Annotated in this window: 42 protein-coding genes and 2 pseudogenes (2 of these 44 running past the window's edge); 15 read left to right on the top strand and 29 right to left on the bottom strand. The window is 42.3% G+C overall.

The window, feature by feature from the left end; all coding sequences use genetic code 11:
• Nucleotides 1-1,432, bottom strand: the start of a protein-coding gene (locus NIES1031_RS03060; RefSeq protein ID WP_073548044.1) for an FG-GAP repeat protein. The gene continues 1,706 nt to the left of window position 1, outside the view; the window shows 1,432 of its 3,138 coding nt (coding positions 1-1,432); its start codon is at nt 1,430-1,432; its stop codon lies off the left edge, out of view.
• 1,171 nt (nt 1,433-2,603) lie between these two features.
• Between NIES1031_RS03060 and NIES1031_RS03055 the strand changes: the two genes are divergently transcribed.
• Nucleotides 2,604-2,792, top strand: coding sequence for a hypothetical protein (locus tag NIES1031_RS03055; protein ID WP_073548043.1), 189 nt, complete (start codon nt 2,604-2,606; stop codon nt 2,790-2,792).
• Nucleotides 2,793-2,854: 62 nt separating this feature from the next.
• Nucleotides 2,855-3,883 (top strand): zinc-dependent alcohol dehydrogenase, encoded by a 1,029-nt coding sequence (locus tag NIES1031_RS03050; RefSeq protein WP_073548042.1) that lies wholly within the window; start codon nt 2,855-2,857, stop codon nt 3,881-3,883.
• A gap of 1 nt (nt 3,884) precedes the next feature.
• On the opposite strand, the gene NIES1031_RS03045 is transcribed toward NIES1031_RS03050, so the two are convergent.
• The 11 genes and pseudogenes from NIES1031_RS03045 to NIES1031_RS24695 form a co-directional block, all read right to left on the bottom strand.
• The gene (locus NIES1031_RS03045; protein WP_236738699.1) at nt 3,885-5,096 is read right to left on the bottom strand and encodes a glycosyltransferase family 2 protein; all 1,212 of its coding nucleotides are present in this window, start codon (nt 5,094-5,096) and stop codon (nt 3,885-3,887) included.
• Nucleotides 5,097-5,596: 500 nt separating this feature from the next.
• Nucleotides 5,597-5,674: pseudogene (locus NIES1031_RS26290) on the bottom strand (hypothetical protein); the annotation flags it as partial.
• A 491-nt stretch (nt 5,675-6,165) separates the two neighbouring features.
• A complete protein-coding gene (locus NIES1031_RS24145; RefSeq protein ID WP_073548039.1) occupies nt 6,166-6,369 on the bottom strand; it encodes a hypothetical protein in 204 nt (67 codons plus the stop codon).
• A 340-nt stretch (nt 6,370-6,709) separates the two neighbouring features.
• The gene (locus NIES1031_RS03025) at nt 6,710-8,545 is read right to left on the bottom strand and encodes a TubC N-terminal docking domain-related protein (protein WP_073548038.1); all 1,836 of its coding nucleotides are present in this window, start codon (nt 8,543-8,545) and stop codon (nt 6,710-6,712) included.
• 34 nt (nt 8,546-8,579) lie between these two features.
• Nucleotides 8,580-8,876, bottom strand: coding sequence for an acyl carrier protein (locus tag NIES1031_RS03020; protein WP_073548037.1), 297 nt, complete (start codon nt 8,874-8,876; stop codon nt 8,580-8,582).
• Nucleotides 8,877-8,989: 113 nt separating this feature from the next.
• Nucleotides 8,990-10,510: a thioester reductase domain-containing protein gene (locus NIES1031_RS03015; RefSeq protein ID WP_073548036.1), complete on the bottom strand. Its 1,521-nt coding sequence runs from the start codon at nt 10,508-10,510 to the stop codon at nt 8,990-8,992.
• 8 nt (nt 10,511-10,518) lie between these two features.
• Entirely contained in the window at nt 10,519-12,156 is a 1,638-nt protein-coding gene (locus NIES1031_RS03010) for a PfaD family polyunsaturated fatty acid/polyketide biosynthesis protein (protein WP_073548035.1), read from the bottom strand.
• Between the two features lie 56 nt (nt 12,157-12,212).
• The gene (locus NIES1031_RS03005; RefSeq protein ID WP_073548034.1) at nt 12,213-15,458 is read right to left on the bottom strand and encodes a PfaB family protein; all 3,246 of its coding nucleotides are present in this window, start codon (nt 15,456-15,458) and stop codon (nt 12,213-12,215) included.
• 45 nt (nt 15,459-15,503) lie between these two features.
• Nucleotides 15,504-17,189 (bottom strand): SDR family NAD(P)-dependent oxidoreductase, encoded by a 1,686-nt coding sequence (locus NIES1031_RS03000; RefSeq protein WP_073548033.1) that lies wholly within the window; start codon nt 17,187-17,189, stop codon nt 15,504-15,506.
• 59 nt (nt 17,190-17,248) lie between these two features.
• A complete protein-coding gene (locus NIES1031_RS02995; protein WP_236738698.1) occupies nt 17,249-22,198 on the bottom strand; it encodes a type I polyketide synthase in 4,950 nt (1,649 codons plus the stop codon).
• Nucleotides 22,199-22,360: 162 nt separating this feature from the next.
• Entirely contained in the window at nt 22,361-22,798 is a 438-nt protein-coding gene (locus NIES1031_RS24695) for a hypothetical protein (protein ID WP_218596648.1), read from the bottom strand.
• A gap of 30 nt (nt 22,799-22,828) precedes the next feature.
• Between NIES1031_RS24695 and NIES1031_RS25915 the strand changes: the two genes are divergently transcribed.
• Nucleotides 22,829-22,957, top strand: coding sequence for a hypothetical protein (locus NIES1031_RS25915; protein ID WP_269085989.1), 129 nt, complete (start codon nt 22,829-22,831; stop codon nt 22,955-22,957).
• 341 nt (nt 22,958-23,298) lie between these two features.
• Here the strand turns inward: NIES1031_RS25915 and NIES1031_RS02985 are convergent, their stop codons facing one another.
• Nucleotides 23,299-24,630 (bottom strand): ParB/RepB/Spo0J family partition protein, encoded by a 1,332-nt coding sequence (locus NIES1031_RS02985; RefSeq protein ID WP_073548031.1) that lies wholly within the window; start codon nt 24,628-24,630, stop codon nt 23,299-23,301.
• Between the two features lie 1,140 nt (nt 24,631-25,770).
• On the opposite strand from NIES1031_RS02985, the gene NIES1031_RS02980 reads away from it, so the two are divergent.
• The 4 genes from NIES1031_RS02980 (at nt 25,771) to NIES1031_RS02965 (ending at nt 31,395) form a co-directional block, all read left to right on the top strand.
• Nucleotides 25,771-26,958, top strand: a complete 1,188-nt coding sequence (locus NIES1031_RS02980) for an ABC exporter membrane fusion protein (RefSeq protein WP_073548030.1) — start codon at nt 25,771-25,773, stop codon at nt 26,956-26,958.
• A gap of 92 nt (nt 26,959-27,050) precedes the next feature.
• Complete coding sequence (devC, locus tag NIES1031_RS02975; RefSeq protein WP_073548029.1) at nt 27,051-28,223, top strand: ABC transporter permease DevC; 1,173 nt, start codon at nt 27,051-27,053, stop codon at nt 28,221-28,223.
• 50 nt (nt 28,224-28,273) lie between these two features.
• The gene (locus NIES1031_RS02970; protein WP_073548028.1) at nt 28,274-28,963 is read left to right on the top strand and encodes a DevA family ABC transporter ATP-binding protein; all 690 of its coding nucleotides are present in this window, start codon (nt 28,274-28,276) and stop codon (nt 28,961-28,963) included.
• A 233-nt stretch (nt 28,964-29,196) separates the two neighbouring features.
• A complete protein-coding gene (locus tag NIES1031_RS02965; protein WP_073548027.1) occupies nt 29,197-31,395 on the top strand; it encodes a clostripain-related cysteine peptidase in 2,199 nt (732 codons plus the stop codon).
• Between the two features lie 61 nt (nt 31,396-31,456).
• Here the strand turns inward: NIES1031_RS02965 and bchH are convergent, their stop codons facing one another.
• A complete protein-coding gene (gene bchH, locus NIES1031_RS02960) occupies nt 31,457-35,173 on the bottom strand; it encodes a magnesium chelatase subunit H (protein ID WP_073548026.1) in 3,717 nt (1,238 codons plus the stop codon).
• 313 nt (nt 35,174-35,486) lie between these two features.
• Between bchH and NIES1031_RS02955 the strand changes: the two genes are divergently transcribed.
• Entirely contained in the window at nt 35,487-36,056 is a 570-nt protein-coding gene (locus NIES1031_RS02955) for a DUF1997 domain-containing protein (protein ID WP_073548025.1), read from the top strand.
• On the opposite strand, the gene NIES1031_RS02950 is transcribed toward NIES1031_RS02955, so the two are convergent.
• The 4 genes from NIES1031_RS02950 to NIES1031_RS02935 form a co-directional block, all read right to left on the bottom strand.
• Nucleotides 36,037-36,690 carry a ribonuclease HII gene (locus tag NIES1031_RS02950; protein ID WP_073548024.1) on the bottom strand — a complete coding sequence of 218 codons (654 nt, stop codon included), beginning with the start codon at nt 36,688-36,690 and terminating at the stop codon, nt 36,037-36,039. The genes NIES1031_RS02955 and NIES1031_RS02950 overlap by 20 nt on opposite strands.
• Nucleotides 36,691-36,729: 39 nt before the next feature.
• Nucleotides 36,730-38,760, bottom strand: a complete 2,031-nt coding sequence (gene rne / locus NIES1031_RS02945; RefSeq protein ID WP_073548023.1) for a ribonuclease E — start codon at nt 38,758-38,760, stop codon at nt 36,730-36,732.
• Between the two features lie 638 nt (nt 38,761-39,398).
• Nucleotides 39,399-41,990: a TIGR03960 family B12-binding radical SAM protein gene (locus tag NIES1031_RS02940; protein ID WP_073548022.1), complete on the bottom strand. Its 2,592-nt coding sequence runs from the start codon at nt 41,988-41,990 to the stop codon at nt 39,399-39,401.
• Between the two features lie 104 nt (nt 41,991-42,094).
• Nucleotides 42,095-42,487, bottom strand: coding sequence for an STAS domain-containing protein (locus tag NIES1031_RS02935; protein WP_178378030.1), 393 nt, complete (start codon nt 42,485-42,487; stop codon nt 42,095-42,097).
• 543 nt (nt 42,488-43,030) lie between these two features.
• On the opposite strand from NIES1031_RS02935, the gene NIES1031_RS02930 reads away from it, so the two are divergent.
• Complete coding sequence (locus NIES1031_RS02930) at nt 43,031-43,225, top strand: hypothetical protein (RefSeq protein ID WP_073548020.1); 195 nt, start codon at nt 43,031-43,033, stop codon at nt 43,223-43,225.
• A gap of 70 nt (nt 43,226-43,295) precedes the next feature.
• Here NIES1031_RS02930 and NIES1031_RS02925 read toward each other — a convergent pair whose 3' ends face one another.
• Nucleotides 43,296-43,682 (bottom strand): hypothetical protein, encoded by a 387-nt coding sequence (locus NIES1031_RS02925; protein WP_073548019.1) that lies wholly within the window; start codon nt 43,680-43,682, stop codon nt 43,296-43,298.
• Between the two features lie 223 nt (nt 43,683-43,905).
• Between NIES1031_RS02925 and clpS the strand changes: the two genes are divergently transcribed.
• Both clpS and NIES1031_RS02915 read left to right on the top strand, forming a co-directional pair.
• A complete protein-coding gene (clpS, locus tag NIES1031_RS02920) occupies nt 43,906-44,187 on the top strand; it encodes an ATP-dependent Clp protease adapter ClpS (protein WP_015187925.1) in 282 nt (93 codons plus the stop codon).
• Nucleotides 44,188-44,198: 11 nt separating this feature from the next.
• Nucleotides 44,199-45,041 carry a CPBP family intramembrane glutamic endopeptidase gene (locus NIES1031_RS02915; RefSeq protein ID WP_073548018.1) on the top strand — a complete coding sequence of 281 codons (843 nt, stop codon included), beginning with the start codon at nt 44,199-44,201 and terminating at the stop codon, nt 45,039-45,041.
• Here NIES1031_RS02915 and gntT read toward each other — a convergent pair.
• The 4 genes from gntT to NIES1031_RS02895 all read right to left on the bottom strand — a co-directional run bounded on the left by gntT (nt 44,956) and on the right by NIES1031_RS02895 (nt 50,202).
• Nucleotides 44,956-46,308, bottom strand: coding sequence for a guanitoxin biosynthesis MATE family efflux transporter GntT (gene gntT, locus NIES1031_RS02910; RefSeq protein WP_073548017.1), 1,353 nt, complete (start codon nt 46,306-46,308; stop codon nt 44,956-44,958). The two genes, NIES1031_RS02915 and gntT, sit on opposite strands and share 86 nt — an antisense overlap.
• Before the next feature lie 102 nt (nt 46,309-46,410).
• Nucleotides 46,411-47,088 (bottom strand): pentapeptide repeat-containing protein, encoded by a 678-nt coding sequence (locus NIES1031_RS02905; protein WP_178378029.1) that lies wholly within the window; start codon nt 47,086-47,088, stop codon nt 46,411-46,413.
• A complete protein-coding gene (locus NIES1031_RS02900) occupies nt 47,085-48,446 on the bottom strand; it encodes a DICT sensory domain-containing protein (protein WP_073548016.1) in 1,362 nt (453 codons plus the stop codon). The genes NIES1031_RS02905 and NIES1031_RS02900 overlap by 4 nt, the downstream gene beginning before the upstream one ends.
• Nucleotides 48,447-48,633: 187 nt before the next feature.
• Complete coding sequence (locus NIES1031_RS02895; protein ID WP_073548015.1) at nt 48,634-50,202, bottom strand: photosystem II high light acclimation radical SAM protein; 1,569 nt, start codon at nt 50,200-50,202, stop codon at nt 48,634-48,636.
• Nucleotides 50,203-50,723: 521 nt separating this feature from the next.
• Here NIES1031_RS02895 and NIES1031_RS02890 point away from each other — a divergent pair.
• Both NIES1031_RS02890 and NIES1031_RS02885 read left to right on the top strand, forming a co-directional pair.
• Nucleotides 50,724-51,059 (top strand): DUF1830 domain-containing protein, encoded by a 336-nt coding sequence (locus tag NIES1031_RS02890; RefSeq protein WP_073548014.1) that lies wholly within the window; start codon nt 50,724-50,726, stop codon nt 51,057-51,059.
• A 145-nt stretch (nt 51,060-51,204) separates the two neighbouring features.
• Nucleotides 51,205-51,639 (top strand): DUF4079 domain-containing protein, encoded by a 435-nt coding sequence (locus tag NIES1031_RS02885; RefSeq protein ID WP_073548013.1) that lies wholly within the window; start codon nt 51,205-51,207, stop codon nt 51,637-51,639.
• A gap of 51 nt (nt 51,640-51,690) precedes the next feature.
• Here the strand turns inward: NIES1031_RS02885 and NIES1031_RS02880 are convergent.
• The 5 genes and pseudogenes from NIES1031_RS02880 to NIES1031_RS26535 all read right to left on the bottom strand — a co-directional run.
• Nucleotides 51,691-51,846, bottom strand: a pseudogene (locus tag NIES1031_RS02880) (Uma2 family endonuclease); the annotation flags it as partial.
• Nucleotides 51,825-51,989 carry a catalase gene (locus NIES1031_RS26550; RefSeq protein ID WP_425320686.1) on the bottom strand — a complete coding sequence of 55 codons (165 nt, stop codon included), beginning with the start codon at nt 51,987-51,989 and terminating at the stop codon, nt 51,825-51,827. The gene NIES1031_RS26550 and the pseudogene NIES1031_RS02880, both read right to left, overlap by 22 nt.
• A 4-nt stretch (nt 51,990-51,993) precedes the next feature.
• Complete coding sequence (locus tag NIES1031_RS26545; RefSeq protein WP_330219934.1) at nt 51,994-52,137, bottom strand: catalase; 144 nt, start codon at nt 52,135-52,137, stop codon at nt 51,994-51,996.
• Nucleotides 52,088-52,225: a catalase gene (locus tag NIES1031_RS26540; protein WP_330219937.1), complete on the bottom strand. Its 138-nt coding sequence runs from the start codon at nt 52,223-52,225 to the stop codon at nt 52,088-52,090. Before NIES1031_RS26540 ends, NIES1031_RS26545 begins: the two co-directional genes overlap by 50 nt.
• Nucleotides 52,161-52,475 (bottom strand): catalase, encoded by a 315-nt coding sequence (locus NIES1031_RS26535; RefSeq protein ID WP_330219933.1) that lies wholly within the window; start codon nt 52,473-52,475, stop codon nt 52,161-52,163. Before NIES1031_RS26535 ends, NIES1031_RS26540 begins: the two co-directional genes overlap by 65 nt.
• A 399-nt stretch (nt 52,476-52,874) precedes the next feature.
• Between NIES1031_RS26535 and NIES1031_RS02870 the strand changes: the two genes are divergently transcribed.
• Together NIES1031_RS02870 and NIES1031_RS02865 are read left to right on the top strand one after the other, a co-directional pair.
• Nucleotides 52,875-53,108, top strand: coding sequence for a Nif11-like leader peptide family natural product precursor (locus NIES1031_RS02870; RefSeq protein ID WP_073548012.1), 234 nt, complete (start codon nt 52,875-52,877; stop codon nt 53,106-53,108).
• 962 nt (nt 53,109-54,070) lie between these two features.
• Nucleotides 54,071-56,074 carry a cytochrome-c peroxidase gene (locus NIES1031_RS02865; RefSeq protein ID WP_236738697.1) on the top strand — a complete coding sequence of 668 codons (2,004 nt, stop codon included), beginning with the start codon at nt 54,071-54,073 and terminating at the stop codon, nt 56,072-56,074.
• A gap of 155 nt (nt 56,075-56,229) precedes the next feature.
• On the opposite strand, the gene NIES1031_RS02860 is transcribed toward NIES1031_RS02865, so the two are convergent.
• Nucleotides 56,230-57,671: the 3' portion of a DEAD/DEAH box helicase gene (locus tag NIES1031_RS02860; RefSeq protein ID WP_073548010.1), read on the bottom strand. 1,237 nt of this gene lie beyond the right edge of the window; the window shows 1,442 of its 2,679 coding nt (coding positions 1,238-2,679); the start codon falls outside the window, past its right edge; the stop codon is at nt 56,230-56,232.

The raw sequence follows: 57,671 nt of genomic DNA, 5'->3' as shown, positions 1-57,671 counted from the left end.
ATCCAGCTTTACCAAGTACCACATATTCTTTAGGATTGGGCACAAAAGGAGACGCCCAGAAGATCAAATCATCAAAGCCATCTTTGTTAAGATCAAACGCACTGCGATTAGTATTAATACCGTTAACAGCAAAGCCGTTTCTACCGTTGAGACTAAAAAGATTAAATTCGGTGGAGTTAAACCGGAAGTAATTACCATTAAGATTTAGAGAACCAGACTGACTTTGAATAATTGCAATCAGTTTATCTGGTTGATTTTGAGGTTTGTTTTTATAAAGTGCTGTACCTAACGGTAAGCCAGTAGGCGAAGATCTTAGAAAATAATCACTTTTTGCGCCAGAAAGTCGAACAATATCTTGATTTGGGTTAAAATCGGTGATTAAGGCGTAATCTCCAACTCCTGAGGTTTTATTATTCAGGTCATCATAGAAGTCTTGCGAGAAATCCCCCAATATAAAGGTATCGATTCCTGCACCACCAGTTAAGATATCTTTATCGCCTGGTAGTCCGAAACTTCCTACTAAATAGTCGTTACCTTCTTCACCTTTTAATGTGTCATTACCTGCAAGCCCGATGAGAAGATTATTCGCGTTGTTACCGATAATTTGATTGTTAAGGCTATTACCAATTCCATTTAAATTATCTGCTCTGTAGTAATCATCTTCGCTTAAGATCAGGTTTTCCTGGTGCTTACCTAGTGTATAGTTTTCATCAAACTTAGATACTATAGTATCTACACCTGCATTTGCTACCTCAATAACGGTATTATTGCGATAAAGATAATAAGTATCGTTACCAGTACCGCCTTTGAGAACATCATTCCAGCCATAGAGAATATCGTTACCAGCACCACCGTATAAAGTATCGTACCCCGCAGAGTCAACCTCAGGGACTCTAGCACCTACACCGATGTTAATACCCGATAGCGTGTCGTTGCCATTACCACCATAAAGAACATCATCGCCAAAAAAGTACTCAAAAGCAAATTCATATTCGTCGCCGTCTCCCGCTAGGAAATCATCCCCATCATTGCCATACAAAGTATCACTATCTTCTCTACCATTGAGATAGTTGTCAGCCGCGTTGCCAATAATGATATTTTTTTGGTAATTGCCATTACCGTCCTGAGGTTTTGTTCCTATCAGAGTGAGGTTTTCTACATTGGAGGCTAGGTCGTAGTAGCCTTCCCCTGAAAATTGGACAGTATCTGTACCTTCATTGCTTGTCTCGCTGATCGTATCGTTGATGCTGTCGGTAATATAAATGTCGTTTCCTGTACCACCGACAAGGGTATCAATTCCTGCACCGGCGTCGAGGGTGTCATTACCGCCTAAGCCGAGTAAGCTGTCGTTCCCAGCATATCCAAAGATTGCATCTGCAAACTGAGTACCTGTAAGGGTATCGTTACCGAAAGTGCCATTAATTGTTGCCATACGACAAATAACGAATAAATAGTAGTAAAGATTTGTGTCTTGTTGCGAAGAAAATCTCTGCCTCTGCAAAAGCTTGCGGTGAAGCAGTTTTATTGAATGGAAAGTCAAGCGTTGTTTACACAACTTTCACTATTAAGCGTAGTTTTAAAAAGAATGGATGAAGATAGTTTTTTAGTAAAAATAAATAATATTTCTAGGGCTATTTAAAGATTGCGTGAAGCTGTATAAGTAAAGTAGTTATAAGCCAATGCAAAGAAATATAAATAATTGTAAAATTATTTTTATAAATTACAAAATCTTACCAAAAAGCTACCTTTAGAAGATAGTGTTTAATTGTTATATTCAACTGCTAACTTGCGTAGATTGGGCATTACGGGCGATCGCACTCTTCAAAACCAAGCAAGTATCCATTTTTCTTTGAACTTTTTCTAAAATTAATAAATAGAGCTTAATTCGAGAAGACAATCTATTTTTTAAACTAAAAAGTCTTGAGTAATATACTTTTAAAACTTAATTTTGTAAATTTTCTTATACGAAACATCTCAAGAATAGAATGTTCAAGATTTATTTTAAATAGAGACACCAAATAATATTTTATTTTTGAATATAACAAGAATTTAAAGTATTTTAAAAGGCTTATTACTATGCGAATTATTCAAATTTGGTGCCACTAAAAGCAGACTTTTAGTACGTAGGTTACAATGGAGAATCAATGTTAACGACGACGGTTAGAGACGGGGATCGCGGTATCAGCTATGGGATACAGAATGATTCCTAGGATAGATGGGAAGAATCCAGAATCAGCATTATTGTGAGAGCATACCGCAAAGATAGTTTACTAAGCCTGTTACCAGATGACTCTAAGTTTATAATAATAAAAGAGGAAGAACTTTAACAGACTGGTTGCTTACTTCAGGTATATTTTCAATTGTCGTCACTTAAACCGTTTGCTCTGCTATTTTGGCAGACGAGAGGTATGAAAAAAGAACAAGCAACACCTTTGACAGTTTTATCTCCACACTTGAAAGAAAGCCATTTTTTCGATTCGTCTCCTGAGAGGAGAAATATGTAGCATAAAGTATTGGCAAGGGTGAGTCGCAAAATATCAGAAAGCTAAAATCGGCTAAATCAAAATTTTAATAACAACTTTGAAAAAGGAATCGAGGGTGCTATGAATAGGAGTAACAATAATTGTCCTTGTTGCGGCAATCCACTACTACGCCATGCGCGTCAAGGTGGTATGTATTGGTTCTGCACATCTTGTTGGCAAGAAGTACCAATCCTGGCGGTGAGTAAGTTACCAGTATCAGAAGCTGTAGTACAGCGATCGCAGCCCAAGCAAGTGGTTAATGCTAATTAAGTGTCTGTGTAGGTAGTCTCTACCTGGTAAAATGAGGTGGAGCTACATCACATCAAAAGTTAATGCTTGCAGCTTTGCTTTATGGGCAAGAAGATTTACGTCTAGAACAAGTTGCTGAACCGACGCCAGCAGCAGGCGAAGTTGTGCTTCAGGTAGCAGTCGCAACAACCTGCGGTACTGATTTAAAAGTTTGGCGTCGCGGAAACCATGCTAAAATGCTGCAACTGCCAACCTTGTTTGGACATGAAGCATCTGGACAGATTGTGGCAGTGGGAGAAGGTATTAAAAATTGGCAAGTGGGCGATCGCGTCGTTGCGAATAATTCGGCTCCTTGCATGAAATGCTTCTTTTGTCAACATCAAGAATACTCGCTTTGCCCGCATTTAACGTGGAACAACGGAACGTTTGCGGAGTATCTGAAAATTCCAGCACCAATTGTGCAGCATAATATGTTGCATATTCCTAACAAATTGCCGTACGAATTAGCTGCAATGACTGAACCGCTAGCCTGCGTGTTGCATGGTATATCCCGCTCTAACGTTCAGCAAGGTGATAATATTGTAGTTCTCGGTGATGGTGCGATTGGCTTGATGTTTGTCGCGGTGTTAGCCCAGCAAGGATGTTGCGTTTTATTGTTTGGCGGAAATCCACAGCGGTTAGAAATTGGGCAAAAGTTGGGTACAGCCAAGACTTTCAATTACAAAGAAGTTCGAGATACGCCCTCAGTTGTGAAAGAACATACCGCTGGCTGGGGTGCAGATGTGGTGATTGAAGCAACAGGAGTCCCCACAGTTTGGGAAAGTGCGATCGCGTGTGCGCGCCCTGGTGGAACCGTAAATTTGTTTGGTGGTTGTCCGAGAGATACGACGATTAAAGTTAATACTGAACAGCTACATTACAGCGAACTGACACTGAAAGGTGTGTTTCACAATACTCCGAAGTACGTTCGTGCTGCTTTAGCATTGCTAGCAAGTCGAGTCATTCCATTTGAGTTACTGATTAGCGAACAACGTCCTTTATCTGATTTAAAGCAAGTTTTTCAGGATATGAAAGCGCGTCAGGTGATTAAAGTTGCAATTGCGCCATCGTAGTTTATAAAGAAGCATTGGTATCAGCAGGCTGGTCGAGATGGTGATAAGGAGAGTATTTAACTAACTTAATATTCCAAGGACCTTTGATATGATAAGTGATACCACGCCATTCAACACGCTGCATGAAAATGGCTGCTAGTATTGCGGTAGCATAAACCAACTGGGTTAAAGGAATACCGATGACGATCCGAGCGATCGCACTCATCGAAAACGGTGCAATTATCTCACCACGCGCTTGAACGACTTGACGTACGTCTCGTTCTAAAATTCCTATCAATAAAACAAGCACCAGCGTGTAAATCGTTAATCCGCCTCCTAGCCAAGCAGCTAAATGCCATTGGTTTGTGAATAGTGCCGCGTAGATCAAAATCACCGTGAAAGCAGGAGTTAAAGTTGTGACAAGACTGTAACCTACGATCGCCCGCCAAGCTGGATGATACAGTCGAGAACAAAGTAACTGACGTTTTACCCAACGATAAAAGCTAGGTAAGTCGCACTCTTCTGGATTTACCATAATCAACGCAGGAAGAAACTGAACGCGCATCCCTGTTTCTTGCAAAACTTGATGCAGCATTGTATCTTCACACAACGCATTCTTCCACTTTTCAAGTAACTGTGTTTGTGCAAAAAGTTCGGTTTTCAAGGCTAAAGTTCCACCCCAAGGAATGCGGTAGAAATACATTTGGGTAACAGCAGCTACATTCCATAGATACCGACAGACTGTACCCCAACGCCCCATAGGTACATACCAGCGGTTTCCGGTGACGACTCCAACACGACGATCTGCAAGAGGGCTAACTAATTGACGCAACCAATTGGGGTGGGGAAGTGTATCTGCATCGACTAAAGCGATTACTTCATATTTATCTTTGAGTTCTAAAACAGCTTGCACTAAAGCACTGCACTTGAGGCTACAAGTTTCGCGCACAGTTTGCAATAAACTGACTTGAATATTTGGGGCAGGTTGCTGCTGAAGTGTATCGTTAATAATGTCCCAAGCTGGATCTACTTGACTATCAATGACAGCTTTGATGTCATAGTTAGGGTAGTTTTGTTGTAAGAGCGATCGCAAGCAGTTTGATAGAGATGGATCAGCACCACGCAAACATAAAATGACTGCTACTTTGGGTAATTGGTTATCTGGAACTGGTTTAGGGCTTGGCGATCGCAGCGATGACTTCATTGCCACTGTGAAAAAGATTTGAATAGCCATCAAAATTACAAAAACCAGGATTACGATCAAGACCAAAATATTCATGTGTCCACCTCAAACTTTTTGTCATCTAATACATTGTTATTGTCAAATTCCTACAATTTAGCTTTCTGGCTTTGAATTTGCGGTATTTTATAATTCCATGTGTGAATTGTAAATCCCTAATGAAATAGCACTTTTGCTATAGTTTCTCTACCTAGTCTATATTCATTATTTTTATAGTTTTTTTTTACAGGTCAATAAAAGACTGAACATAAGTTTTAGCTGAATTAAATCCAGGTAAGCTTAATTTATTATAAATTTGTTCTCTTTCTTGAAGCGGATTGTTTTCTAGATTCTCAAATTTAACCTCAACGAAATTGTTTTAGGGAATTAAATTCTTTTTGGCAAAGAAATTATGCATAACCTGTTGATAGAGATTCAAAGATTTCTCTTCTACTTCAGAATCTTCAATTTTTTGGAATCCGAATAGTTGTGTAGAAGCTTTGTATTCTTTCAATCTATATATGAATAAATTTAGCGTTAGGAAACACTTCTAACAAAACTTTGATTCGGGCTGTGTTTGGCGGATTTTTTAAAACTAGACGCTTACCCTACATTGAAAAAGTTGCTTTTTTAAAAACTTTTATATATGCTTGTTGCCATTCTTCTTTAACTTTAAATTCATCAATTTCAAATAAAACATAATTTTTGAAGTAAGATTCAATTTAATTTCTTGTTGGTCTATTTTTGACTGAAATTTAAAATTTTCCCAAAGCTTGATTGGAATTGTCAAAAAACTTAGCAACAATACCCGCAGCACCTTAAGCAGATGTTTTGTATCAGCATCATGACGAAAAAGTAAATTAACTAAAACAGTGAATGAGCCAAATCCATACATGATTATTTTGCTACATTCCAACAGAGCTTAAATAAAATCGCAGATTATGAATTCATCAGCCTGAAATAGTAACGTTGTGAGGCTTTTTATATAATTTTAAACTGCCGTATTCTGGCTTAACGATGCGATCGGCAATACTAAAATATTGGTCATCATGACTAATAACTATTACAGTTTTACCTTTCTTTTTTAAGTTCTGGTAAAAGTTGAGTGTAAAAAAATTTTCTTAAATAAGGAATCTTGAGCGGAAGCCCACTCATCGAAGACATAAAAAGGACGATGTTCCAAGTAAGCAGTGAGTAAAGCAAGGCACTTGCGTTGTCCTTGTGAGAGTGCTGTGGTAGAAAGAATACCATTTTCGATGTAAACTTTATGGTCTAGTTGTAGTTGCACAAGATAGTTATGTGTTTGGGTGTTGATGTGAAGATTTTCAATACCAAGAAAGCGATCAAATAGATAAAAGTCAGAAAATATTGCTGAAAACTACTGGCGGTAATCCTCGCGATCGCTAATTCGTTTGTCATCTAAACAAATCTCATCTGTATCTGTCCCCAACTCGCAGCAGTAGCAAAAATGCTCATACCGAGAACGTTATAGTGTCGATGCGATCGCGCGGTCGTATAAGGTGAATGACAGAAGTTTGCAGAAGTAGGCGGATGAGGTTCATTGATTGAATACCGACGTAGTGACTAAAAATAATTGCAGGGCGATCGCTACGTTTAGTTTAATAGTTTCACTTCCATTTTTCTTGCAGTGAAGCAAAATTTTTTCCTCCTAGTTCAATTTGTTTTTTGCTACATCCTGCTTGTAACCTTGCTACTAAATAGTCCAGATCAGCAGCAATTATATTTGTTCCGTGATCCGGTTCTATCAAGCTAATCAAAGCTATATCTTCCCGTTGTGCTAAGCTTGATATTCCTAAGAAATTAAAGACTCCTGATTCGTAAGTACCGCAAGGTACCGAAGGGTTATTCACTCCGACACAATACTCATTTGGCAGTAGCCAAGCTTGTGCTGGATAACCATGAAAATGAACGATTGGAGCACCTAATTTAATTAATTGTGGTACATATAAAGCTGCTGCTAAAGCAATAGCAAGCATGACGTAAATATCATATGAAGGTTTAATGTCAGTCTCTGGAGTAACACCTTGAGGTAACTGTAGATACAACTTCTCTTTCAAACCCACTCGAATCACATCAGTTTCTAGATTCAAGTTAGTTTTGTTTGCACCAGATCGCGAACTGACAAGCCATATATCTGGGATTTGCTTATATAAATACTCATCTCCTACTTTGATGCGAATATATCTTCTTCCTATCTCATTTTGTCGAACTTCATCGTTGTTAAATCCTTCAACAGGATATAGGTTTGTCCATTGATTCGCACTAATTTCTCTAGCACCCATATAATAAGGAGCTTCTACATAGGCAACAAATCCATAAGAAACTCCTGTTCTGCCATTAACAATAACATTAACAATATCACGATGAGACTTTCTTTTAAGAATTTGACTGAGTTGAGTACCAGGAGGAAATAATTCAGTCGATGCTAATTTATTACCAAGCTTCACCAACTGGGTAGCATAAATAGATGATTTGGGAGCATATTCTCCTACTTCAAATTTGCTTAATGGTAAAGGAAATATTGGAACAAAAAGTTTAGGAACTAAGGATTTTAGTACAAAAGTATTAATGTCTTTTCTTGAGTGTATAGAGTCTGAAAGATTCATATTTAAAATAGAAATATTTTGCTCGGAAACTCCTAGAACTATTTGACTAAAGGTACGTACTAATGTGCTTAAGCCTACTTTAATTTTTCTGGTATAAGGTAAGTCAGGATTTATTAGTTCTTCATCGATTTTTGTCAGTACAATAACCTGAGTATTAGTGGGGTCTTCTATATATTTAGCCGCGTGTTCTTCTGCCCAACTACTAAGTTTAGCAATTCTAGAAACAGACAATCTGGTGACAAAAAGAGAATAGATTTCATATCCTTTCTCTGCTACCCAAATACCAAATTTTCTCAGATAAGAGTAATGTCTTTCTACATCAATAACAGCATCAACACCCATTTTGACAACTTTACTACTAAAAGATTTTTGCCAACCTAGTATGGGTACAGTGATTTTGTAGCGAAGTACTTTTGTTGCTTGTTGCCAAGGTAAAACTTTAACTCCATACTCTATTAGCTTACTTTCTAACGCCTCTCTGAATTGAATAACTTGCAGATTGTTATATCCTTTTGGTAATGGTTTAAATGTCACTGTTAGCTTTGTCGCCATAAAATTGGGGTTGATAATTGGTGGTTTAAAATCTGTTACAGCTTGAAGACAACCACTAATTAAACGTCCAATAGTTGACAAACTTAATTCATGTTCTAAACCACAAACAGTGGTAACTTTTTGTTGACGAAGTAATGCTATAATTTCTGCTTTGTGTTCAACCAAGGCTGCGCGAGTTTCGGATGATAATACCCCTTTACTAGAACGAATACTAAGTTTATCGTTGTTAACATGGAATTGAACACCTTGTTGAGTAAGATTGTGCAGAAGCTCAGTGACTTTCATGATAAGAAAACCCTAATAGTTTACTAAGGAAATATTAAATCTCAAAAAATTCTAAGTCTTCTGATTCTTCAGCTAAGCGTTGAGATAGCCCTTCAATGGTTGGATAATGCCATATCAAAACAGGCGAGATTTGACATCCTAAAAGTTTTTCTGCTTTTCTAGCTATGAGCATGGCTTGTGCAGAATCTAAGCCGTAGCTGTCTAAAGGTTCTCGAATATTGATTTCATCAGATTCAATACCCAATTGCTCTGAAATTTGGACAATTAACCAATTATGAATTTCTGCTGCGGTATATGTGTTTTTGATTAAATTTGGTTGCGATTGGTTCATTTAAGTATCCCTGCAAGCAAAACGAAATTCTATTAACTGATAAAAAGTTGTTCAAGGATAGATTTAGAGCAATCTTGCACGCTAATGCAGCAGATGCTGATATGAATGATTAACTAAGCAACTTGTAGAAAGCCACTATCGATTAAGTTGGATAAATACTTACCGAATAGCTGTGCATCAATTGAAGGACAAGAAATATCAGAATGAGCAAGTGCTTTTAAAGTTTGTTCACAACTTATTTGTGGTCTTCTTACTTGCATATATAATTCTGGAATAGTTAGCTGCTCATCAGACCATTTTTCGAGTAAGAAAGGTCGTAATGTGTATAAAGGATTGTCTACAGAGCATACGCTATTCAATACTTCTGCTTGCCATTGTTCGTAGGGCATAGGTTGAATAGAATGATTTAAAGATTTAACCCATTCAAAAAACTCACGAATGTGAATTGGTCGCGGATGCTGTAGATGAAAAGCTTTCCCGATAGATTCTTTTTGCTGCGATAAGTAAACAATTGCTTGGCTTACATAGTCTACAGGCGACATATCCAACATATAATCAATATCAGGAAAACTGCCTAATTGTACGCAGCCTTTCAGCATCAAACAGATAAAGTCATCAACATTGGAGACACCTGTTTTGCTGTGTCCAGCAATGAGTGGCGGTCGATAAATTGTCACAGGAAGTCCGCGATCGCGTGCAATTTTAACTAGCTTTTCTGCAACCCATTTGGTTTGCGAGTAACCAAGGTAAATTCCCTCCCAATGGTCAAACTCGTCTTGTTCTTTGATAACTTTACCTGCATAATTGGCTGACTCAAAAATTGCAACACTAGAAACATAATGAACGGGCTTGACTTTAAATTGACACGCCAAGCGTAAAATTTCTTGTGTTCCTAAAACGTTTGCGGCTTTGAGTGCAGAATAGGGGTAAACGTAATTGAGCAAAGCTGCGCTATGATAGATAGCATCAATGTTTCCAGCCAGCATTTGAAATTGGGCAGAAGACAATCCTAGTAATGGTTGCGATAAATCGCCTAAAACGGGAATGATGCGATCGCTTAACTCATCTTGCCACAAATTGTATCTTTCTAAATTCTGTTGAAGCCTTTTTTTGCCTTCCTCTGGATGAGCAGCACGAACTAAACAGTAAACATCTGCTGCGGTTTTTTGCAATAATTCTTGAATCAAAAAAGCTCCGAGAAATCCAGTTCCGCCCGTTAAAAAAACACTTTTAGGTTCATCAACTGCATCTAAAAAAGCACTCACAGGAGAAATAGTTGCATCTAAAACGACTTCCGTACTTAAATCTAACTTAGGTATTGTATCAACCGCGAATGATCCTTGCTTTGCTTGACTTTCTAGTGTAAATTCTTCGGCTAAGCGTTGTGATAAGGTTGCAATTGTTGGATAATGCCATAGCCAAACGGGAGATAACGGAAAGCCTAAAAATTGTTCAGCTTTGCTGACGATTGTCATTGCTTGGGCTGAATTCAATCCATAGCTTTCTAATGATTCTTGAACATCAATTTCTTCAGGTTCAATTCCTACTTGTTCGCAAACTTGAGCAATTAACCAAGTTTGAATATCTGTTGTTGTATATGTTTTTTGTAGAGTATGAGAATCAGATAACACCATAACGAAACCTAAAATTGTGATGGACGATATTGGCTAAAAGCTATTGATAACTGACAACCTTGCATCTTCAAATTTTGAATTCGGTATAAATAGGCTGCTCCGGTCATAATTTGGTCAGCAATATCAACAACTTTACGGTTACTTGGTTCGCTCAAATAAGAACCTCTAGCCCAATCATTGAAACTTCCCATTGCAGGCCCACACCAAATTTGATAATCAATTTCTCTTCCTTTTTCACCAGAATTAGACCAACGCGAAGATAAACCTAAATACCAGCGAAAAATCAACGCCATTTTTAATTTAGGATTATTTGCCGCTTTATGAATTTTGTCTGGGTTTCTTGTCGATACATAAGCGACGGTATCTTCCCAAACGTCATTTAAACTTCTACGGAAGATTTGTTTTTCGAGTTTCTCTCTTTCTACTGCTGGAATCTCATCAATTGAGTCGTAATTTTTGTACAATTCATACAACTTTTGGGCGCGTACAGGAAATAGCGTTCCTCGTTTTAAAACTTGTAATTTTACACCCATTTCAAACATATCTGCGGCGGGAGCCATCATCACATCTGGCATTTCTGCTTGCGCGAGTAACTCTTTTGTGTGAGGCGAAGTTCCTGCTTCTACGCACGATTGATTTACTGAACCTGTGACAACATAAGCAGCACCCATCATGAAAGCAGCAAGTGCAGATTGTGGTGTCGAAATTCCTCCTGCAACACCGACTCGTACAGGTTGTTGATAACCATATTTTTTTTGAACTTCGTCGCGTAATTCTAAAATTGAAGGCAGTAAACAAACTAATGGTCGATTATCAGTATGACCGCCCGAATCTGCCTCTACTGTAATATCATCAGCGACAGGAATTTTTTCGGCTAAAGTTGCTTGTAATTCTGTAATTAGATTTTGAGCGACTAATTCTTTAAGAATTTTTGTCGGGGCGGGTTGAAGAAATTTAATCGCTATTTCTCGACGCGAGAGTTTAGCAATAAGTTTATTTTTGGTAAGAATTTGTTGATGAGAATCAAGGCTTAATCCAGCGGCACGATAGTAAACAACGTTAGAAGTTAAATCGAGAAATGCTGAAGCTTCTACGGTTGTCACGCCGTATTTGAGATACAAATCGACTGCACGTCGTTCGATCACAGGTTCGCTAGGACTATGCAGTAAATTAAAAGCGTATGGTCCTTCGGGTAGTGCTTGCTGAATCTGGTTGATTGCAGACTCTACACGAGAAGGCGCTAAACCGCCTGCACCAAAGCAACTCAGTATTTTTGCTTTTCCTAAAGCGATGACGAGTTCTTCTGATGCAATTCCGTGCGCCATTGCACCTGTGGCGTAGGCGTATTTCACCTGATGAAAATCGAGAAAACCCGCATCACCTAGTTGTGACGTAGATAAAGGGGGAGTAGCGGTTAAGAGTTCGGCTTGTCCACTTTTGCCATTATTGGCTGTGTAAGTGTAACCTTCATTCGTAGCGCCAATTTGGTTATTTGAGCGCACAATGTAACAAGGTTGAGCTAAATTGAGTAGTTTCGCTTTGATTCCTGCTTCATCAAAGGCAACGGTATCTAGCGAACCGTACCAAGCTTGAGTTGATGCACCTGTGAATTTGAGGCGATCGCTTTTATTAATTGTATTAACCACGTTTGTTAATCCTCTAACGATAATCAATACCTGTTAGTGACTTATTAACATCATCTTCAAGACATAGATAAACTAACTGGTTTACTGACTGGAGGATTTGTATTGATATCTTGAGTTGCTAATTGCGAGTAGGTCATCTGTAGCTGAATCATTCTACTCATTTGTTGTAAAGCTTTTTGGCGTGCTTGGAGAAATTGTGTATGGATTTGAGTTGTGCGTTGATTGTTTTCTTTTAATTTCAAATAGGTATTGTTATCTTCAAGGCAATGATTGCGTTTAGGAAAGAGTGTCTGCTGTGCTATCAACGGTATAACTGGATTTGTCTGTTCGATAACCTTGATAGTTTCGGATGATGTGGGAATAGCTTCTACTGAAATTGTCGTGTTATCTTTTTGTAAAACTTGCATAGGTGCTTGCTCAATGACGGTATTTTTATTAACGACAACGGAATCATCTACACTATCTAATTCAATTTGATTTAAAGGTAAACTTGTTAAACTTAAGGATTTTTGTTGCGTTGCTAAAGAAACTATTGAGTGTGATCGCGTGTATAGAGGGGATAAATCGAGAGAAACTTGATGGCTCAGAAGCTTTGCTAAGGCTTTGAGAATAGATGTATGATCATCTACACCTCGGCGATTTACAGACACTGTCACGTGTTCTTGACCTTTGAGATTTTCGCTAATCCACCGCGAACAATTACTTCCCGCACCGACTTCAATAAAGACACGTACGCCATCAGCATAAACACGATTCACTAAACGCGGAAAATCAACTTGTTGGCAAAGACATTGGGCGATATGATGCGCGATAGATTCACTATTGAGTGCGATCGGTGCGTATTTTGCGGATGAATAAAAGAGAGTTTCTGGAATATTTTGAACAGGTAGAGTCTTGATACGAACAAGTTCCGAATACTCGGATCGCATTGCTTCGCAGTGAATCACATGATTAAATGGGGCACGGAAGGCGTCGCAATTCAATTTTTCAATTAATCGCAAACAGGCTTGGGTTTCTCCTGCAATAACACATTCTTTGGGAGTATTAATTTGAGTTAAATAAACGCGATTTTCTTGCTTAATGTATTCTTGAATATCAGCAACTGAAGCGATTAAAACATAGGTACTCCAAAATTCATCAGGATTTTCTACTAGCGGTAAACCCCAAAATTCGCGGACAGCATCTTTAGAACCAGCAAGCCGAGTACTAAATAATGGTGATGCATTTAATGAATTGCTACATTCTTGAAAATCCGTCCAGACGCCTTGTGAAAACATCATGCTGGTTTCGCCTAGACTGTAACCGAAGCTGCAATATGGCTTGATGTGAAAGTAATCTTTGAAAATAGTTGTGATAAGTCCAGCGTAGCCCATTTCTGACTCTAGCATTGCCAGAGGATCGTTGAGCAATTGCTGTTCAATACTTTCTAATTGGCGTTTTGATAATTTGTGCAAGCTGCGCGGATAGAGACGCTTTTCAATATTGGCAACGCGGTTGCAAGCACTTTTAATGACAATATCGTCGTAAATTTGAGGAAATAAGCGAAACAGAGTTCTGCTAATACCAACATAAGAGTTATACGCCCCAGGATAAACATAGGCGATCGCGCCTTTTTTCCCTAAGGGATTTGTCGTAAAATAACTGCCTACAGGTGAGTGCCAATCGCCGTTTTGCTCAAATGCACGTTCTACACCTGTAAAGGCGCGTTGAATTTCTCGTAATAAGTCGTCTTTGTTGCGTCCGAGAAGTGCTAGTGTATAAGCTGCATTCACTTGCTTTTGGAAAGTAGCAAACGTTTGACTTGCCGCTGTGGTTAAAGAAGTACAATCTTGAATAGTTTGCTCTAGTGTATGCAGTTGCGCAATTAAATCAGTATGATTCTCAGCCGCGAGCGCAAATAGATAAAATGGCATTTGAGTCAAATACCGATTGCTATCTGCATAAAATCGCGTCAAGTTCTTTTTGCTTGTGTCTTCAGATAAAATGATATGAGCGTAGCTGCCATCTAAGGAAATACTATTAATTGCAGCGCTTCTTGGCTTCTCTAACGCGCGAAACCAAGGTTTCGATTCTGTCGCGACGTAAAAAGGACTTTCTTGCCAAATTTCGGGGTTTTTGGGACGACTCCACTGCGGTGTTGCAGGAATATAGCGGTAATACAGGCATAGCGCAGTTTTAATCAAACTCATGATTTCAGCTGCTGCATAGGTGTGTCCGATATTGGCTTTGACACTACCAATGGCACAACTGAGTTCAGTCGATGTTTGATACGCGGCGAGTAAACCTGCTATTTCTGCGTTATCTTCTGCTTCTACTCCACTACCATGCACTTCGAGATAGTCGATATCTTGGGGGTAAAGATCGGCAATTTGAAAAGCGCGTTGACAAACTTGCGTAACCGCTGCGGAATCGTACGCGGAAGCTGTATGCTGTGGCAGTAAACTAATCGCATCAATCACCGCATAGATGCGATCGCATGAGGTGATCGCGGTATCGAGTAACTTTAAAACAACTGCACCCGCACCCTCACCAACGATCCAACCATTAGCATTTTCGTCATAACTTAAAGTAGGAACACCTGTATTAATTTTGGCTAACTGGTTGCGTAATAAAACACTTTCGCTACTACCAGCTAAATCGACTGCACCAACGACAACCGCATCGACTTCGCCGAGTACAAGAAGATTTTGGGCAACTTCTAGCGCTTTAAATGCTGAATTCTCTTCGGCTGTTAGTGTAAACGCGGGTGCTTCAAATTGCCACAACGCAGAAATGCGAGTTGCGATCGTGTTTTCTATAGGACTACGATATTCACTTTGTGTCTGACTAATATTTGTTGTAGCCAACGCCGAATCATTCGCTGTCGTTTTCCCCGCCAAAATTGTTTGTAGTTGTCGAGTAAACTGCTGTTTACTATAAAGTCTCTGTAGCGAAATTTGAGTTGCCGTAGCAATAATAACGGCAACTTTTTCACCAGGCTTAATTTCCGCATCTTGCAAAGCATTATTTGCAACTTTAAGTATTAATAGTTCTTGCGGATTCAATTCTTCTATATCGTTAATTGCTAGTTGCTCATTAATTTTGAATGGTAGATACCCTCCTAAAGGCACTTGATTATTTTCAATTTGGTTTTCCTTAAGAAGCTGTTCTGCTTTACCTTGCCAGCGACTTCGAGGTAACTCAATAAAATTTTGTTTTCCTTCATAAACAATTCGCTCAAAGCTATCTAAATCTTGGCACGAACCTGCAATCAAGTTCATCCCAGTAATAGCTATTTTGGGAGCTTGTTTTTGCGTCAACATCGTTTACCTCTACTCTTTCGTTCTGCTGTGCCTCTGTATCAATTCTTATGACTTTAAAGACAATAAAGTTCCCTTAGCTTCAGTCATGCGCGAATAAATCTTTCCTTGACTATCGTGAGTAATGACCTCAGCGACTATGCTACTATCTGTTTTAGACTTGACTTCACAAGAGACATAAAATATTTCATCAAAAGAAACCGGCGCAAATTGTTTGTAAAGATGAATTGCCGAAGGTAAACAACCGTGCTGATGAAAATATTGTGACCAAATCCACAAAGAATGAATTTGGACATCAACGATATAGGGATTAAACGTTTGGACGGGAAATTGCCCTTGTTGCTGTTCGCTGACTTGCGGAAGTAAGCACTCAATCGTTACTTTTTCTGGAGTTATATTGAGAACTCGCCTAACTCCCTGAAAACTTTTACCATGAAATAAGCTGGCGGAACCATCCTGATAAAAAGATTCAGAAGGATAACTTTGGTCGAAGTTGAGGTTAAGAAAATGGTAATTGGGGGAAGAAGAACTTTGGCGTTTTAGAGTTAATTGCGTGCTAAAGTGATAGCGAATTTTTCCTTCTAAATTCTTACTCCAAATTTTAGCATCAAATTCAATTTCTATGTTGTTTTTGTTAATTTCTTGCAGTTCAAGTGTATATTCAGTAGGCGTGGTAGGTTCAAATATAATTCCTTTGAGAACTTTGTAATTTCTACAGCTACAAAAGTGATAACCAGGATAAAGTTGTTCGCACGTATTCGCGATCCAAGCTATGGCACAAGTTGCTGGAAGAACAGGGCGATTTGCAATTATGTGGTCTTGTAAAAACGGATTAGCCACTAAAGTTAAGTGCCGCTGAATGCGAAAAGTTTGTAGTTGAGAATTGAAGGTTTCTGAAAAGGTTAAAGGGCTACCAATAACAACTTGAGTATCTTGATGAGTTGATTCAAGTTCTTTCACAAGCATTTTGGCACCAACTTGGATCGGAATTGTTTCAATGTTGCGTTCGGCGAATGCTTTTTTTAATTCAGGGCTAACCATCCCGCTATCCCAAGGTCCCCAATTAATCGCAACAACATGACAATCAGGATAGTAGTATTTAACAAGCTGCGCTGATTTATTCAGAACTTCGTTGGCGATCGCATAATCAGCTTGTCCGACATTGCCGTAAAACCCTGCAACCGAAGAAAATAAAACCAAGTGTTGCAACTGGCTTATCGGAATACAACGCAACAGATTGGCTAAACCCGTCACTTTGGCGTTATAAACTTTGTCAAAGTCTTGCGCAGATTTTTTTTCAATCCGCTTATCCGCTAGATTACCTGCGCCGTGAATCATTCCGGTGACTGTTTCCAGACGTTCGGCGATCGCTTGTAACGCTGCTGCATCGGTGACATCAACACTGAGGTATTCGGCTTCGCCACCCGCTTGCGCGATGGCATCGAGTGTTGCTTGAATTTCGCGGGCTGATGCGATCGCATTGTAGTGTTTCTGCACCGTAGCGGGAGTTGGTTTTTCCCCACTGGCAATCAGATACTCCATAATGCGCTTTTTCAGTTCCGCTTCACTCGTGCATCTTTTAGCCCATACAGGTTCTGGCGTGAGTGAAGAACGTCCTAAAAGAATAAATTTGCATTGCTTCGCTTTCGCTAATTCGATAACGCATTGTGCAGTTATTCCCTTAGCACCACCGCTGACAAGAAATACAGAATTTGAGTCAACCTGGCTTTTCATGCGTTTATTCCGATTCTTGAAAGTTTTCATGACAGGTAGGATGTCTTTTCCACTAGTCACTAGTTCCTGACAAGCGTGACTCTCCCCTTAGCGCCGTAGCCTACCTCACTAATTAAACGATTGGGATCTTGAATTTCTGCGAGGATGTGTTGTACGGCTTGTTGTGCGTCGATATTCGTGCTGAAGTCAATAGCGCGACAGAATACCGCTTCCCATTCTTGATTCAGTGTTTTGGTCAGTCCAAACAACCCACCAGCGATCGCACTGTAGTGATTTTTTTGTCCGATACCCAATTCGCCGTCAAGGTGCGTTACTGTTATAAAACAACTGCGCCCTTGGGTGGCGGAGGAATTGAGTGGTTCTTTGAGATACTTGGCGATCAAGAAGATATGTTTGAGTAAGGCGGTTTCTGAATTGAGATAAGCAATCTCCTCGCGTTCATTGTGAATCGTCGGATGAAGGTGAATAAAACTGCCAATAGAACCGTGTTGCGCGATCGCATTTAACTGTTGTTGCAGATGTGTTTCACTCAAGTCCTCCAAAACAACACGTGGAATATGCTTTTCTACACCTGCGCTTTGTGGAATTACAGATTTGGGAAAACTCAAAACAACAACTTTTTCGCCTTTGGCAATTAAAGCCTGCGCTAATTGTGATGTTAAAGTCGAACCATTATCGGTAATTAAACAAACGTGCTGTTGGGGTAAGTGATATTCCAAGCGATCGGGAGGCGGTAGAACTTTCAACTTCACCACACTGCGCATAATATTGTGGCTGTCTAGTTCTGCGCTATCCTGCTTTTTTGGCAGTGTCTCCGTTGCAGTTGAATTACCGGCAATACGACTCATATACTCGGCAATTTGACCGAGAGTACGCAATTCGCCCAATTCATCAGGATTTGGTTGTGGTAAGCCTGGGTACAATTCAAGCAGTGCGCCTAAAATTTCGACGCGCTTAATCGAATCAATCCCTAAATCAGCCTCCATGTCCATTTCTAACTCCAGCATTTCCACTGGATAACCTGTTTTATCGCTGACGACATTCAGCAGTGTTTGACTTAAATCGGCAACATCGATTAATGCTGTGGGTGCAGAAATTGATGGTTCGATGGGAGGGTTCGGAATTGATACCACAGGTGTCGTTACTTCATCCTGAACAACTGCGTCTATTGTTGTCACTTTAGCTTTTACCGGAAGTGTTGTCGCAATACGGCTCATATACTCGGCAATTTGACCGAGAGTACGCAATTCGCCCAATTCATCAGGATTTGGTTGTGGTAAGCCTGGGTACAATTCAAGCAGTGCGCCTAAAATTTCGACGCGCTTAATCGAATCAATCCCTAAATCAGCCTCCATGTCCATTTCTAACTCCAGCATTTCCACTGGATAACCTGTTTTATCGCTGACGACATTCAGCAATGTTTGACTTAAATCGGCAATATCGATTAATGCTGTGGGTGCAGAAATTGATGGTTCGGTGACGGGGGGTGTTATTGGTAGTGGGGGTTCAGATAGCGCTTCGCTAGGCGACGGTTTGACAGCGGTATTCTCAGCAGGCTTGCTGCTTTGTTCTACGAGGGAAACACCATGACCATTCGCGTGATGTCCGTTACCGTTACCGTTGCTGATAGATGGTTTTGGTTGAAACGCTTTCGTTACGCCTTGTGCGATCGCGGATTCGTATTTTTGTTCAATCAGTTGGAAAAAGTTGTGCGAATGTTCCATCTGCTGTTGCAGATATTGTTCGTGAATTCGCAAAGTTTCTGCTTGATGATCATGAAACCGCATCATACTGCGTTCCAAGCTATCTCTTACCGCAGCATCTTGGGCGTTGGCAAGTAAGACATTTTGCTGCTGCGTAAGTTCAAAGAACGTTTGCACATATTCGCTTTGGTGTTTTAGCGATTCTTCGTGGACTTGTAAGATGTCACCGTGATGATCGTTAAACTCTGCCAGCGTAGATTCGATGCTGTCCAACATTTTTTGATAGTCCACTGTGGCGGGTGGTGGCGTTACACTGGTGGCTGCTTCTGGTTGACTAAAAGCAGGTACTGGCTGCGGATGATGTCCGTTTGTCACTGGTGTAGATGGCACGGGTGGGGCGACTGAGATGTGTGTATCTGCTAAAGCTTGCGCGAATGCAGCTTGTGTTTTTTCTGAAATATAGTTTGCACTATTTAAGCGGACGTTGAGGGCTTTATTGCCTTTTGGAGTAGGAGTTTTCGTTTCTAATTGGTAAGGATCAATATTTTTCAGCGACAATCCTGCGACGCGCAATTGAACAACTGCTGATCGCAGCGTGCGATCGCTATTTTGTTGTTTGTGTGCATTCACCGCCACAGCTAAGTGCGGGCGATCACCAAGTGTTTCTTTGACTAAATTCGTCAAAATATTTCTTGGTCCAAATTCAACGAAGAAATATCCCCCACCTGCATAGATATTCTCGATCTGATCCTTAAATAACACCGAATTAAGTAAGTGTTCTTTGAGGATTTTTTGAATTGCCTGGGGTTCTTGGGGATACGGTTTCCCTGTTACATTCGAGTAAATTACCGTTTTTGGTGCTTCAAAACGCGTTGCTTCAATTGCCTGGGCAAAAGGTTTTTGTGCGTAACCGACTAACGGCGTGTGAAACGCGGCGGCGACAGGGAGAACAACCGTGGAGAAGCCTTGGGCATTCAAAGCTTGTTGTACTTGGGCAATTTCTAGTTTGGTTCCCGCCAAAACGACTTGCTTTGTCGAGTTGAAGTTGGCGATCGTTACTAGCGGAAACTGCTTGATGAATGTCGTGACTTGACTGACATCGCCTTTCACCGCTAGCATCGCCCCCGCGTCAAAGTCTGGTTGCTTGGGAGTTGCCATTGCTTGTCCCCGCGCTTTGACAAGCGATAAATAATCGCGATCGCTTAAAACTTCAGCCGCCCACAATGCAGTTAATTCACCAAAACTATGTCCAGCGACAAAATCAGGTTTAAACCCCGCTTGTTGAAATATTTTGTACAATCCGGCGCTAAATACTCCGATGGCTGGCTGCGCGTATTGCGTCTGCTGCAAAGCTTCTTGCTGCTTTTGGCGTTGCGCGTTATCAAACACCGGAGGCGGAAACACAATTTCGGAGATCGGCTGCAATCCGTCTTGAATTAACAGGTTATCCATCTGGCTGTAAACCTGTCGCAAGCAGGGAAAGTTGAGTGCCAATTCTCTACCCATATCAAGGTATTGCGAACCTTGCCCAGAAAACAGCGCGACGACTTTACCTGTCGGATCGATACCGCTTTGGCGATAATAAATGCCTTGGGGATGTTCCCAATTGGTTGAATTGTTTTTAAGTTGTTCAATACTGATTTGCAGTAAGGCGATCGCTTGACTTGCTGAATCAGCAACAAAACCAAGCCTTGCCTCTGTCACAGGAACTTCTAGCGTTTGCGATGCACCAACAACTTGGGCAAAGTGTTGTTCTGCGGCTTCTCCTTGCAACTGTGCGAGTACATCAGCACACTTACGCTGTAACTGTTCGGGTGTCGCGGCGGATAGTAAGACAATCTGGGGCGTTTGATGAATTCGATAAGGATAATTCTTGTGTTCCTTGGTGTATTCTTCTAAAACGACGTGATAATTCGTTCCGCCAAAGCCAAACGAACTCACTCCAGCCCGTCGCGGTGCTTCGCCTGCTAACCAAGGACGCGTTTCGGTGTTGAGATAAAAGGGTGAATCCTCGATTTTGAGTTTTGGATTCGGTTTTGTGACGTTGATTGTCGGCGGTAAAACTTTGTGATGCAGTGCCAAAGCTGTTTTAATGAGACTTGCTGCACCGGCGGCGGCTTTGGTATGTCCAATTTGCGACTTGACGCTACCAAGGGCAATTTTTTGTTTACCGACGTTTGTTTCTTCAAAAAAAGCTTTTAAAGCGGTAAACTCAGTGGGGTCGCCTGCCATTGTGCCTGTTCCGTGCGCTTCAATTAAACTAACGCTTTCCGGCGCACAGTCTGCATCTTCGTACGCGCGGCGTAACGCGCTGATTTGTCCTTCAGGGCGCGGCGCGTAGATACTTTTGTACTTGCCATCGCTGGAAGTCCCAATACCTTTAATTACGGCATAAATTTTATCGCCGTCACGTTCAGCATCGCTAAGCCGCTTGAGGACGATCATGCCGATACCTTCGCCTAGCATCATCCCATCTGATTCCGCATCGAAAGGTTTGACGTTTTGGCTAGGGGATACTGCCGGAGTTTTACTAAAGCACATATACGCGACGATCGAGTTATCAGTATCGACACCGCCTGTCAACATCATGTCACAGCGATGTTCGACTAACTCGCTCATTGCCATGCGTAACGCCCCCAATGAACTTGCGCAAGCCGCATCGACAACGCAGTTTGTTCCCCCGAAATCAAGGCGATTCGCAATTCTACCACTGACAACATTGGCAAGCATTCCTGGAAAGGCGTTTTCTTCCCAGTTGACGTACGCGCTTTTAATTTTGTCGATGATTTTTTGCGTGTCTGCGTCGGATAAGCCGCTGCTTTTCAGGGCTTTTTCCCAAATGGGATATTGCAATCTTGCACCTAAAGGCATGGCTAACTGTCTTGCTAAGGCAACGCCTAAAATAACTCCGGTGCGATCGCGATTAAACTGCCGCGTTTCATCATATCCCGCGTCTTCCATTGCTTCTTTGGCAACAACTAAGCCAAGTAATTGCGAAACATCGGTGACTTCTAAAATATTAGGTGGTAGCCCAAATTCCATTGGGTTAAAGTCAATATCTGGAATAAAACCACCGCGTTTGCAATAAGTTTTATCAGGCGTTTTCGGGTCTGGATCGTAATAGGCATCAACATCCCAGCGCGAAGGTGGCACATCAGTGATACAATCAACTTTTTCAATAATTTTTTGCCAATATTGCTGTGTATTTCTCGACTGCGGGAACAGCGATGCCATCCCAATAATAGCAATGGGATTTTTTTGCAGTTGAGTATTGATGGGGTCTTGTTCTAATACTTTGTCAGCCATGCTTTTTTTCTTTTGTATTAGCTTCAACAATGCTGTTTCACAATTTCTGATTTCGTTGTGTAACTGTGATAATGCAACGGTAATATTGCAGGCAAACATAGGCTTAGGTCTACTTGTTTGCAGCACAAACTTAAATGATTTATTTAGTAATGACGAATGAGATTACATTTCTTTGACTTTACAAGGTTGTGGTAGTAAATCAATTACATTATTAAAGCTAGTAAAATAATCTTTGAGCGCTTTTGCTTCCCTACCTACAAAGTCAATCCATTCGTAGTGATAGTGATTCGGGAAAGCACCTTCTATTTGAAACAAAGGAAGCTTCGGAGTAGCCATCAGGAGCGAAACGCTGCTTTCACCAGAAATCGTTTGATTATCAAGCTTAATCGCAGCAATATAGTTGGTATTGATGACAACATTTTCAATTTTGATGAATGCCATAAATGACCCTTTTAAAAAAAATAGTCGGTTTTTAGCTACCTGAACTGGCATATCTATGGAACTTATCATAATTCTCAACAAATATAAATACTGTGTTCTAGCAAACGTTTGAGATAAAAACAATTTTTTTATGTATTTGTTGTCATTTGGCTTTGCCAAAAAATTATTGGTTCCTAAACTATCTCAAAAGTGCTGAATTCGTCAGATATCTTTATTCAGTTTTGTTCAGTGTCGGTTTACCTACTCATGTTGACGAAAGGAATTGAACGCGAACAAGGGGCGATCGCACTTCATCCTAATGGCTATGTAATTTTCTAAGCTTTAGCCAGCATCTTAGTTGCGCTATTTTGCTAATTTCTGTATTGAACGTAACAGAGATTTGACTTATTTATTTAACTATGTTCAAAACTTACTCTAGTTACAACAAGTTTTTCTCTATCGTTCTATCAGTTAATTAACAATCGGTGACGGCAAGTTGCAGTAGTTATGCTGGTCTATAAATTGCTTACGAAACTATCACGATATCTAGGCACCTCACCACAACTTTACACTATCTTTATAAAAATCGGCTTTTTTGGGGGATTTGTGTAAAGATTTGATGAAGTTTCAGCACTTTTCCGGAAACGTTGCCGCGAAAAGATACCACGATAAACATGATGTCAGCTTCCTCTTTGCACCTGCCTTCCCGTCCATTGTTGCCAACGTGCGATCGCTTGACTAACGTGCTGCGGGTCAAGATCACCTGTAAAGCAAATTCGCCCCATTCGTTCGCAACAAATTAACGCTTCGCCGTGTCCAATAAATGGCGCTAACACAAAGTTGCCTTCTTGCGAGTACAAACTTATCAAAAATGCGACAATGCCTTCGACACCTTCAACTTCAATCAGGTTTTGGGGTGCCATCAGCGAAGAGTAAGAAAACAGCGCAACATAAATCTCACCAATCAACAACTCGTATTGAAAAGGCATCCGTTGCTGCGTACAGAATTGATGAATGTACCCCGCCATGCGCAACACAGCAACAACGCGCGCTTCGTCGATTAAATAATCATGTCGCCAAATTGTCGAGGGAGTGGCGATCGCCAGTGCCGCATGAGACGGTAAACAGCGAATAAACTCATCACTCGCGGTGTCGCCGCAATAGACTAAGTGTCGTGCTAAAAGCCACTGATCGCCAGGTTGAGTATTCAAAACGTCTTGAGGAGTAATTTCTTTTGCTTGTGGTTGTAAGTGCTTGCGTAATTCTTTCTTTTTCAGCTTCGCCGCCTTCTGTGCTGCCACATTGCGCAGTGTTTGTAGTTGTAGTTCTCGCTGCTTGGCTCTAGCTTCATCTGCTAATTGCGCTTGGCGTTGGCGTTCTTCTTGCTTTTGAGCTTCCTGAATTGCTTTTTCGGCTTTCTCTGCTTGTTCGCGCTCTTTGCTTCCGGCGCGCGCAACTTTTAGTAGTGCGGTTGTGCTTTTGGCGATCGCCGTTCCTTTAATCGCTTCTTTCACTTCGGGCAAAATGCTTTTGGCAATTTGCTTTCCTTGTTGAAACGTTCGTTCCGTGTATCCTACCGCTTGTGCTAGCTCAAACGTTGTCTTTGGAGGTGGTGAAATCGTTTCACTGCCTTTACCTTTATAGGTGTATTGATTATCTCCTGGTTTGGCTCGAAGTTGCAAGCTTTCTAAAATGCGATCGCGTTCTAGCCACAATTCTGCGCGCTCCAAAGCATCTAGTTCGCTGCGAATCAAATTTTCATCAATTTCTGCTAACCGCGCGTGCGCTGAATCTGCACAAGTAATTATATTACACTCAACCTGCTCTAATCCGAGCATTTTGCAGGCTGTCAACCGATGCAGTCCAGCAATTAAATTTAAATCTTGATCGACTGTAATTGGGTTTAATAGCCCATTAGCCTTAATCGACTCTATCAGTTCAATAACTTTTTGTTGCTTGAGCGGACGTCTATTGAGACCAACTTTAATCTGAGCGATGGTGACAATAGGCATTAGTGTTGTGTATCTCCATTATAGTAATTAACACGCTAATCAAAATAATTAATAAATTTAGCTACACTCAATAAATAGCACTATGTTCAGTAGCTCAACTTTAACAAATCTTATAATTGTGATTGCAGTTAGTTGATTGTAACATTGTTGTTTAGGGTAAACCGTGTTAGTACAGCTTTACTCTATATAACTAGACTACAATATATACGAACAAACCAATTTTCGTAAAGTTCCTACCTAAGATAGCTCCACAAAAACTTTGTATATCAAAATTCTATATTATTATAGATATCTCAATGCTAGCAGCTAAATGAAATCTAGCTACCTAATCTCACTTGTTCTTGCGACGTAGTGAAGCTAGCTAGTCAGTTTGCAAAGCACATAACTACTATCAACTATTTATGAATACTAGTTGTGTTAAAAATCCTTAAGTCTATCTTCAACTTTCTCCACTTGCTTGCGTCAAAACGACAAGCATCATTTCAGTACGACAAACAAATTTTTTTTCACTTGCCTACTGTGAGATACTCCTAAGAACGCATAAAATCCAAAAATTAAACTTGTCCTTTTGAGCAAAGCCAATTTTTCACAATGCTGAACCGAGAAAAGGCTGACAAAGACATTCTTTTGCAAGTTTATTTATCACTTTATTAGAGAAACTCGTCTCTACGTTCCGCTTGTCTTCGCAGGCAGCTTAGTTATCGACCCATTCACTATACTTTAAAAATTGCTCAGCTATACTCATTTACAAACGGAAAAAATTAGTTATAATTCCTCCAGGGGTAGACCGTTTTAGTCATTCTCACAGATAAATTTTGGGCAATAAGTAGGTATTGAGAACTCGTTTCCCGAAATGACTCAATTCCCTCGAATAAAGTTTTTTGTCGTCTTGGTTACCGACTTCTGTAATTACTACTCATTGCGGCTCATTCCGCAACCTTGTTAGCAATCCGACTCAATAAAAATAAGTAATGGTGATGAGATTAACAAATATTCTGGTTGCAACCTGTCAAGCTATTGCTAGATTTTAGGTAATGACGTCGATAAAGCTTGATGTATCCATGTCGAAACTTTCTGTAGCGGAGTCTCTGATGGGATCTACGCTGTTATCTGAACTACCGGATCAGGAAAAAAAAAGTTATGGTTCAGAAGAAACGTGAGCGAGAAATAAAAGATCAGTGGTTGATTGGTGTAGTTGCGCTTTTGACTATACTCAATGGGATTTTCTCAATTTATAATTTGACAAGATTTAGGGCGAGTGCTCCGAGTGTCGTTACCACTACAGAGAATCCTACTCCAGTAAGAATTGCGGTGACTGGGTTAGGACGTTTAGAGCCACAAGGCGAAGTCATTCGCTTATCGCCGCCAACGTCAGCCCAAAGCGCGCGAGTGTCACAAATTTTAGTTCAAGAAGGCGATCGCGTTCAAGCTGGACAAATCATTGCGATTCTTGATACCTACGAGCCGCGACGCGCAGCTTTAATCGCCGCACAGCAGCAGGTTAAAATTGCCAAAGCGCAGTTAGCAAGAGTTCAAGCAGGCGCACAAACCGGACAAATCGACGCCCAACGCGCCACAATCGCGCGCTTAGAAGCTGAGTTACAAGGAGAAATACCAGCACAACAAGCTACGATCGCACGCTTAGAAGCTGAGTTGAATAATGCTCAAGCTGAGTATCGGCGTTATCAAAACTTATATCAAGAAGGCGCAATTTCAGCTTCTTTATTTGATAGCAAACGCTTACCCGTCGCCACCCTACAGCAGCAACTCAACGAAGCCCGCGCTACATTAAATCGAACAACATCAAGTTACCGCGAACAAATTAGCCAAGCAAGAGCCACCTTAGCCGCAACCGCCGAAGTGCGCCCAGTCGATGTGCAAGTCGCCCAAGCCGAAGTTGATGGTGCGATCGCCGCAGTTACCCAAGCCCAAGCTGATCTAAACTTATCGTATGTCCGCGCACCGAAAGACGCTCAAGTGTTAAAAATCCATACACGTCCTGGGGAAATTGTCAGTAATCGAGGAATCGCAGAACTCGGTCAAACAAACCAAATGTACGCCGTAGCCGAAATCTATGAAACTGATATTGCTAAAGTTCGTCTAGGACAAAAAGCAACGATTACTAGCAGCGCTTTGTCTGAAACTCTCAGCGGAGAAGTGACTCACATTGGGTTACAAGTCAATTCCCAAGAAGTCTTAAGTACTAACCCAACCGCCAACACAGACAATCGAGTTGTTGAAGTCAGAATCCGCATCGATAACCCAGAGGACAACCAAAGAGTTGCTGGCTTAACAAATTTACAAGTTCAAGTTGCAATTAACATTTAACTAATATATAGGAAAACTACTGGCGTTTGAATTTTATTACCAATTACCAGTTACCCACAACTGCTCGCAACTGATTTAGGGTTAACAGACTCATGCTACTCAAAATTCCTTTAGCATGGTTACAACTAGCACGGCAAAAAGTACGTTTCATTGTCGCTTTGGCAGGTATTGCTTTTGTCGTCGTTTTGATGTTCATGCAACTTGGCTTTCAAGATGCGCTTTACGAAAGTGCGACACAAGTGCATCAAAAACTCAAAGGCGATTTATTTATTATTAGTTCGCAATATAAATCGCTGACATCTCAACAAAGCTTTCCGCGATCGCGTTTGTATCAAGTTCTTGGTTTTGATGGTGTCGAATCAATTAGCCCATTATACGTGCAATTTTCTAAATTTAAAAACCCTCAAAACGGCGAAAAAAATCCTATTTATGTTTTAGGTATTGACCCAGCATTTCCCGCTTTTGACATTCCAGAGGTTACGCAAAATCTCGACGTTCTCAAGTTTCCCAACCGAGTTTTATTTGACCAAGCTTCAAGACCTGAGTTTGGTCCTATTGTTGAAAATTTTCGCCACAATGAACCTGTTTCTGTTGAAATATTTCCTTATAATGGCACCGTTGGTTATCAAGTCAACATCGGCGGACTATTTACACTAGGTCCTTCGTTTGGAGTTGACGGCAATTTAATTGTCAATTATGCAACAATTTTAAGAATTTTTCAAGACCGAACCCCAGACCGAATTGATATCGGTATAGTCACGCTAAAACCAGGTGCTGACGTCAAGCAAATGCAAGCAGCTTTAAGCGAAATTTTACCCAACGACGTCACAGTTTTTACTCGCCGCGAATACATAGCTTTTGAAAAAGATTATTGGTCAGTGAGAACCCCGATCGGTTTTGTTTTCGGCTTAATGGTGATCATGGGCTTTATTGTTGGTGTCGTTGTTGTTTACCAGATTTTGTACAGTAATATTTCTAATCATTTAATGGAATATGCAACCTTAAAAGCAATGGGGTTTAAAAACAAATATTTGCTTGATGTTGTATTTCAGCAAGCATTATTGTTAGCAGTTTTAGGGTATATTCCAGGACTTATTATTTCCTATGGATTATACGATGTTGCTAGCAACGCAACTCAGTTACCAGTAATCATGAGTTCTAGTAAGCTCATAGCCGTCTTAGTATCAGCTACGCTCATGTGTTTTACTTCAGGCTTCTTTTCAATAGGAAAACTCCGCTCTGCTGACCCCGCAGATATTTTTTAGAAACAGTGTTAATAACATTAGTTTTTATATGAAAACAATATATATTAATTATGGATGAACAATCTATAGTTGACATCAAAAACCTCAATCATTACTTCGGCAGTAAATCAACACGTAGCCAAGTATTAACAGATATAAACTTGGAAATCAAAGCCGGAGAAGTTATTATTATGACAGGACCATCCGGCTCAGGTAAAAGTACCTTATTAACCTTGATCGGTGGTTTGCGCTCGGTTCAAGAAGGAAGTTTGAAAGTTTTAGGGCGGGCACTCTATGGCGCGAGTGATGATGAGTTAGTTCAAGTACGGCGTCATATTGGCTTTATTTTTCAATCACATAATTTGCTAGAGTTTTTAACAGCAAGACAAAATGTGCAAATGGCATTAGAATTGCACAACGAACCTGATCGCATCGCCAAAGCAAAAGCCGAAGCAATGCTTCATGCTGTCAAGTTAGGAAATCGCGTGAATTATTACCCTTCTGATTTATCAGGAGGACAAAAACAACGCGTTGCGATCGCACGGGCTTTAGTCAGTCAACCCAAGTTAGTTTTAGCCGACGAACCCACCGCAGCTTTAGACAGTAAATCAGGAAGAGATGTCGTTGACTTGATGCAGCAATTAGCTAAAGAACAAGGCTGCGCGATTTTGATGGTGACGCACGATAACCGGATTTTAGACATTGCCGATCGCACCATCTATATGGAAGACGGTAAATTATTCAAAGAAGTCGTGTTGTAGCCTTTGAGTAGATTTATCTAGCATCCATGAAGATCACATCGTTAATTTTGGTAATTTTACATCAATATTTTTTTATCTTCTTTCCGTAATAATAACTTTATTCATAATAATAACTTTATTCATCATAATAAGAAGATACGATTAAATTTAGTTCCGAACTCAGGTAAAAAGAGCTTTAGCGCATAGGTTAGAAATATCTTAAACGGCAATCTCATCACTACTGATTGTAACCTATGCCCGTAGATGTATTTGATGTCAACTTTTATCAAAGTGCCCATTCTGATTTAGCTAGCTTCAATGAACAGCAAGCGCGATCGCACTTTCAAGCTTACGGTTTAAACGAGGGACGTGGATTTTCACCAATAGTAAACCTCAATACGTACCGTTCCAGTAATTCTGATTTAGCTAGCTTTAATAATCACCAGTTGCTTAATCATTTACAAAACTACGGCATACGTGAAGGAAGAAAATTCTCACCGCTAGCAGATTTAAACTTTTATCGTACTCATAACCGCGATTTAGCTCATTTCAACAACGAGCAAGTATTTGAGCATCTCCGCAGTCATGGAATTATGGAAGGGCGGCGCTTCTCACCTTTTGTTGACCTAAAATTATATCGTGCAGCAAATACCGATTTAAACTATCACGCAAGCTTTGATAATAAACAATTACTCGAACATTTAGCGAAAAGTGGAATAGTAGAGGGGCGGCAATTTTCAGTAAGCTTTGATAGCAATTATTACCGCAATCATCATTCCGATTTAGCACGAGCAGGCTTAAACAACTGGCAATTATTAGAACACTTCCAGCGTTATGGAATTCGTGAAGGACGTGCGGCTGCAGAATCGTTTAACGTACAATTTTACTTAACGAATAATACTGATTTAAGAACCGCAGGCTTTAGCTACCAGCAAGCACAACACCACTTTGAAGTTTTTGGCTTTTCTGAAGGACGTCGTGCGACTTCAGTTAATTTTTCTCTCACTAACGATCCTGGTAATACATTCAACAGTGCTTTTAATCTCGGTGTCTTAAATAGTAGTCACCGTGTTGCTAATAACTTTGTAGGTAACACTGATAGCAATGACTATTATCGCTTTACTCTAAATAACCGGAGTAACTTCAATCTTGTCCTTAATGGCATGAGTAGTGATGCTGATGTGGAATTATTCAACAGTGATGGAAACTTGTTGCAGCATTCTATTAATGGTGGTACTACACCCGATATTATCAACCAAACATTAGAAGCTGGAGTTTATTATATTCGTGTTTTTCCCTGGGGAGGAGCGAATACCAACTACAACCTCAATGTCTCTGCGACTGCTGTATTACCTACTCGTGCCAATTGGACTTTCATGGTTTACATGGCAGGTAACGATCTAGAGGATTTTGGCATCCAAGACTTTCAAGAAATGGCTACAGTAGGCTCAAATGCTAACGTTAATATCGTTTTTCAATTTGACCGTACCTCTGGATATAATAGCAGCTACGGTGATTGGACAGATACTCGGCGCGGACTCATTCAGGCTGGCAGTCATCCTGATTTAAGTTGTGGTATTAGTATTGGTGAAGCCAATATGGGAGACCCTAATACCTTAAGAAATTTCATCAATTGGAGCATGAATAATTACCAAGCTAATAATTATGCTCTGGTGCTATGGGGTCACGGTTCTGGCTTTAATGTATCCTATGACGATATTACAAACGATAGTATTAGCGCTAGTGAACTCAGTCGAGTTTTAAGCAGCTTTGCACGAAATATAGACTTAGTTGGTTGCGACGCTTGTCAGATGGGAATGACTGAATTTGCTTATCAAATTAGAGACTATGCATCTGTCTATGTTGGTTCTCAAGAAAATATTCCAGGCACTGGATGGAATTACACCACAATACTTTCAGATTTGAGGGCAAACCCGACGATGTCCGCAATTGGATTGGGTAACGCAATCGTCAACCGCTATGGACAGCATTATAGTTCTACTTGGTACAACGGTTGTGAAGAAACACTATCAGCAATTAACTTAACTAATTTGAGAAGCAGCAATCCTCACAATTTAGCTGCAACTCTTAGCCAATTTGCACATACTATTATGAATAACGCTTCTTATTCTGACCTATACCGCTTAGAAGTACATCGAGATAATTCCGCGTTTTTTGAAAATTTAGACTACCGCGATTTAGGGACATTTTTGAATCACGTTGCTAATGACTTTTGGATGACAAACACCATTAGAACTTCGGCTCAAACAGCGTTAAATAGTTACAATAGTACAATTATTCAAAACTACTCTTCGATTCATCAAAGAGGTACAGGCTTATCAATTTACTTCTCAGCAGCAGGGTTTTCTCCTGAGAGTCATTACCATAGTTCTAACCTCAGTTTTGCCCAGAATACTGCGTGGGATGATTTTCTTAATTGGGCACATTGGTAAGTGACTTAACTATTCAAGAATATAAAAGTGAACATAAGTGTGGCGATCGCGTTGTTTATATTTAAACCGTCACGCCTTCTAATTCCTCATCAGCTAATTCATACAACTCTCGCAATTTTTCTAATTTCTCTGCATCTGCTTGCCAAAAACCTCGTCCGTGGGCTTCTAACATTCTGCCGACGATATTACGAAAAGCTTCGGGATTTGCCTTGCGTAATTTCTCGACCATTTCTGGATCGAGTGCATACGTATCCGCCGCTTGGTCATACACCCAACTATCGATAAAATCAGCAGTACCGCCCCAACCAATTAAAGCTGTCATCCGTTGGGAAATCTCAAACGCACCGCCCGAACCTTGATTTGCCATTGCCTCCGCCCACTTGGGATTGAGTAACTTCGTACGATACTCCATCCGTAATAAATCATCTAAATTTCGCAAAGTTGTATCTTTCGAGAAGCTTTCGACAAAACTGGCGTTGACTTTCTTTCCGCGTTGCTTTTCTGCTGCTTTTTTTAAACCACCTGTATTAGCGTAGTATTCTTGAATATCGGTAAGACCGTATTCTACCGAGTCGATTTCCTGCACAATGCGATCGCACCTTTGCAATAATTGCGTCAATACTTCGGGTCGCGCTTGACCTTTGTCTTGTCTGCCATAACTAAAGACATTGCGATCGCGCCAAGTCTTGCCTAATTCATCACCCGATTCCCAGTTACCATCAACAACTCTTTCATTCACCATTGAACCAAAATCGCCCGCCGGATTAGAAAATAACCGTGCCGAAGCGTTTTCGACTCCTTGCGATCGCAGGGCTAAATAATGCTTGCGAATAAAGTTTTGCTCTTCTGGTTCGTCTGCCGTTGCAGCGCGTTGAAATAAATCGTCGAGTAGTTCGATAATATTGACAAAGCTATCGCGGAAAATACCAGAAAGGTTTCCTAATACATCAATTCGCGGATGTCCCACCTCAGATAAAGGTTTCAACTCGTAGCGGACAATTCTTCCTGTTCCTTCTTTGACCGGTTCAGCGCCAACAAGTTCTAAGAGAATTCCCAACGATTCACCGCGCGTTTTAATTGCATCTAATCCCCATAACATTACAGCGATCGTTTCAGGATATGTTTTGTGTTCTTGCAGGTGTTGGGCAATGATTTTTTGTGCGATTTCTTTGCCGCGTTCGTACGCTGCTGGTGATGGCATTCGGTAAGGATCTAGCGCGTGAATATTGCGCCCTGTTGGTAAGACACCAATTCCATCGCGCAACAAGTCACCACCAGGCGCAGGCGGAATGTATTCGCCATTGAGTCCCCTAAGTAGGTTTGCGATCTCATCAGTGTTTTGGGCTAAAAGATCGCGGATTTGTAAAGCTTCTTGGGGCAAGGTATGGGATTTTTGGTGAGGTTGGGGCAAGGCATTGCCTTGCCCGTACTTGCCTGTTGCGATCGCATCTATTATCTCTTCGGATAATTCTTCGCCGAAGTAAGCTTGAAGGTAGCTTGCTAATTCTTCTGCGGTAGGTGCTTCTCCTAGTGTATGCAATCCAGAGGAAAATAAGCGGTTTTCTAGTACTTGTAAATATTCATACATTTGCACTAAGTAATGGTTGAATGCCGCGTTACTAAACATCCGTGCATTTTCTGGTGTAAACGCAATGCCTAAGCGTTTTGCATCCTCAAATGGACAATCGGCATCGATTCCTGTATCAACAATTTTCTTGCAAATCGCTGCTTTCAAAGCATAATTCTTTTCGGGATCTTCGCGGTACTCTGCGATTAAATCCCGTAATGTGACTAATTCTTTATACAACCCTGCCCGACCGTAAGGCGGAACATTGTGCGAAATTAAGACACCATACCCCCGACGCTTTGCCAAAATCGATTCTGAAGGATTATTCGCTGCATATATATATAGATGTGGTAAGTTGCCCAACAAAATATCTGACCACGAATAACCGGTATTTCCCAACGGCGAACCAGGCAACCATTCGACTGTGCCATGCATCCCAAAGTGAACAACCGCATCAGCTTGAAATTCATGCTGCAACCATTGATAAAATGCCGCATATTGTGGATGCGGTGTCAAGTCCCGCTCAAACATTAGCCGCATCGGATCGCCAGGAATTCCGAGTGGAGGCTGTACGCCAATCCAAACGTTACCAAGTTGTACGCCACCAATATGAAAATCATTGCCATAGGTTTTAATACCACTACTTGTTAATGATTTCCAATGTTTTTCTATCCAAGATGTTTTGAGATAACCAAGCCACGTTTCTAAAGTGCGAGTATTTGTAACATTGCCCAGGGATGGATCTTCATCAGCGGCTTTCACCTGACGAATTAATTCTTCGCCATCTGCGGGTAAGTCTCCGACAGTGTAGCCATGCTCTTTCAACGCTTGGAGAAATTTCAGGAGCGATCGCGGTACATTCAATAAAGCAGCAGTTCCTGTCGCGCCGTAACCTGGAGGAAAACCATACAAAATAACCGCAATCTTGCGCTGACTCGCTGGCTTTTGACGCAAAGCAATCCATTTTTTGACCCTGCCAATCAACCGCTGTACGCGTTCGGGAATTAAATAAATCTTCTCGCCTACCAATCCACCCAAGGGAACCGAGTCAATCGCGCCATCAAGTTCTGGTAATGCATATAACACGACACTTTGCAATCCCCCTACACCTTGGCGCGTCCACGAATAAATATCTTGAATGAGTAACGGTGCAGCAACAATGTACGGTACATTTTTTGCACTCAAAATCCGCTTTGCAACTTCCACCTGTCGCCCTGCTTCCATCGAACCTGCAGGACCACCGACTAACGGAAAGCCTATCGTCGAGATGATCGCATCAACTTCTACAGCTTCCGGTGATAACGAAGGAGTTTCAATATTCCCCGACTGTCGTTGTGCAGTTTCATGCGCGGTCGTCATCCAGTCACGGACTGCGACATGACCTTCGACACCATTGATAAAAATTGGTAATGGAATGAATCCCGCCTCTTCAAAACGGCGAATCAACTGCGGAATATACGGCTGTTGCGTAACAACGTGCTTTCGATATAATAATATTCCTACGCTACTCTGACCTGCGACCTCCGATCCCTGACTTCTACTTTGATACCATTTCAGATACTCGCGCGGAGATTCAAAGTAACCTTGATAATCAGGATGCAGCAATCCCATATTAGGAGTTTCGACAGGTGGTGGAATCTCACCAACTTTGACACCTAAATACTTTTCTGCGAGTGTCCAAAATAAGGCAGCAACGTTTTCTACACCGCCTGCATTCCAGTACCCGTAAATAATCAGCCAGTTGCGCAGGTCTTGAACTTTTTGCCCAGGAACAAATTTGAGGAGTTTGGGACCAATTTTTAAAAAGCTAATATATCCAGCGAGGCGATCTTCTTCGCGTCCTTGACTGAATTTATCTAAGATGAACTTTACCGGCTTGGGCATTCCTTTAGGCTTGTCACCGATCGCAAACGCCCCCAGGCGCGTTAAACTCATTAATTCTAGTGCTGATTCAAAAACAAGGCGAATCGGAATATGTTGAACGCGATCGCGCAGCCACAAAACTTGGTCGTAATCAAATAATAGACTACCAAAAAACACTTGGGCATCTGCCAGCGCGGCGGCGACTGCATCGGGTTTTGCTGTGATATCGCGATCACTAAATACCTCAATCGTCAACTCTGGACAACGTTCTTCCGCTAACAATGCTGCTTTGCGGTACAAGTCAGCATTGAACGATTCAAACCCCGCAATCAAAACAATGCGTTGCATACCTTCAGCCCAAACATCTTACTTTTGATCTTACGCGGGAAAATCTTTACAAACTGAGTGCTTGCGTAAAAAAAATGACTCATATTGCTGGTAACTGGCAACTGATTAATGGGTAATCGGGAACGTGGAAACTTGTAATTAGCACTTAGCGATAGAAGAAAGTTAGCTCTGCCAATGACCAATGACCAATTACCACTTTGACATTATGTTTACTTTTGCCAACACACTTACTCATTAGGACTTGCTTCTTGAGGAGTATCTGCATCTCGCTTAAAAGAATGTAAAATTATGTAAAAGCTCCTTTTAACCGCCCATGTCTACTCGGTTTAGTGCTTCCCAAGCAGTCGAAATTGTTGTTCCCGAACAACCAATTCCTATTCAACATTATTTGCGACAGCCGCAGCGTCTTGTTAATGCTTTAGTCGATCCTAGTCGAGTTGAGCATTTAAGTTCTGATCGTTTTCGCTTGACCATGCGTCCGCTGACCTTTATGACACTGAGTATTCAACCAACAGTAGACATTAAAGTGTGGGCAGAAGCTAATGGCACAATTTATTTACAGTCCCAAGGTTGTGAAATTCGGGGAGTTGACTACATCAACCAACGTTTTGCGCTAAACCTCAAAGGCTACTTATCTCCATGCCAAGTTGGAAGTAACACAGGTTTACACGGAAACGCCGATTTAGAAGTTCAAGTAGAGTTACCACCGCCATTGTGGTTAACACCCAAGCCAATCTTAGAGACGGCGGGTAATGGTTTACTTAAGAGCGTACTATTAACGATTAAACAAAGACTCCAGCATCAATTGCTAGCAGATTACTATGCTTGGGCAAGTGATACGGAAGATACCGACGCTGGTTTAATTATTCCGCAAGTTCCTTAGTTCCCATTGCCCTAATTTGACAGGGACGAAATGACAACCGATGCAATCGCGAGGGACCGTATTGTTGCAGTGCTTGTAGATGACGTGCCGTACCGTAACCTTTATTGGATACCAAGTCATACATCGGATACTTAGCAGCGAGGCGCATGATCAGATCGTCGCGCCATACCTTCGCGATAATACTCGCAGCAGCAATAACAAGCGATCGCTCGTCGCCTTTGACGAGTGCTTGTTGCGGTATTGGCAAATCCTTGATCGCCTGATTGCCATCAACTAAACACAGTTCTGGCTGAACCTTAAGCTTAGTCACCGCCCGCTTCATTGCTAAAAGTGACGCTTGCAAAATATTGATATTGTCAATTTCGGCTGTAGATGCAAACCCAACTCGCCAATCTACAGCCAATGTACAGATTTTTGCCGCTAACTGTTGTCGGCGGCAACTCGATAGTTGCTTGCTATCGCGCACTTGGCTTGCGGCTAATTCTGGTAAGGCAGCCGGAGGTAAAATGACAGCTGCTGCTACGACTGGACCAAACAGCGCCCCGCGTCCAGCTTCATCTACCCCAGCCAGCGAAATTGAATGTTGATTGCTGAGTGCAAAGTCAAGGTCTAAGTTAATAGACTCGTTTTTCACGCTCAGCCTTGCTCTGCACTCTGGTAGGGACGTATCATTTTACGTTTCTTCTTCACCTCTTTCTACTGCCGAAGACCGACGGCGACGCCTACGAGTGACAACACCTCCGCCATTATCACCTTCATCAGTCACAGCCGCAACTGAAGATTCCTCAGTATTGGTGACAAAAGATTCTGATGGAACTTCTGCGCTGATTGTCATTGGTTGTGATTCTGATGATGCGGGTACAGGAACATCTTCCTCCGTTGCAACTTCTGAAGGAGCCTGTCCAGGTAGTACCACGTTAATAATCAGCGATCGCGAATTTTTAACTGACCGATTCAAGTGTACCAACGGAGAAACACCCATCATTGCATAAATTTCCTGTTCTTCTGGAGTCATTTCCACCGAAACAATCTCTGGTGGTTCGACGACAGCTGGTTTTACGGGTTCTGGTTTTGTAGGTCGAGCACTGCGGTCGCGTTCGATCCAACTGTTTTTGCCAATGATCGGTAACGATACCTCTGAGGGTGCTGATTCAGACTCTGGTTCAAAATCTTGGTCGTGATCGCTGACTAAGTTAATCGGTGCAGCAGGTATCCGAGGTTCATCTTTGACAGGACCTTCGACTCTGCCAATCAAGCGACGCCGAGTCCGACGATTTTTGTTATTTTCTCCTAGTTCTTGATAACTCGGATGATTCAGAATATTGAGATTGGCAATTTCATTGTCGCCTGGTTCAACATTGTAATCTGCGGCTGGTTCTGTGGTGTAATCGCGCGATTCTGCCAACCGCAGCGTTTCACCCATCGTTGGTTCTCCTCCATTGCGCAGCGTGATCGGATCGCGTTCCGATTCTCCTGGAAGATGAACTAAATGTCCCAATCCACCACAGGTAGGACACGGGCGACCGAACAGTTCGTAAATGTTTTGTCCTTGGCGCTTACGAGTTAATTCAACTAACCCTAACTCGGATAACTGCGCAATCTGCGGTCGTGCTTTATCAGCTTTAAGCGCTTTGTTAAAGTGTTCCAACACTTGCAATTGGTCTTTGCGCGATTCCATATCGATGAAATCAACAATAATTACTCCTGCAAGATTACGTAAGCGCAGTTGGCGCGCGATTTCCGTTGCGGCTTCGCAGTTTGTCCACAGTACGGTTTCGCGTGCTGTTGCCGATCGCGTGAACGACCCAGAGTTTACATCAACAACAGTTAAAGCTTCGGTCGGTTCAATGATCACGTACCCACCCGAAGGTAAATCAACTCTTGGTTTAAGCGCTTCGCGAATTGCGGCGTTGATGCGGAAGTATTCTAAAATGGGGATGCGATCGCGGTGATGGTCGATTAACAATCCCTGTGGAGCTTGACCCCCGCTCCAGTTAATCAAGTATTGCTTGACGCGCTTTAGCCCTGTATTGGAATCGACAACAATGCGATTCACATCCGCGCCATACATATCGCGCAGAACGCGCTGAATAAAATCATTATCTCGGTTCAAAAGTGAAGGGGCGCGTGTCGATTGTGCTTCTTGTAAAATCGCCTCCCATTGCCGTTGTAGCGACTCTAAGTCTTCCATAATCGCTTCTTCTGGCTTGCCTTCGGCTTCTGTGCGAACCAGTAAGCCCATACCTGCTGGTTTAATCAGAATTGCCAAAGCTCGTAAGCGGTTGCGCTCATTTTCATTTTTGATGCGTCGTGATAAATTCACACCGCGTCCAAACGGCATCAACACCACATACCGACCTGGTAAAGTAATATTTCCTGTTAACCTCGGTCCTTTATTTCCCGTCGGCTCCTTCATCACTTGCACCAAAACTTTCTGCTGTGGTGCCAACAGTTCTGTAATTGCTCCTGCGGTGCGTTTAAGCTTGAGCGGTCCTAGGTCGGTGACATGAATAAAACCGTTACGTTCTGTATCACCTATATTGACAAATGCTGCATCAATACCTGGTAAGACGTTTTCGACAACACCTAAATAAATATCACCAATCTGGTGCCGACCTGTAGCAACGACAAGTTCTTGAATTTGGTCTTCTGAAAAGACTGCGGCAATATTATGCTGCTCCGCTATGATAATTTGTTTTGGCATTCAATTCCCTCAAAATCGCCATCAATTCTTGGCTTTAAATTTTAGTTACACAAGGAAACAAAATCAGGTTTTAACACAGCAGAAGGTAAAAGGGAAAATCATTTCCTTACGATTATGCTGAACTGCGATCATCTCGTTACCTTTGTTGCTCAGTGCGTCCTTCCCAAATTTGCAGATTTTTAGCTTTAAAACCAGCTTTCAACTTCTCTACTGGTACATAGAATATAGTTTTGCTCGTGATGGAAACCAAGAAGTTATTCTAGTTCTAGCCTCAATTCGGTCAATTCTTCCCGAATCGGCACATACCTAGCGTTTCACTTGAGTAACCATCTTTTGTTGAGCTTCATGCATTTTCCTAAATTAAGGAACTTTTAGGAATACACTCTGCAACAACTCATAGCGAGATATCAATGGCTGCGCCTAGACTTGGTTATACCACTTATAGGGACAAATAGAGAAAATACTCAATCCGCCTTAGCTTTTGTGCAAAAGAATTGTCAAATTCTTTACTCATCTTCGCTTTAGCCCTGATAACAGGAGAGTGGTCAGGTCACTCAACGTGCGGCGCTAGAAAAACTTCTATTGGTTCAATTTTAACTCAACGTTGTGAAAAAGCAATTAACTGTCGCATTGACTTACTATGAGATTGCCTCGCTTGTGGTTTCTTCCAAGATTAACTGCTGGCGGTGGACGTGCAGAATATGAAATTCTTGCTGAGGCGCAACTTGCTCCAACATAAAGATAACTTGCTCTGGTCGAAGTTGCGTACCATCATTACGACAGCTACCGACATAGCGAATGATGGCGCTTGCTTCGCGTGGTTCAGCCGATAATGCAAATAAGCGATCGCGTAAATTCACGTTTTGGCGTTTACCAGACTTGCTTGTTTGCTCAAACCAAATTGCTTTTGAGTTGGCGATCGCTGCTACCCATTCTTGCCATTGTGCAGAAGTTGTCTGGTTTGTTGTCGTAACGGTAATCAGATACTCAGCTTTGTTTAAGATTTGAGTTGCAGCAGGTGCTTTCAAATCAACAACAGCTACGCTGTAAATTGGCATATCGCTCGGCAATTGTTGACTTAATCGGTGTTGAAACTCCTGCGGATCTACTTCTTGCGTTAACTCAAAGTCAATAATCTCACCGCTACTGGTTGCACCTAACGGTAATGCTTGCGCCATACTCATGCGCGGACTCGGATGAAAGCTACCTGTAAACGAAATTGGTAATGCGGCTCGACGAATTGCCCGATCAAACAATCGTACCAAATCAAGATGACCTACTAAAGCCATATCGCCCAGCTTGCCAAAATGAACGCGTAAGCGCTGCACCTTGGTTGTTTTTGGCACAACGCCAACAAATTCGGGAATCGGCGGTGGCTCAATAACGACATTATGACCAAAATCTGTACTACACACTCCACAGTGCGAACAACCATCAAACGAACAATCGGGTACTATTGCTGCTGCTAAAGCGCGTTGCAGATCGTCTTTTAACCACTGCTTACTAATTCCAGTATCAATATGATCCCAAGGTAATGGAGTATCAAGCGCAGGTTGTCCTTCAGCTATCTCTTCGCTGAGCTCTTCAATTTGACGATATTTCCATCTTAATCCAGCTTCGGCGATCGCTTCGCCCCAAGCATTAAAAGCTCGTTCTACACTGTCATACCAGGCATCCATACCCGCACCGAGTTCCCACGCCCGCCGAATGACACTACCAAGTCGGCGATCACCTCTACCAATGAAATCTTCCATCGCTGAAATGCGCACATCGGTGAAGTTCGCTTTGACTCCCCGCATCCGGCGAAATTCCTGACGTAATAGTTCTTGTTTTCGTTGAAACTCAGCCGTAGAAACCAAGTGCCATTGAAACGGAGTATGCGGCTTCGGTGTAAAGTTAGAAATCGTTAAATTAAATGCGAGTGGTCTTCTCCCTTTAGCGCGACACTCGCGTTGCAACCAAGCTACGGTTTCCGCAATTCCCAAAACATCCACATCCGTCTCGCCTGGTAAACCGATCATAAAATACAGCTTGATTTTATCCCAACCTTGTTCCCAAGCTGTTTTCACACCGCGTAGCAGTTCTTCGTTCGTCAACCCTTTATTAACAATATCCCGCAGCCGTTGCGTTCCAGCTTCGGGCGCAAACGTTAACCCTGACTGTCGCGCACCGCCCAAGATCTGCGCAATATTTTCATCAAAGCGATCAACACGTTGGCTGGGTAACGATAATGAAATATTCTCCGCTTGCAAGCGATTTTTGATTTCCATTCCTACCGCTGGTAGCGATAGATAATCCGAACATGATAACGATAGCAGCGAAAACTCATTGTAGCCTGTAGCGCGCATTCCCTGCTCAATTGCGGTGACTACTGCTTCGGGTTCGACATCGCGTGCTGGACGTGTCAGCATTCCTGGTTGACAAAAACGACAACCCCGCGTACACCCCCGCCGAATTTCAATTGTCAGACGATCATGGACGGTTTCTACATAAGGAACTAAGCCTATTGAATATGCAGGTATTGGGGTCGCAACGCGGCGGAGAATTCGCCTTGGCACATCTACAGTATTTGGATATATTGAGCCATCGGCTGCCATATCATAAAACTGCGGCACATAAACCCCTGGGATTTGTGCCAAGTCGAGTAATAAATCTTGACGGCTTTGTCCGCGTGTTTTACCTTCTTCTATGACTAAGCCGATTTCTGGAAGTAATTCTTCACCGTCTCCTAGGGCAAAAAAGTCGAAAAAGTCCGCGTAGGGTTCGGGGTTTGAGGTTGCGGTTTGCCCGCCTGCAAAAATGAGTGGATAGGTATTTGAAGCTTGTCTATCTTTCCATGTCAGCGGAATTCCGGCTAAATCCAACATCTCTAAAATATTGGTTGCACCAAGCTCATAGCTTAAGCTGAAGCCGAGAATATCGAATTCTTGTAAAGAACGCTTAGATTCGACAGCAAATAAAGGCGTTTGCGTTGCACGCAGTTTAGCCGCTAAGTCGGGCGCAGGTAAATAGGCGCGATCACACAATTGTCGCGGTTGCGCGTTCAGAATATTGTATAAAATGATATGCCCCAAGTTAGATGCCCCAACTTCATAAAGTTCTGGATAAGTTAATACCCAGCGGACTTTAGCAGCATCCCAGAGGTGATGAACCGCCCCTAGCTCGTTTCCTAGATAACGCGCGGGTCGTGAGATCTCAGATGTAATTAATCTTTCAACAGCAACTGTCACTGTACTTATCAGCTAATAGGCGCTACTCATTTCAACCTTAGCACTACTGGCGTTAACAGTTTTATTCTGTCAAAACTTAATGCTTCCTGATAATGACAGCTTGACTATGCACACATACTTTGCTGTGAATAGTAGCTATGTGCTGTTGCTACCTCTGGAACAGCGATCGCCGCCTCAAAAGCCGCAAAACTTTCAAAGATCTCTAATACAAGATCAAGCTGAGTTAATTCAAAAATTATCCGCAATGCTGGTGACACCGCACACAGACTAAACCTTTTTCCCCAGGTTTTCGCGAGATTTAGACTCTGAACCAACGCAATTAGACCCGCACTATTAATAGATTCCACGTTTTCCATATCTACTAAAATACCAGTGTGGTCATCTTGGGTAACTGCTATTTTTAGTTGTCGCTGAAATTCTGCCGCACTTGCAGCATCAAAAAAACCGTAAGGTTTAATTAGCTTAATCTTTGGATAGGCAATCATTGTTTGCATCATACGTTTTTGCTGAAGCTATTCACCAATTACCTGATAGTTAACAACTTGATAATAAAGATAAACTTGGAAACTGTGTATTCAGTGAAGTACTGAATCTTGATTTTTCCAACTCGGTTGTTTAAACCTATCATTAATTTACAAAAATATAAAGTATACACTTATACGAAAAAACATTTTCATAACTGCATCGAAAATTTCTTTAATTTCTTGCTTACCTTTAACACGTCCTACTTGTATCGCTAGAATACGGTAAAGAAATTCATGTCGCTTCTACTACAAAGAAGATCAATTTGTGCGTAAATTAAGGTAAAATCCCTAAGCAGTACTTTTTATAAGCGTTTATTAAATTTAATTCGCGACGTATGGGAGTTTATATAAAGATTCAGTAAAGTATGTTATTTACGCTTTTCATAGCATCTATCTTGCGGCATAAATAGTTAGTTAGATTTCAGTGATAGGAATCACGTAGCCAGCATGATTTAATACATTTTTGCTACCATATAGATACTAGAAAATAGAGAGAAATGAAATAAAAACTTTAGTATGAGAAGTAGATATGGCATTCGTCAATTAGTAGAAAAAGCACTATATATTAAGCGTTTAACACCTGATATTGAAAATGCAATCAACTCTGAGTTAACCGCGCAAGGTCATATTTCTGATATCGATTACGAAGCGCTAGAGTTATTAATGGCAGAGATGGATGCAGGTAGAATCAAGCTCGTGCCCAGCTTTTGAAGCTGTAAAAGTCTAAGTCTAACTTATTCGATATTGAAGTAACTCTATAAAAGCCGTTAGTAAGCACCCCTTACCCATTATCAAGTTCTGTGCGAGGATGAGCCTGATACGTTTGCCAGACGCGACGAACAAACTGATTGAGTTGCGCGACACTAGCTGAATGAGTCTCCGCAGCAGGTTCTGTAGCTAATGGTTCGACTAAAAAAGGAATGACCTCGGTATCTAAAGCAGGACGAAACAAGATACTATGCCAAAATAAGTCCGCAGCGGAGCGTAAATCAGTAACTACGGGTGGCTGTTCGGAAATAACGTCGCCGGAATGTGTCACTAACACCAAGGGACGTACCCAGCACATCCGACGCGACTCTACGACTTGAATGACTTCTGCATACAAACGTTGATTGTCATTTTCTAAGTAAACAATTTGTCGCGGTTGAAAGTCACAGTTAAAGTCCATTGGTACTGACTCCACAGCATCTGTGTTACATTTATTGCTGCTTAGTCCAATTTTACAAAGTCATCCAAATTCAATCATACTCTCAGAGCGATCGCGATGTTTTATCCTCAGGGTAGTGGAGAACCGGCAGCTTGCGAATCAGTTGAGATGAGATAAAATAAATAAATAACTGTTAAGCAACGTTTTAACAGTTTGTTGTAGTGAATGAAAAAAGTGGATAGCAGTGTCTGTCGAAACTCTTGAGAAGCGTTCAACGAACAGAAAGCTCGCACCTCGATACCGCGTGCTACTTCATAATGATGACTACAACAGTATGGAGTATGTCGTGCAAGTGTTAATGCAAACAGTGCCGAGCATTACTCAGCCGCAGGCGGTTAGCATTATGATGGAAGCGCACACAAATGGAATGGCGCTGGTCATTACCTGTGCGCAAGAACACGCTGAGTTTTACTGTGAAACCTTGAAAAATCACGGTTTAACCAGCACGATTGAACCAGAGGAATAATTAAAACATCGTTGTGGCATAAGATTAGCAGTATCGCGCGTTATCCAGTTTTTGTGAGACTGGGATTTTTTATATTGGTATTACTGCTGATGTGGCTGCCAGTTGCCATCCCAATTTATTTATTAGGGCGCGATCCTAATACAGTGAGTATTCTGACAATGCTGCTGTTGTATGGAGAATTTATTTTCCTCCTACGCTGGTGGGGAAAGCGCGTCTATCATCAGCGTCAGATTTTACAGCATTACGGTTTAGTCAGAACTCGGCGTAATTGGTTAGAGTTACTCCGTGGACTTGTTAGCGGAGTTATTTTAGTTTTTAGTTTATTTTTAGTCGAAGGTTGGCTAGGTTGGTTAGTTTGGCTTCCTACTACTGGTTTTTTACCACAAATCATTTTAGAAGGCTTAATCGTGGCGATCGCCGTTGGTTTTGCAGAAGAGTTGTTGTTTCGCGGTTGGTTGCTTGATGAGTTAGAACGCGATTATCGCCCAGCAGTAGCACTGTGGATGAATGCTATTTTATTTGCGCTGTTGCATTTTATTAAACCGCTACCAGAAATTTTGCGCACCTTACCACAATTTCCCGCATTAATTGTCCTGGGACTTGCTTTAGTTTGGGCAAAACGATTGCGAAATCGCCTTGGCTTACCAATTGGTTTACACGCAGGTTTAATCTGGGGTTATTACATCATTAATGTCGGGCAATTGACACAATACTCTGGTCAAGTACCTGATTGGATAACGGGTGTTGATCGTAACCCACTTGCTGGGGTTATGGGGTTGTTATTTTTGGCGATACTGGCGTTGGGGATACGGCAGCGGCTAAACTTTTTGGTATCTGGAAAGCAAGCGAAATAACGCGTGCTGCCATAAAACACGATAGTGCGAACCATAACAAGTGATTACTTTGGAAGCGATAAGCGGTAACTAGCGCGATCGCACCAATCATCGCCGCAACTAGACTTGCTTGACGCAAAACGCGCCCTGCGGTTAAACCTAAAAAGTAACCGTCGAGCATATAAGCTAAAGAACCAAAACCGAGAACAGGTAATAACCACCACACATAATTGCTAATTTGAGCAATGACAGTAGTATGATTTGTCAATAGCCCAAATAGAAGCAGAGGAAATTGTGCAAAGGCGATCGCAAACACGAATCCGACAACGAGACTAGCGCTTCCAGAAACCCAAAGTAATGGTAGCAGCAGACTCGAACCTTGACCTTGAAAAATGCCTGCTAGACTTTCGGTAGCAAATGCTAGTCCATCGATAAAGTAGGCAGCAAGAGTAACAACTTGCATTAACAATGTATTTGTTGCTAGCACATGTATTCCGAGTGCGGAACTAAGGTTAGTAAACAAAGCGAAGGTAGAAACGAGTGCCAGGGTACGAATTAAAATATCTCGGTTGAGTGTAAAAGTAGCTTTCAACGCCGTCGAGTCTAAAAGTTGTTTGATTTGGAGGCGGAATAATAGCTGTTGACGTTCCCAGAAAAGGAGAATACCGCCAACGCCCAGCATCAAATACTGACTTGTCGCGGTAGCTAGCCCTGCGCCTGTACTTTCTAGCCCCCACTGTACAATAAACAGATAATCAAGCGCGATATTAGCTCCATTTGCAACTGCCGACAATAGCAAAACTTTACCGCTTTGTTCGCGTCCGAGAAACCAACCAATGAGAACAAAGTTGCATAAAGTCGCAGGTGCGCCCCAGATCAGACTATTGTAGTAATCTCTTCCCGCCGCTTTGACTTCTGGTGCTGCACTCAATAAGGTAAATCCTAGTTCGCCTAGTGGATGCTGTAAGAGCAAAATTGCGAGTCCTAAGCATACTGCGAGTAACGCGTTCCGTAATCCTATGAGGACAACGCTTTGTTCGTCTTGGCGTCCTACGGCTTGGGCTGTTGTGCCAGTTGTTCCCATGCGTAAGAAGCCGAATGTCCAGTAGATGTAGTTGAAAAGCACGGTGGCTAAAGCAACTCCAGCTAGATGACGAATTTCTGCTAAGTGTCCGAGGAAGGCAACATCTACCAACCCCGCGATGGGTACCATAAGGTTAGAAAGAATGTTGACGCTTGCTAGTCGAAAGAAGCGCTGGAGAAAGTTATACTGCGGGTGGAAACGCATGAATGTGATGTGAATATTAACGAACCACAGAGGAAAGAGTGATGAGTTATATAGAAAACACTATTCTTCCTCTGCTCCTCCGCTTTCCTCTCTGTAGTAACTTTAAGGTAAAACAACATTAGTGCCAATGAGACACGCGCCTGTCAGGTTGACGCCGGTGAGATGTGTTCCTTCGAGTTCTGCACATAAGAGGTTTGTGCCGGTGAGGTTTGCTCCTGTAAGGTTTGCTCCTCTTAAATCTGCTTCTTCGAGGTTGGCTTGTTGTAGTGACGCGCCTTGTAAGTCGGCTTGACTCAAATTGGCACCGTGCAGGTTAGCACCACAGAGGTTGACACCGCGTAAATCTGCACCGCGTAAGTCTGCACCTTGCAAGTTACTACTCATTAAATTGGCACCGCTGAAGAAAGCACCTGCGCAAGATGCTTGTGATAGTTTTGCACCCATTAAGTTCGCGCCTCGCAGATTGGTACCACGTAAGTCTGCACTTGTCAAGTCTGCTTGCATCAAATTCGCACCGAGGAGGTTTGCGCGTAGGTCTGTCCCTGTTAGCTGCGTTCCTAAAAGATTTGCACCCTCTAATCGCGCGCGTTCTAGTTTGCAGCCGGAAAGATTTGCACCTACAAGCGTTGCGCCTGCTAGATTGACTCCCTCTAAGGCAAGACCTGCAAGCTCCGCATCTTCTAAATTCGCTCCTGGTAAGTGTTTTGCTCCAGAACGCAGCGCTGTAATGTCTTTATCTATGCTTTTTTCTTGTTTGAATGTGGGGCGATCGCTACTCACACCTGACTCCTTGCTGATTGATTCGCATTGTTGCTATCATCACTCGTTTGCGGCTCGACAAGCCACATTCCCGCACTGATTTTTGGTGCTGCTATTGGCAATTCCAAGCCTTGTTGCAAACCCATCACTAATAGTTCTAGCGTGTCAATCAGTTTTGGGTCCCAGGCTTGTCCTTGCTGTTGTTTAAACTCGGTTAACGCTTGTGTCAAAACCGAAGTTTGCTGTGGTTGTGATGCTTGGAGTTGGGTAACGCGTTTTTGAAACGCCGCAACTAAGCCTAAAATGCGTGATTCTAAAGGAATTTCTTGCCCTGATAAACCCGCAGGTTGACCGCTACCGTCCCACCACTCGTTTTGGTGCGTGATGATGTGGGCGATCGCCTGCATTCGCGGCATTGTGCGCAATACTTGGGCTGCGGGGACTAACGGGCAACTCGGTGCGTCGTCACCGTATTGTACTCCTACCGTTGCAGGGGCGATGCGATGCAGTAATCCCGCAAGGCGCAAGCGTTTTAATTGCCACGCGGGTAAGTCTAATAATTGTCCGATGGTTTCGGCTAAAGCGGCAGTTTCTGCTGCTGCCATTGGATTATCGGTATCGGCTAGGTCGATCAGTTGTGCGAGTCGCAAAAATGCTTGTAACTCGTTGGAAACTAAGTTTTGGTCGAGTATTTGTTGGGCATCGGGTGCTAACTGATGAACGCCACTTTGACTAATTTGTAGATAATCGACAACGCGCGAGACGGTGTAACCCAAATCATCTAATTGCGTTGGTGTTGCTTTGGCGATCGCGGCGACTTGGGTGATAAGTTGTTGGCGAAGTTCGGGATTGTATTTGCCAATGTGGGCAATCGCTAAATCTACCGTTTCTCGCACAAGTGCTGGCTCAAATGTCCAAAACCCGTAAAACTTACGCTCAAGGTCTACTGTTGGTCTGCCAGCAGTTCCATAATCAGCTGCGGATAATTCCTGACATAACACCATCGCGGTGTAACTAGGAGAATAAATAATTAAATGCCACTCTTGCGCTACAGGATCTTTGGGGTCTAACGCGACTAAATCGACGTTTGCAAGTTGACTTGTCGGATGTTCGGCAAAACCCGTATCTGGGGCTGCCATAATCGCGATATGTCTTGCCTTTTGTGCGATTTGACTGTATCTGTCTGCCTCTTGGAGATACCATTTTCCTTGTTGAAACGCGGTAATGACTAATGGTGGACTATTCGAGGTAAGAACACAGTCTTCTAAGGCGTGACAAAGCGCGACAAGGGTATTTTTGTAATACACACCCAAATTAAGAGGTTGTTTAGTATTAGCGTGGGCGGTGGCTAGCTGTTGGAGTATAGAACCTTCTAACATGAATTTGAGCAAGTGGTAATTGGTGAAGCCGCCGCACGCCTAAAGAGGTTTCTAAAGAAGGAACGGCGGTAATTGGTAATTGGGTGAGCGAAGATGATATTGCCTATTACCTATAACCCATTAACGCCAGTTGCTCTCACGCGCCGAAGCCTCCAAGGGCGCACTGGCTCCCCATTACCAATTTTATTTAAACTGTAACAAGCTGCTTTTTGTTGCTCTCAATCGGTGCAGATAGGGCTTCTTCTAAGTCAGCACATCCAAGACGCGCTTCGAGAATGTTCATCACTTCTCGACCAAAGTCGTTGGGGTTTTTCTGCCATGCTTCTAAGCAAACTTCGCCAAAGAAGGAACCGAGGGGTTCAGGGTTCCACAGTAGTTTCTTGGCAGTCCAAGGCATTAAACTCATAGGATCGTAATCTGGTTTAAGAATATTGTTTTTCAGCGCGTATTCTTCTAAGTGGGTGTGCGGTTGTAGACCAATAAAGAAGATAGCTGGTTCAACTTTATCTGCGCCAAAAATGCGTTCAAGTTCGCGGTGATAGGCGATCGTTTGCCGAATTGTCTCTGGACGTTCGTCAATCACATTAAACGAGTAGTTGACAGAAACTAAGTCGTTGAAGCCCGCCGCTTTCAAGTCTCGGCAGTTTTCTAAAACTATCCGCAAGTTATAACCCATGCGCATTTTGCGTACAAGTTCTTGCGAACCACTCGTAATGCCAATTTCAAAATAGTTCATCCCTGTTTTGACCATGAGGTCGCACAGTTGGGGGGTTAAGTTGTCAGCACGGATATACGCCGCCCAGTGAATGTCTTGCATTCCCGCATCGAGGATTTTTTGTAGTAATTCTACAGCGTCATCAATAAAGCGTCGCGCTGGAATAAATTGTGCATCAGTAAACCAAAAGTTACGAATCCCGCGATCGTAGAGTTGGCGGATCTCCGCAACAACTTCATCTGCTGGGTTAATGCGGACTTGTTTGCCTTCAACTACGGTGTAGACGCAGTAGCAACAGTTGTGCGGACAACCGCGCTTAGTTTGGACGCCGACGTAGAAATCTTGATCTTGAAGATAGTACTGAAATTCTGACCAAATACTTTCGATGTAGTTGTAGTTGCAGGCACTTTTTTCAATCGGTGTCGGTTGTTCGTGGATGAGGCGATCGCGTGGCGGCTTTTCGCCAGCAACATAACAGCGTTCGTCCCGAAACTCTTGACCTCGAATCAGCTTTTCTAGCAGTAACTCTCCCTCGCCGACAGAAACAATTGTTCCTTTGGGTAACTTATCGCCTAATTGCTCGTAAAATACGCTCACTGCACCGCCACCGACGACCGCACGGGCTTCTGGCTGATATTTTTTGGCGCGGCTCAGTCCGCGTTTGATCAATCCTAAATTTCGCCACAGTTCAGTGTAGTATGATGCTGCTAGTCTGAGTCCACCGATTGCTCCGCGTAATTTAGTGAAGGGATTGCGCGCATAGTAAAACTCAAAGGCATTTTGCAGCGGGTTTCCGCCTCTACCTCCCACAGGCGCATAAATCTGAATATCTCGCCACGAGAAGACTAGTAATGTCGGCTGAAATTCATCGACACAAGTATCAAGCGCAGACGCAAAATCGAGAGGTGGTACTGTTCCTAGGTCAAAAATGCGTTGCTCAACACTGGGGAATTGTTTATGGATATAGTCTGCCAAGTAAACAACTCCAATCGGAAAAATGGGGTTGCAAGGAAGGCGAACGTAGAGAATCCGGTTTTCCATAGTGCTTATTTAGGACTGAATCTTAGCAATTGTCGGACAGGAGCAAGTAAGGAATCCTCTTTTTGTTCTTACGTGCAACTAGCTGCGGGGTATTTATAGAAATAGTCAACATGATTAGAAGATTAAAGAGAATCTCAGAATTATTGACTCAATGATGAGCAAGGGCTGTGCTTCGCCTTTGTTGTAACCCTGACCTCTAACCTCTAACCTCTGATGAAACACTGATCCCCAGATAGATGCCTGGTGATTTGTAGATTTTATGAAAGAGTTTTTCATATAACTTTACGATAACATTCAGTTTGCTGCATCGCGCGGAAATTTTTGTCGATGGCGCGAAGTGATTGCTAATTGTGCAAAAATTGAGTTTAATTAACTACAGAATTAAACTCGTAGTTCTGAATTTAAAAGGAATTCTGATTGTAGCCATCAGTTGGTAGTCGGGGTTACAGCATCTGGGGATCGCTCAGTGTTAGCTTGGCTAATGTAATCTCATAGGTGTGGCTTGACGCTACTTGGCGGTTATGGCTCAAATTTTAGATCCCTTACCACCCAATCAATCTAGTCAACTTGTCTGCTGCTACGTCAATGCGACAAGCAAAATTCAGATTGCGCGGATTTCTAATATTCCCAACTGGTATTTTGAACGTGTGGTATTTCCAGGACAGCGGTTGGTGTTTGAAGCGCCACCGAAATCAATGCTGGAAATTCATACCGGTATGATGGCGAGTGCGATTCTTTCAGATACGATCCCCTGCGATCGCCTTTGCGTTAGCGAAGAGGGCAAACTAGAAGAAGCGCCAGAAATCAGCACAAAAAAAATAAATTTAGCAGCCGCTGTTTTAACGTCGGTAGATTAGACAATTCCATCTTTAAGGTCAAGCATAATAAACAGTTCATTTTTGATAAAACGTTTAATTCACTTTTCCCTCGCAGGAAGGACAACTCCTAAACCTTTTGTGGCGCTAAGGTAAGATGTAGTACTTGCTAAGGATTTGGTTTAAATTGAATCTGCCTTCCTTCCTGTGGTTGTGGAAAATAGCAGCATGGTCGATGGGATTATCGCTGCTAGCCTATCTGTTGTTGGCTGTAACTGGTGTTTGGATGTTGCGCGCCAGGACGACACGCAAACCGCGTCCTAGTTGGCTGCGATCGCTGCATTTTATGTTTGGTGGTAGCTTAGTTCTTTTAGTGCTACTTTTACTAGCAATTGGAATTGTAGGTACACTCGGTCACTTCGGTAGTCTAGGTCACTCTTCGCATCTTTCAGCAGGTTTACTTGTCGTAGGTTTAGTTTTACTCTCCGCAGTCAGCGCGATATTAATTGATCGTTTCACGTGGATGAGATCGCTGCACATCGGGACAAATATTCTTCTATTCCTTGGGTTAGTTTGGGTATCGTTGACAGGCTGGGATGTTGTGCAAAAGTATTTACCTTGAACTAAAACCCTAGGCGTCGCATTGCATGACATCTAAGAACTCACTGAAAGCTTAGTTCAAAATTTGTCCCAAATCGAGTACAAATCCAGGTAATACATCCTCTCCTGACAAATCTAAAGGCGATTGTAATACTGCAACATTCTTACCTTGACAATAGATCTCGACTGGTTGGTTTTGCGGATCGATCAACCAACCGAGAAGCGCACCACAATCGATAATCGATATATTCGTGCATTTTTGCTTGCTGCATGTTTAACCATGTGGCGATAGGTTTTCGGCTTACCCTGATCGCTAAATAAAATTGTAATCTGATGTAGCGCTTCAGGACTGAGTAACCAGAAATCCCACATGGCGTTAGCATCTTTGCAGTTTGTTTGCGGGTTGCACTTTTAGTGTATGTATGAAATCAAAAAACTTGAGCGGATCGCGGATGAAAAAGACTGGTGTGTTACCTGTTAAATTCCAATTGTCCTCTTCGGTATAAATACTTAACCGCAAAATCTCTAGGGTCGGGCACTGCATCAGCTGACCCTTTTTCGCCACCAACGGTAGAGAATCGTAAGAGAACTAGAGTTTGCTTGCCAATTTCGGAAAAAAACTTTCGCTTTGCTGTAGCAAGTAATGTCGCGGGTAACAGTAAATGTACCAAATGCAGCGGCTCCGTTCGCATGAACAACGCGCTCAGGAATTCGTTCGCGGTTGAAGTGTGCTAGCTTCTCCATCAAGTGAAAATCTTGCATAAGCACAAAAGGCCGGCGATCGCCTGTGGTTAAAGAGTTCTGGTTATCTGCAACAGGAGTTCCATTCGCGGTTGTCAAAGTATTACGATCTGACATATAAGTTGATTTTTCCATCTTCTGAGACGCTGCAGCGTCTATTTAGGGTCGGTGCAAGCTCATTCTCTACGCTCTTGTTTATAATCGTTATGAGCTTGGTTTAATGTCGTACTCAGAATGACTTCGACTTTGAGTAACAACGTGTAGATTGCAACAATCTGTAACATCAGCAGTTTGGCAACCAGCGGTAAGCAAATATCGCTAATACGCTTTTGGCGCTGTGTTTTGCGTATTTAATAAAAAGTTTCTTTAGCAGTAAGTCGAGTATTTGTAAGTTAACTAGATTACAGTTGCTTTAACTTCTGTCAAGATTTCCGCAAATTTGTAGATTAGCGAGCTATGCTCAAAGTAGTTGCAGCAGCGCCGACATGAAAAACTCATATAAAGGAGATTGCTGTCATGGCACAAGAAACCGCTGCCCGATTTTTTAAAGCTGTACAACAAGATCACGCCTTACAAGAGAGACTCAAAGCAACATCTGATCCAGAAGCCTTCATCAAAATTGCTGCACAAAGGGGCTATAACTTCACTTTAGAAGATTTAGATCAAGCTATCAGCCAGTTATCACCAGAAGAATTTGCGGCGGTGATTAATCCTGGCGTTTCTCCTCGGCGTCATATAGTCCCAAGGTAGGCATACATTACAACGCTAACAATTTAGCTTGAAGGTTGTAAGTGCGTAGATCTTTAATTGTGCAAGCTTTAAAAACCGAGAGCAATTTGGCTATTTAAAAACTCAATCTGTTGCTAATCCCATACCTCTTACGGGTGGGATTTTTGCTAACCAGGTAAGTATCAGCACTAAGTGCCTTTATTATAATAGTTGGCGGTGAAAAGCGAGTCATAAATGACGAGTTGGGTTAATCAAAGACTATTCTCCACGTTAGATTGAGACTGTTAGGTATTCATTTAAAACTTAAATCTTTTAATCCATCTTTTGCTTAATTTTTGATTTTTAATAATCATTCTCTAATAATGTTTTCTTATGCTGATTTTACCGAAAAAAAACTTAAGAATTCGGCACTTGCGTTAAGAGTTTGCGCTCAAAGCTTAATCGTATATATCACAAGTTGCGGAGAAATCCTATATCTACACAATTTACTTACATTTTTTGAGATTTTTTTATAAATGAACTAAAAACCAAATGTATAAGTTGTGTATGAGTTATGTATGGCTTTTATTTAGAGGCAACATTTATCAGTGAAAATGACTAAAATTGTCTGGGTAGTTCATATTCTTGTTTATGTCAAAGTGAAGAATACATATAATGTCGAGAAATTTTCGTAACGACAACCAATAAGTAAGTTATTTACCAAGAATACTGTTACTAAAAAACCGAACTTGGTAATTGAATAAAACAACTCAAGATGATGATGTTGTCAAAGGTATTGTAAATGTTGTAGGACGGAGAGAGTGAGTCGAAAATCATCATTAGGTTTTTTTATAGAAAAATGCCGAAAAAGATTTAGTCATAGTTTGCGGGTGTTGCATTTACTAAGAGCAAATCTATTAAAAACCCTTAAAACTAATCGTTTAAAAAATAGTACTTTTCACCAAAGAAATCACTTGACAGGAAAAGTATTGGGAAATGTAGCAGTGACGGTTATAGTTGCGATCGCAGTACTTGCAGGTCATACCGTATCTGCGCAGTTGGTACCGCAAGAACCTTCGCAGCCGTTAACATCGCTCAAAACCGTACCGATTCCTGAACCAGCAAATTTAGGAGAATTCGTCAGTGATCGCGCCGCAGCGATCCGCTTAGGAAAGGCGTTGTTCTGGGATATGCAAATTGGTAGTGATGGAATTCAAGCGTGTGCGAGTTGCCACTTTCATGCGGGAACAGATACGCGAGCCAAAAATCAGCTGAGTCCAGGATTATTGCGTGTTAATGCTGATGGTAGTCCTAATCCCGATCAAACGTTTAGTGTAGGTAGTGGACCTAATTACACGCTTAAACCGGAAGACTTTCCATTTCACAAACTTGCCGATCCGAATAATCGTTCTTCCGCAGTCCTTGCAGATAGTAATGACGTCGCGGGTTCGCAAGGTGTACCGCTCACCAAGTTCAATAGCACAACTCCAGGAAACGCACAAGATAACGTTACAGTACAACCCGACGCGGTATTCCATGTAAATGGTGTTAACGTCCGCCAGGTTACTGAGCGTAACACACCAAGTACGATTAATGCGGTATTCAACTTCCGTAACTTCTGGGATGGTAGGGCGCAAGATGAATTTAATGGAGTCAACCCGTTTGGTTCGCGAGATCCGAATGCGCGCGTGATCAAAGCATCTAGACCCGCAGCATTACCGCAAGAAGTCAAAATTAGCTTAAAGAATGCCTCACTTGCTTCACAAGCAGTAGGACCACCGCTCAGTTCGGTTGAAGAATCGGCAACAGGTCGGATTTTTCCTGATATCGGTAATAAACTCGGTAGAGTCAAGCGTCGGCTACTTCCAAGAGAAACAGGTAAAAAATTACGTGCGTTGCGACCACTCAGTAAACAACTGGTTGCGGCCGATGATAGCGTACTTGGTGGTTTAAGTCGCGGAAGACAACCAGGCTTGAAAACGACTTACACGGCAATGATCAAGGCAGCGTTTAAGCCTGAGTGGTGGAGATCTAATTATCTCATCAACGTTGATGCTAGTGGTAACCGTAGTTTTGTACCTAGAAAAGCTTCGCAAACCGCAGATGCAGATGGAATTGTCGATCCTAGTCAATTACCAAGTCAGCAATATACGCTGATGGACTATAACTTTTCGCTGTTTATGGGACTCGCGATTCAAATGTACGAGTCTACGCTTGTCTCCAACAATGCACCGATTGATCGATACCTCGAAGGCAATACAGGTGCTTTGACAGCTGCACAAGTGCGCGGTAAAGAGCTATTTGAAGGCAGGGCGAAATGTATCAATTGCCATGGCGGTGCAGAATTTACGAATGCATCGGTGAGAAACGTGCGGAACGAACGGCTCGAACTGATGGAAATGGGTAGCGGGCAACCCGCAGTGTATGACAATGGCTTTTATAACATTGGCGTGCGACCAACGCAAGAAGACTTAGGCTTAGGTGGGAAAGATCCCTTTGGCAATCCGCTATCGGAAACACGGCTAGCACAGCAAGGGAAATTTAACGCACTTTTGGGCGACAGTCCTAATATTACAGTTGGTGCAGGCGATCGCGTTGCAGTCGATGGTGCTTTTAAAACGCCAGGACTACGCAACATCGAACTTACCGCCCCTTACTTCCACAACGGTGGACAATTGACACTGCGGCAAGTCATTGATTTTTACAATCGCGGTGGTGATTTCCATGAGCAGAATATTAATAACTTAGATCCAGATATTGAGAATCTGAACCTAAGTGAGCAAGATAAAGATGATTTGGTGGAATTTCTCAAAGCACTCACCGACGAGCGCGTGCGGTTGGATAAAGCCCCCTTCGATCACCCGCAACTGTTCATTCCTAACGGACATCCTGGAGATACAGCATCGGTTACAAACGACGGTACAGGTCAAGCTACCGATGGTACGCTATTGGAACTGCCCGCAGTAGGTCGTAATGGTGGTCGTAGTAGAGCAAATTTTCTGTCTTGAACTTTAATCAGTTGACAGTGAAGAGAGCCTGGGAAGACTTTTTCAACTGTCAACGCGCGAGCAGGGAGTGTCAAACCATGTTCTAAGCATCTTTTCAATTGCTATAGTAATGGGCAATTAGCAATCAAGGCTAATTGCTTTTTTTGCGCTTTTTACTACTCCACAATTTCATTAACAGGGAAGCGGTCTAGTAATTGCATTGCCCGATAGGCGTTGCGCTGTAAAGCTTCGGATAAATAAGGAATATGAGGTATCTGTGACAGCAAATCGAGTGTCCGGCGTAACAGCCGCACGACATCGCCTTCATCCAAGCTGGTATTTGCGCAAAGTTCTGACCACTCGACTCCTAACGCCCACTGTTCGACCAATGCTACTAAATCGTATTCTAACCAAATGGGAAAAGCGACATTGTAACGGCGTTGCAGTTGAAACAATTGACGCCGGACAGAACGCAATCCAGCAAGTGCTTCTTCGACTTCAGAAGCTAAAGCGTAGCGTACCCAACTATCTGGGCGGGTATTTTCAGTTACAAGGGCAGCAATTGCTGCGGCGAGGTGATGCGGATCGAGTTGATTGAATTCCCCACTGCTTAAAGCGAGTCCTAGCCATAATTCATTGTCGCCGCGAATCGCCGCTGCGACCTGTCCTAAATGCGTCGGCACTAACTCATTCAAGCAACCAAACCGTTGCAGAATTTCAATGAGATGTAAAAATTCTTCCCAATGCTGCTGAGACAATTGACTTAACTCGGCTTGTCGCTCGACTATTTCTGCTTGCAACTGCAAAATTTTATTACGGCGTTTGAGGATTGTTGCGGGATTATCAGATTTATGTACCGGATGCGCTTCTAACTGGGCTTCTAAAGCGGCGACTTTTGCTTGTTGTGCCAAGACTTCAGGGGCGATATTCAATTCTGCAACATCAGGAATTTGCCGCGCGATCGCCACTGTTTCTTGATTTCCCCGCCGCGATTGACCTGGCTTTAATGGCATTTCTGCTGGCGGTAACAGATCGCTGGCGATTTCTAGTCGCGGTAACTCTGCATACAAGTCCACAACATCACTCATCATCACAACATACCAACGATTATCTTGTCCTAAACAAACCAAGTATGGCGCTTGACCTGCACCTGGTGTTTTAGCGACTAAAACTGCGGGGATTGGTGTTGCGGTGGGTACGTGTTTTCCTCGCAGACTCAACAGCGTTCCTGACACTGCAAAACTCAATGTTAAGCCTAATTGTTCTGCCCGTGCTTCTTGCGCTTGTTCGTGAAGTGTCTTCAAAAGTTGGCGTTCTACTTTAATGCGTTGGCGTAATTTCTCATACTTTGCCACCTGTTCCATGTCTATCGACTCTAGCTGTGCTTCAATTTGAGCAACTTGCGCTTGCAGATGCGCGAGAGATTCATAATGTGGTTTCAAGTACAATGTGGCTAAATACTGCCCAAAGCTGCGTTCAATAAGTTCTCTTGCTTCTTCGAGCGTATGCGTTTGCAGCAAATTCAACACCATACCGTAGCTTGGTGTAAACTGGCTCACAAGTGGATCGGGTTGGGCTGTCGCAAGATACGCAGCTTCTTTAGCGCCTTCAAACGGCG

Origin of the sequence: Chroogloeocystis siderophila 5.2 s.c.1, assembly GCF_001904655.1 — a bacterium.
Taxonomy (GTDB): domain Bacteria; phylum Cyanobacteriota; class Cyanobacteriia; order Cyanobacteriales; family Chroococcidiopsidaceae; genus Chroogloeocystis; species Chroogloeocystis siderophila.
The sequence above is the reverse complement of the archived record's forward strand: the minus strand, read 5'-3'. Positions and strand labels throughout refer to the sequence as shown.

Excerpts from the sequence above, each read along its gene's own strand:
- NIES1031_RS03055 (WP_073548043.1), top strand. The coding sequence starts at position 2,604 with ATGAATAGGAGTAACAATAATTGTCCTTGTTGCGGCAATCCACTACTA.
- NIES1031_RS03050 (WP_073548042.1), top strand. The coding sequence starts at position 2,855 with ATGCTTGCAGCTTTGCTTTATGGGCAAGAAGATTTACGTCTAGAACAA.
- NIES1031_RS03045 (WP_236738699.1), bottom strand. The coding sequence starts at position 5,096 with ATGGCTATTCAAATCTTTTTCACAGTGGCAATGAAGTCATCGCTGCGA.
- NIES1031_RS03025 (WP_073548038.1), bottom strand. The coding sequence starts at position 8,545 with ATGAAAGTCACTGAGCTTCTGCACAATCTTACTCAACAAGGTGTTCAA.
- NIES1031_RS03020 (WP_073548037.1), bottom strand. The coding sequence starts at position 8,876 with ATGAACCAATCGCAACCAAATTTAATCAAAAACACATATACCGCAGCA.
- NIES1031_RS03015 (WP_073548036.1), bottom strand. The coding sequence starts at position 10,510 with ATGGTGTTATCTGATTCTCATACTCTACAAAAAACATATACAACAACA.
- NIES1031_RS03005 (WP_073548034.1), bottom strand. The coding sequence starts at position 15,458 with ATGTTGACGCAAAAACAAGCTCCCAAAATAGCTATTACTGGGATGAAC.
- NIES1031_RS03000 (WP_073548033.1), bottom strand. The coding sequence starts at position 17,189 with ATGAAAAGCCAGGTTGACTCAAATTCTGTATTTCTTGTCAGCGGTGGT.
- NIES1031_RS02995 (WP_236738698.1), bottom strand. The coding sequence starts at position 22,198 with ATGGCTGACAAAGTATTAGAACAAGACCCCATCAATACTCAACTGCAA.
- NIES1031_RS02985 (WP_073548031.1), bottom strand. The coding sequence starts at position 24,630 with ATGCCTATTGTCACCATCGCTCAGATTAAAGTTGGTCTCAATAGACGT.
- NIES1031_RS02980 (WP_073548030.1), top strand. The coding sequence starts at position 25,771 with ATGGTTCAGAAGAAACGTGAGCGAGAAATAAAAGATCAGTGGTTGATT.
- devC (WP_073548029.1), top strand. The coding sequence starts at position 27,051 with ATGCTACTCAAAATTCCTTTAGCATGGTTACAACTAGCACGGCAAAAA.
- NIES1031_RS02970 (WP_073548028.1), top strand. The coding sequence starts at position 28,274 with ATGGATGAACAATCTATAGTTGACATCAAAAACCTCAATCATTACTTC.
- NIES1031_RS02965 (WP_073548027.1), top strand. The coding sequence starts at position 29,197 with ATGCCCGTAGATGTATTTGATGTCAACTTTTATCAAAGTGCCCATTCT.
- bchH (WP_073548026.1), bottom strand. The coding sequence starts at position 35,173 with ATGCAACGCATTGTTTTGATTGCGGGGTTTGAATCGTTCAATGCTGAC.
- NIES1031_RS02955 (WP_073548025.1), top strand. The coding sequence starts at position 35,487 with ATGTCTACTCGGTTTAGTGCTTCCCAAGCAGTCGAAATTGTTGTTCCC.
- rne (WP_073548023.1), bottom strand. The coding sequence starts at position 38,760 with ATGCCAAAACAAATTATCATAGCGGAGCAGCATAATATTGCCGCAGTC.
- NIES1031_RS02935 (WP_178378030.1), bottom strand. The coding sequence starts at position 42,487 with ATGATGCAAACAATGATTGCCTATCCAAAGATTAAGCTAATTAAACCT.
- NIES1031_RS02930 (WP_073548020.1), top strand. The coding sequence starts at position 43,031 with ATGAGAAGTAGATATGGCATTCGTCAATTAGTAGAAAAAGCACTATAT.
- NIES1031_RS02925 (WP_073548019.1), bottom strand. The coding sequence starts at position 43,682 with ATGGACTTTAACTGTGACTTTCAACCGCGACAAATTGTTTACTTAGAA.
- gntT (WP_073548017.1), bottom strand. The coding sequence starts at position 46,308 with ATGCGTTTCCACCCGCAGTATAACTTTCTCCAGCGCTTCTTTCGACTA.
- NIES1031_RS02900 (WP_073548016.1), bottom strand. The coding sequence starts at position 48,446 with ATGTTAGAAGGTTCTATACTCCAACAGCTAGCCACCGCCCACGCTAAT.
- NIES1031_RS02895 (WP_073548015.1), bottom strand. The coding sequence starts at position 50,202 with ATGGAAAACCGGATTCTCTACGTTCGCCTTCCTTGCAACCCCATTTTT.
- NIES1031_RS02890 (WP_073548014.1), top strand. The coding sequence starts at position 50,724 with ATGGCTCAAATTTTAGATCCCTTACCACCCAATCAATCTAGTCAACTT.
- NIES1031_RS26550 (WP_425320686.1), bottom strand. The coding sequence starts at position 51,989 with ATGTGGGATTTCTGGTTACTCAGTCCTGAAGCGCTACATCAGATTACA.
- NIES1031_RS26535 (WP_330219933.1), bottom strand. The coding sequence starts at position 52,475 with ATGTCAGATCGTAATACTTTGACAACCGCGAATGGAACTCCTGTTGCA.
- NIES1031_RS02870 (WP_073548012.1), top strand. The coding sequence starts at position 52,875 with ATGGCACAAGAAACCGCTGCCCGATTTTTTAAAGCTGTACAACAAGAT.